General features: G+C 37.3%; 47 protein-coding genes, 1 pseudogene and 2 riboswitches (1 of these 50 running past the window's edge). Of the genes and pseudogenes, 33 read left to right on the top strand and 15 right to left on the bottom strand.

The genetic code is table 11. The features are described from left to right. Together AC4PG8_RS04320 and ytvA are read right to left on the bottom strand one after the other, a co-directional pair. On the bottom strand, nucleotides 1–344 hold the 5' portion of the coding sequence (locus tag AC4PG8_RS04320) for an amino acid permease (protein ID WP_003761134.1). Its footprint begins 1,117 nt before the window's first position; only the first 344 of its 1,461 coding nucleotides appear in the window; it begins with the start codon at nucleotides 342–344; its stop codon lies beyond the left edge, outside the window. 90 nt (nucleotides 345–434) lie between these two features. Next, nucleotides 435–632, bottom strand: a riboswitch (Lysine riboswitch). Between the two features lie 68 nt (nucleotides 633–700). Further along, nucleotides 701–1,462: a YtvA family blue-light photoreceptor gene (gene ytvA / locus AC4PG8_RS04315; protein WP_033838010.1), complete on the bottom strand. Its 762-nt coding sequence runs from the start codon at nucleotides 1,460–1,462 to the stop codon at nucleotides 701–703. 152 nt (nucleotides 1,463–1,614) lie between these two features. Here ytvA and AC4PG8_RS04310 point away from each other — a divergent pair, with 152 nt between their 5' ends. From AC4PG8_RS04310 to AC4PG8_RS04300, 3 genes are all read left to right on the top strand, one after another. Continuing rightward, nucleotides 1,615–1,965, top strand: a complete 351-nt coding sequence (locus AC4PG8_RS04310) for an iron-sulfur cluster biosynthesis family protein (RefSeq protein ID WP_003761136.1) — start codon at nucleotides 1,615–1,617, stop codon at nucleotides 1,963–1,965. A gap of 150 nt (nucleotides 1,966–2,115) precedes the next feature. Beyond that, nucleotides 2,116–2,754, top strand: coding sequence for a GTP pyrophosphokinase (locus tag AC4PG8_RS04305; protein ID WP_003761137.1), 639 nt, complete (start codon nucleotides 2,116–2,118; stop codon nucleotides 2,752–2,754). A gap of 129 nt (nucleotides 2,755–2,883) precedes the next feature. Continuing rightward, nucleotides 2,884–4,932, top strand: a complete 2,049-nt coding sequence (locus tag AC4PG8_RS04300) for a Na+/H+ antiporter (RefSeq protein ID WP_160464080.1) — start codon at nucleotides 2,884–2,886, stop codon at nucleotides 4,930–4,932. Nucleotides 4,933–4,975: 43 nt separating this feature from the next. Here the strand turns inward: AC4PG8_RS04300 and AC4PG8_RS04295 are convergent, their stop codons facing one another. Both AC4PG8_RS04295 and AC4PG8_RS04290 read right to left on the bottom strand, forming a co-directional pair. Beyond that, nucleotides 4,976–5,446 (bottom strand): isoleucine--tRNA ligase, encoded by a 471-nt coding sequence (locus AC4PG8_RS04295; protein WP_194323302.1) that lies wholly within the window; start codon nucleotides 5,444–5,446, stop codon nucleotides 4,976–4,978. A gap of 27 nt (nucleotides 5,447–5,473) precedes the next feature. Continuing rightward, nucleotides 5,474–5,835 (bottom strand): annotated as a pseudogene (locus tag AC4PG8_RS04290) (hypothetical protein). A gap of 211 nt (nucleotides 5,836–6,046) precedes the next feature. On the opposite strand from AC4PG8_RS04290, the gene AC4PG8_RS04285 reads away from it, so the two are divergent. From AC4PG8_RS04285 to AC4PG8_RS04265, 5 genes are read left to right on the top strand one after another with little or no spacing between them, the layout of a single operon-like run. Next, complete coding sequence (locus tag AC4PG8_RS04285) at nucleotides 6,047–6,589, top strand: helix-turn-helix domain-containing protein (RefSeq protein ID WP_160464077.1); 543 nt, start codon at nucleotides 6,047–6,049, stop codon at nucleotides 6,587–6,589. Between the two features lie 15 nt (nucleotides 6,590–6,604). Beyond that, nucleotides 6,605–7,699, top strand: a complete 1,095-nt coding sequence (locus tag AC4PG8_RS04280) for an ABC transporter ATP-binding protein (protein WP_003765964.1) — start codon at nucleotides 6,605–6,607, stop codon at nucleotides 7,697–7,699. Continuing rightward, complete coding sequence (locus AC4PG8_RS04275; RefSeq protein WP_003765965.1) at nucleotides 7,699–8,508, top strand: ABC transporter permease; 810 nt, start codon at nucleotides 7,699–7,701, stop codon at nucleotides 8,506–8,508. The genes AC4PG8_RS04280 and AC4PG8_RS04275 overlap by 1 nt, the downstream gene beginning before the upstream one ends. Beyond that, the gene (locus tag AC4PG8_RS04270) at nucleotides 8,505–9,311 is read left to right on the top strand and encodes an ABC transporter permease (RefSeq protein ID WP_003721373.1); all 807 of its coding nucleotides are present in this window, start codon (nucleotides 8,505–8,507) and stop codon (nucleotides 9,309–9,311) included. Before AC4PG8_RS04275 ends, AC4PG8_RS04270 begins: the two co-directional genes overlap by 4 nt. After that, nucleotides 9,308–10,381, top strand: coding sequence for an ABC transporter substrate-binding protein (locus AC4PG8_RS04265; RefSeq protein ID WP_492170061.1), 1,074 nt, complete (start codon nucleotides 9,308–9,310; stop codon nucleotides 10,379–10,381). The genes AC4PG8_RS04270 and AC4PG8_RS04265 overlap by 4 nt, the downstream gene beginning before the upstream one ends. Before the next feature lie 60 nt (nucleotides 10,382–10,441). On the opposite strand, the gene AC4PG8_RS04260 is transcribed toward AC4PG8_RS04265, so the two are convergent. Both AC4PG8_RS04260 and AC4PG8_RS04255 read right to left on the bottom strand, forming a co-directional pair. Further along, complete coding sequence (locus tag AC4PG8_RS04260) at nucleotides 10,442–11,215, bottom strand: SDR family NAD(P)-dependent oxidoreductase (RefSeq protein ID WP_492170060.1); 774 nt, start codon at nucleotides 11,213–11,215, stop codon at nucleotides 10,442–10,444. A gap of 83 nt (nucleotides 11,216–11,298) precedes the next feature. Further along, entirely contained in the window at nucleotides 11,299–11,670 is a 372-nt protein-coding gene (locus AC4PG8_RS04255) for a MerR family transcriptional regulator (RefSeq protein ID WP_185512785.1), read from the bottom strand. Between the two features lie 314 nt (nucleotides 11,671–11,984). On the opposite strand from AC4PG8_RS04255, the gene AC4PG8_RS04250 reads away from it, so the two are divergent. From AC4PG8_RS04250 to AC4PG8_RS04225, 6 genes are all read left to right on the top strand, one after another. Next, nucleotides 11,985–12,686 (top strand): carbonic anhydrase, encoded by a 702-nt coding sequence (locus AC4PG8_RS04250; protein WP_011701643.1) that lies wholly within the window; start codon nucleotides 11,985–11,987, stop codon nucleotides 12,684–12,686. A 67-nt stretch (nucleotides 12,687–12,753) separates the two neighbouring features. Next, nucleotides 12,754–13,296, top strand: coding sequence for an HD domain-containing protein (locus AC4PG8_RS04245; protein ID WP_010990620.1), 543 nt, complete (start codon nucleotides 12,754–12,756; stop codon nucleotides 13,294–13,296). 137 nt (nucleotides 13,297–13,433) lie between these two features. Further along, nucleotides 13,434–14,306 (top strand): ROK family protein, encoded by an 873-nt coding sequence (locus AC4PG8_RS04240; protein ID WP_003761157.1) that lies wholly within the window; start codon nucleotides 13,434–13,436, stop codon nucleotides 14,304–14,306. 84 nt (nucleotides 14,307–14,390) lie between these two features. Further along, nucleotides 14,391–15,320, top strand: a complete 930-nt coding sequence (locus AC4PG8_RS04235) for a nitronate monooxygenase (protein ID WP_003765990.1) — start codon at nucleotides 14,391–14,393, stop codon at nucleotides 15,318–15,320. A 221-nt stretch (nucleotides 15,321–15,541) separates the two neighbouring features. After that, nucleotides 15,542–15,994, top strand: a complete 453-nt coding sequence (locus tag AC4PG8_RS04230; RefSeq protein ID WP_033533251.1) for a MarR family winged helix-turn-helix transcriptional regulator — start codon at nucleotides 15,542–15,544, stop codon at nucleotides 15,992–15,994. Nucleotides 15,995–16,009: 15 nt separating this feature from the next. Beyond that, nucleotides 16,010–16,516 carry a GNAT family N-acetyltransferase gene (locus tag AC4PG8_RS04225; protein ID WP_003761162.1) on the top strand — a complete coding sequence of 169 codons (507 nt, stop codon included), beginning with the start codon at nucleotides 16,010–16,012 and terminating at the stop codon, nucleotides 16,514–16,516. A 23-nt stretch (nucleotides 16,517–16,539) separates the two neighbouring features. Here the strand turns inward: AC4PG8_RS04225 and AC4PG8_RS04220 are convergent, their stop codons facing one another. Further along, nucleotides 16,540–16,953, bottom strand: a complete 414-nt coding sequence (locus tag AC4PG8_RS04220; RefSeq protein WP_003771016.1) for a VOC family protein — start codon at nucleotides 16,951–16,953, stop codon at nucleotides 16,540–16,542. 225 nt (nucleotides 16,954–17,178) lie between these two features. Here AC4PG8_RS04220 and AC4PG8_RS04215 point away from each other — a divergent pair, with 225 nt between their 5' ends. The 4 genes from AC4PG8_RS04215 to AC4PG8_RS04200 all read left to right on the top strand — a co-directional run bounded on the left by AC4PG8_RS04215 (nucleotide 17,179) and on the right by AC4PG8_RS04200 (nucleotide 22,020). Continuing rightward, a complete protein-coding gene (locus AC4PG8_RS04215) occupies nucleotides 17,179–19,809 on the top strand; it encodes a cation-translocating P-type ATPase (protein ID WP_185543260.1) in 2,631 nt (876 codons plus the stop codon). A 14-nt stretch (nucleotides 19,810–19,823) separates the two neighbouring features. Then, nucleotides 19,824–20,672 (top strand): hypothetical protein, encoded by an 849-nt coding sequence (locus tag AC4PG8_RS04210; RefSeq protein WP_003761169.1) that lies wholly within the window; start codon nucleotides 19,824–19,826, stop codon nucleotides 20,670–20,672. Nucleotides 20,673–20,783: 111 nt separating this feature from the next. Continuing rightward, nucleotides 20,784–21,341 carry a GNAT family N-acetyltransferase gene (locus AC4PG8_RS04205; protein WP_003766021.1) on the top strand — a complete coding sequence of 186 codons (558 nt, stop codon included), beginning with the start codon at nucleotides 20,784–20,786 and terminating at the stop codon, nucleotides 21,339–21,341. A 16-nt stretch (nucleotides 21,342–21,357) separates the two neighbouring features. Further along, nucleotides 21,358–22,020, top strand: coding sequence for an EGFR-like transmembrane domain-containing protein (locus AC4PG8_RS04200; protein ID WP_185561153.1), 663 nt, complete (start codon nucleotides 21,358–21,360; stop codon nucleotides 22,018–22,020). A gap of 16 nt (nucleotides 22,021–22,036) precedes the next feature. On the opposite strand, the gene AC4PG8_RS04195 is transcribed toward AC4PG8_RS04200, so the two are convergent. Then, entirely contained in the window at nucleotides 22,037–22,426 is a 390-nt protein-coding gene (locus tag AC4PG8_RS04195) for a MerR family transcriptional regulator (protein WP_160464071.1), read from the bottom strand. 120 nt (nucleotides 22,427–22,546) lie between these two features. Between AC4PG8_RS04195 and AC4PG8_RS04190 the strand changes: the two genes are divergently transcribed. From AC4PG8_RS04190 to nifJ, 5 genes are all read left to right on the top strand, one after another. Beyond that, nucleotides 22,547–23,371 carry an aldo/keto reductase gene (locus tag AC4PG8_RS04190; RefSeq protein WP_185510417.1) on the top strand — a complete coding sequence of 275 codons (825 nt, stop codon included), beginning with the start codon at nucleotides 22,547–22,549 and terminating at the stop codon, nucleotides 23,369–23,371. A gap of 110 nt (nucleotides 23,372–23,481) precedes the next feature. Next, nucleotides 23,482–24,450 (top strand): winged helix DNA-binding domain-containing protein, encoded by a 969-nt coding sequence (locus AC4PG8_RS04185; RefSeq protein WP_185512782.1) that lies wholly within the window; start codon nucleotides 23,482–23,484, stop codon nucleotides 24,448–24,450. A 41-nt stretch (nucleotides 24,451–24,491) separates the two neighbouring features. Next, nucleotides 24,492–25,772, top strand: coding sequence for a hydroxymethylglutaryl-CoA reductase, degradative (locus AC4PG8_RS04180; RefSeq protein WP_185512781.1), 1,281 nt, complete (start codon nucleotides 24,492–24,494; stop codon nucleotides 25,770–25,772). Between the two features lie 196 nt (nucleotides 25,773–25,968). Next, entirely contained in the window at nucleotides 25,969–27,603 is a 1,635-nt protein-coding gene (locus AC4PG8_RS04175; RefSeq protein WP_003761183.1) for a Na/Pi cotransporter family protein, read from the top strand. 154 nt (nucleotides 27,604–27,757) lie between these two features. Beyond that, nucleotides 27,758–31,408: a pyruvate:ferredoxin (flavodoxin) oxidoreductase gene (gene nifJ / locus AC4PG8_RS04170; protein WP_492170059.1), complete on the top strand. Its 3,651-nt coding sequence runs from the start codon at nucleotides 27,758–27,760 to the stop codon at nucleotides 31,406–31,408. A gap of 248 nt (nucleotides 31,409–31,656) precedes the next feature. Here the strand turns inward: nifJ and AC4PG8_RS04165 are convergent, their stop codons facing one another. Then, nucleotides 31,657–33,618 (bottom strand): fructose-1,6-bisphosphatase, encoded by a 1,962-nt coding sequence (locus AC4PG8_RS04165; RefSeq protein ID WP_185540185.1) that lies wholly within the window; start codon nucleotides 33,616–33,618, stop codon nucleotides 31,657–31,659. A 112-nt stretch (nucleotides 33,619–33,730) separates the two neighbouring features. Then, nucleotides 33,731–34,642 carry an AEC family transporter gene (locus tag AC4PG8_RS04160; protein ID WP_492170058.1) on the bottom strand — a complete coding sequence of 304 codons (912 nt, stop codon included), beginning with the start codon at nucleotides 34,640–34,642 and terminating at the stop codon, nucleotides 33,731–33,733. A 712-nt stretch (nucleotides 34,643–35,354) separates the two neighbouring features. Between AC4PG8_RS04160 and AC4PG8_RS04155 the strand changes: the two genes are divergently transcribed. Then, nucleotides 35,355–35,633 (top strand): transposase, encoded by a 279-nt coding sequence (locus AC4PG8_RS04155; RefSeq protein WP_003761194.1) that lies wholly within the window; start codon nucleotides 35,355–35,357, stop codon nucleotides 35,631–35,633. A 39-nt stretch (nucleotides 35,634–35,672) separates the two neighbouring features. On the opposite strand, the gene psiE is transcribed toward AC4PG8_RS04155, so the two are convergent. Next, the gene (gene psiE / locus AC4PG8_RS04150; protein WP_003729465.1) at nucleotides 35,673–36,086 is read right to left on the bottom strand and encodes a phosphate-starvation-inducible protein PsiE; all 414 of its coding nucleotides are present in this window, start codon (nucleotides 36,084–36,086) and stop codon (nucleotides 35,673–35,675) included. A 90-nt stretch (nucleotides 36,087–36,176) separates the two neighbouring features. On the opposite strand from psiE, the gene AC4PG8_RS04145 reads away from it, so the two are divergent. Continuing rightward, nucleotides 36,177–37,898: an ABC transporter ATP-binding protein gene (locus AC4PG8_RS04145; protein ID WP_492170206.1), complete on the top strand. Its 1,722-nt coding sequence runs from the start codon at nucleotides 36,177–36,179 to the stop codon at nucleotides 37,896–37,898. 31 nt (nucleotides 37,899–37,929) lie between these two features. On the opposite strand, the gene AC4PG8_RS04140 is transcribed toward AC4PG8_RS04145, so the two are convergent. Both AC4PG8_RS04140 and AC4PG8_RS04135 read right to left on the bottom strand, forming a co-directional pair. After that, on the bottom strand, nucleotides 37,930–39,141 hold the full coding sequence (locus AC4PG8_RS04140; protein ID WP_492170057.1) for an MFS transporter: 1,212 nt from the start codon (nucleotides 39,139–39,141) through the stop codon (nucleotides 37,930–37,932). Nucleotides 39,142–39,272: 131 nt separating this feature from the next. Then, a complete protein-coding gene (locus AC4PG8_RS04135) occupies nucleotides 39,273–39,743 on the bottom strand; it encodes a MarR family transcriptional regulator (RefSeq protein WP_185562515.1) in 471 nt (156 codons plus the stop codon). Between the two features lie 205 nt (nucleotides 39,744–39,948). Between AC4PG8_RS04135 and AC4PG8_RS04130 the strand changes: the two genes are divergently transcribed. Next, nucleotides 39,949–42,591 (top strand): calcium-transporting ATPase, encoded by a 2,643-nt coding sequence (locus AC4PG8_RS04130; RefSeq protein ID WP_160464063.1) that lies wholly within the window; start codon nucleotides 39,949–39,951, stop codon nucleotides 42,589–42,591. 450 nt (nucleotides 42,592–43,041) lie between these two features. Further along, entirely contained in the window at nucleotides 43,042–49,119 is a 6,078-nt protein-coding gene (lcp, locus tag AC4PG8_RS04125; RefSeq protein WP_492170056.1) for a putative cellulose-binding protein LCP, read from the top strand. A 267-nt stretch (nucleotides 49,120–49,386) separates the two neighbouring features. Here the strand turns inward: lcp and AC4PG8_RS04120 are convergent, their stop codons facing one another. Beyond that, nucleotides 49,387–49,644: a DUF1294 domain-containing protein gene (locus AC4PG8_RS04120; RefSeq protein WP_003761210.1), complete on the bottom strand. Its 258-nt coding sequence runs from the start codon at nucleotides 49,642–49,644 to the stop codon at nucleotides 49,387–49,389. Between the two features lie 78 nt (nucleotides 49,645–49,722). Between AC4PG8_RS04120 and AC4PG8_RS04115 the strand changes: the two genes are divergently transcribed. From AC4PG8_RS04115 to AC4PG8_RS04095, 5 genes are all read left to right on the top strand, one after another. Beyond that, entirely contained in the window at nucleotides 49,723–50,100 is a 378-nt protein-coding gene (locus AC4PG8_RS04115) for a RidA family protein (RefSeq protein WP_010990638.1), read from the top strand. A gap of 64 nt (nucleotides 50,101–50,164) precedes the next feature. Beyond that, nucleotides 50,165–50,261: riboswitch (SAM riboswitch) on the top strand. 94 nt (nucleotides 50,262–50,355) lie between these two features. Further along, on the top strand, nucleotides 50,356–51,459 hold the full coding sequence (locus AC4PG8_RS04110; RefSeq protein WP_492170205.1) for a 5-methyltetrahydropteroyltriglutamate--homocysteine S-methyltransferase: 1,104 nt from the start codon (nucleotides 50,356–50,358) through the stop codon (nucleotides 51,457–51,459). A 96-nt stretch (nucleotides 51,460–51,555) separates the two neighbouring features. Next, nucleotides 51,556–52,656: an excinuclease ABC subunit UvrC gene (gene uvrC, locus AC4PG8_RS04105; protein ID WP_185484333.1), complete on the top strand. Its 1,101-nt coding sequence runs from the start codon at nucleotides 51,556–51,558 to the stop codon at nucleotides 52,654–52,656. A 170-nt stretch (nucleotides 52,657–52,826) separates the two neighbouring features. After that, entirely contained in the window at nucleotides 52,827–54,269 is a 1,443-nt protein-coding gene (locus AC4PG8_RS04100) for an amino acid ABC transporter substrate-binding protein/permease (protein WP_003761214.1), read from the top strand. Further along, nucleotides 54,262–54,990 carry an amino acid ABC transporter ATP-binding protein gene (locus AC4PG8_RS04095; RefSeq protein ID WP_070753423.1) on the top strand — a complete coding sequence of 243 codons (729 nt, stop codon included), beginning with the start codon at nucleotides 54,262–54,264 and terminating at the stop codon, nucleotides 54,988–54,990. Before AC4PG8_RS04100 ends, AC4PG8_RS04095 begins: the two co-directional genes overlap by 8 nt. A 43-nt stretch (nucleotides 54,991–55,033) precedes the next feature. Here the strand turns inward: AC4PG8_RS04095 and AC4PG8_RS04090 are convergent, their stop codons facing one another. Continuing rightward, nucleotides 55,034–56,968 carry an amidase family protein gene (locus AC4PG8_RS04090; protein WP_492170055.1) on the bottom strand — a complete coding sequence of 645 codons (1,935 nt, stop codon included), beginning with the start codon at nucleotides 56,966–56,968 and terminating at the stop codon, nucleotides 55,034–55,036. Nucleotides 56,969–57,443: 475 nt separating this feature from the next. Between AC4PG8_RS04090 and AC4PG8_RS04085 the strand changes: the two genes are divergently transcribed. Further along, entirely contained in the window at nucleotides 57,444–57,590 is a 147-nt protein-coding gene (locus AC4PG8_RS04085; RefSeq protein ID WP_010990641.1) for an Lmo0850 family protein, read from the top strand. Nucleotides 57,591–57,671: the final 81 nt, after the last annotated feature.

Raw genomic sequence — 57,671 nt, 5'->3', positions numbered from 1 at the left:
ATCGCCGCTGTTGAAATATCGACTGCGAGCGTGATCGCCCAGTTAAACCAATAGTTCCAACCGAGTGCAAAACCAAAAGCTGGATCAACAAATCGACTAGCATACGTACTAAATGAGCCGGAAACAGGCATGTATGTAGCCATCTCACCTAAGCTTGTCATTAAAAAGTACACCATAATGCCAATCGCAATATAAGCAACTAGCGCTCCACCAGGCCCAGCAGTATGAATCGCATTTCCACTTGCTAAAAATAATCCGGTTCCGATTGAACCACCAATTGCTATCATGGATAGATGCCTTGTCTTTAAGTCACGACGAATCTCGCCATGTGTTTCTTTTTTCACTATAAATCTCCCTTTCTATTATCAGAGGAAGTGCGCAAAAAACAGCCAATCTGCAAGAAATTGGCTGTTACGTATTTTACCAACATCATTTTGTCAGATAGCACACCTATAAGAAATTTCGACAAATTCTTATAGCAGTCCAGCTCCTTTAGGAAACTGTCCCAACAACTATTTCGATACAAAGAAAAAATAGTCACTTCGGCGATCAACCTGTTCGTTTTTTGTCATTGGCGTCTTTGTTTCGCCTCGAAAAAATTACTAGTGCATCTCGCAACCTCTACCTCACCATTTGGATGAGGGTTTATATTTGATTATTTACCCATAATAACGGAAAATGGGTTGTTTTGCAATATGTTTTAGTAAAATTGTAGTGCTTCTTTGATTGTGCTATAAGTAGTTAAACTAGATAGATTTTCTTGGTAGCGCATTAAAGTCATCGCAAATTTAGGTGAAATCCCTGTAATAATTAGTTCCACACCTGTTAGCTTCATAAAGCCATGGAACTTCACAAGATTCATTACAGCATCTTCATTAAAATCAGCAAGACCAGAAAGATCCATAATTAAGTAATCTTCTTTTCCATTATCCATATATTCGCTGACGTATTCGGACATGTGCTGAAACCGGTCGTGGGTCAAGGAACCAATTAGCGGCAGCACACAAATATTTTCCTTAATGGGAACAATTGGCGTTGATAGTTTTTCAATTTCCCATAAGGATTTTTCAAGTTCCAGTTGATAATTATGCTCGGTCGTCACATCTTTTTGAATGCCGACAAAATATAAATGGTCATTATCATCATAAATCGGTTCAATTGTCAGCTCATTCATAAATGAAGTGCCATTTTTTCGGTAATTTTTTAGTAAAACATTCGCAGTTGATTTTTCGTTAATGGCATGACGGATTTTCGCAACTTCCTCTTTGTCAGTATCATCTCCTTGCAAAAAGTGACAATTAGAGCCAATAGCTTCTTCTTTAGTATAGCCAGTAATATTTTCAAAGCCTGTGTTCACAAAAATAATCGGATTGTTTTTTTGCTCAGGATCTGTAATAATTACTCCTACACTAGACAAATTTAATGCTTTTAAAATAACATCGAATTTTGGATAAGCGCTCATCTGCGTGTTTCTCCCCCTTTGTAAATACATACCTATCATACCACGCAAAGGAATGAAAACCCAATGTCTAATTTGTGAAATAAATAGAAAGTAAGCAACTCACGCGAAATCTTAGTAACTCAGGTGTATAATAGAGTTAGAGGTGATTGGTTATGTATATAACATTTACAGATAGCGCCATAAATCGGCTAAATGCGCTTCGTTCAAATCTTTCCGGTCAGTTGCATTTATACTACGATACAGAAGGGTGTTCCTGTGAAAACAGTGGTATATTTACCCTTCGATTAGTAGCAGAGAAAACTCCTGAAGATGATATAATAGATTCAAATATCGGTCCTGTATTAATTAAGCGCTGGACGGAAATATTTCTAGAAGATGCGTTAACGATCGATTATAATGACACAGAAAAAACGCTGGTATTAAAAAGTGATGGACAGTATTATAACCGTAATTTGTTGCTTGTGACAGATAACGATAAAGTAATTAGTTGTCCAATTAGTTAAATAGCGAATTAGCCTAGAATAATTTTTATTCTAGGCTTTTTTATGAAAATTTCATGAGAATGTGGTGAAACTTTCGACATATAGTTACGCTGGCTTCTGATTTGTAGTAACATGGAATAGGAAGTTTATACATATGGAAGGAGTGTCATCATGGAACAACCATCAGTAGACGAACTAAAGCATTGGCGAAATGTTATGCTTCTTCACCGTTTTGCTCTAGAAGAAGTGAACACGAAACTTAAAATATTGAATGAAGAATTTCAATTTATTCACGACTATAATCCAATGGAACACTTGAAATCACGGGTCAAATCACTCGAAAGTATAGGGGCAAAACTGGAAAAGAAAAATGTGGATATTACACCAGAAAATGCACTTAAGTATGTACACGATATTGCGGGAATTCGTATTACCTGTTCTTTTGTATCCGATATTTTTCGTATTCATGAAATGCTTGCCGGCCAAAGTGATATAACGATTAAACGAGTAAAAGACTATGTGACAAACCCAAAACCGAATGGCTACCGGAGTTTACATTTATTATGTGAAGTGCCAGTTTTCTTAACAAATCGTTCGGAAAAAATGACGGTAGAAATTCAAATTCGAACGGTTGCAATGGATTTTTGGGCAAGTTTAGAACATAAAATTTATTATAAATATCAACAAGAAGCGCCAGAAGAATTAGTAAAAGAATTACAAGACGCCGCAAGAATCATTACCCATTTAGATGAAAAAATGAAAAATTTAAATGATCAAATTGATAAATATAAGAATGAAAAAGAAAAGTAACTTAATCTAACAGCTTTGTTTCTTTGTAAAGTGAGCAAATACAAAGGAGCAGGGCTGTTTTATATTTGCGAGATCGTTTATTTTGCTTCATAATAATATAGGAGAATAAACGAAAGGGGACGGTACATATTGGAGATATTTTTATATGTTTTAGCATTACTTGTAGCTATTTTTATTTCTAATTTGCTTAATCGGTTTGTTCCCTTTGTTTCGGTGCCGTTAATTCAAATCGGACTTGGTGTAATTATCGCTATTATGCCAATTACGTTTGATTTACAACTCAATCCAGAACTTTTTCTAGTAATGTTTATTGCACCCTTGCTATTTAATGATGGCAGACAGACGGATAAAGCGGCACTTTGGGGAATGCGGATGCCGATTTTAGTATTAGCGCTCGGGCTTGTGTTTGCGACGGTTGTTGTGATTGGTTATTTTGTCCACTGGATGATTCCAACCGTTCCACTTGCAGCAGCTTTTGCTCTTGCAGCGGCTCTTGCGCCAACTGATGCTGTAGCCGTTAGTTCACTTTCTGGGCGGATTAATTTGCCAAAACGGATAATGAATTTACTAGAAGGAGAAGCGCTTATTAATGATGCTTCAGGACTAGTTGCTTTCCAATTTGCGATTGCTGCGATGGTGACAGGCGTATTTAGTTTAATGGATGCGAGTATTAGCTTTTTTATTATCGCGATTGGTGGTATTTTAGTAGGGCTCGTTTTAAGTTGGTTAAAATTCCGATTGTTAAAATGGGTTCGTGGTCTTGGGATGGAAGATGTTACTTTTCACATGCTTATCCAAATTTTAACGCCATTTATTATTTATTTAGCGGCAGAGGAATTACACGTTTCAGGAATTTTAGCGGTGGTTGCAGCCGGGATTATGCATTCAATGGAACAAAAGAAAATGGATCCACAATTAGTTAAATTAAATGTTGTTTCGCAAAGTACTTGGTCGGTTATTATTTTTGTTTTAAATGGCTTAGTGTTTTTACTGCTTGGTACGCAACTTCCTGCGATTACCGAGGTAGTATGGAATGATTCCGGTAGTAGCAATTTACAAGTAATTGCTTATATACTTTCTATCACAGCAGCCTTGATTTTACTGCGCTTCTTATGGGTTTACATATCATGGAGCATTGGCGCAAAACAAAGGCAAAAACAGAATAAAAAGACACAGCTACCTAAGTTTAGACCAGTTGTGCTCACATCGCTTTCTGGTGTTCGCGGGGCAGTTACGCTTGCCAGTGCGCTCGCAATTCCATTTTTCTTAGACGATGGATCACTATTTCCGCAGCGCTCACTGATTATCTTTATAGCGTCAGGTGTTATTCTGTGTACGCTAGTTATTGCGACGTTTATCTTACCGTTACTAGCAAAAAGTGAAGAAGTGACAACGGAGGATGAACGAGCTGAAATTGCGACACGGATTCGGATACTTCGAAATGTCATCAGAGAATTGAAAGAACAGACTTTACCAGAAACGAAAGCCGCAACAGATGAAGTAATTGAAGACTACCGCAGACGGATTTATGATTTACAGCAAAATAATATTTCGAATCGAGGCATGGATGAAAGAGAACGGGCGAAACGATTAGAAATTATCCAGTGGGAACGTGAAAACACCCAAAAAATGACCGATGAAGGACGCATTGTTGCTACAGATAGCTATCGTTATCAACACTATCTTAATATGATGGAACAAGCGATTAAACAGCGCTTCCGAACAAAAATAAAAACAGCATGGATGTTCCTTTATCGTCTAATAATGCTTATCATTCACCCGAAAAAATGGGGTAGAATCACCCATAAAGTGAAAAAAGGTATTTCTAAAGATAGCGAACGATTCCAAGCAATTCGCCAACTACGAGAAGAAAATGAAATACTCATTATTTCTAAACTCAAAGAACAATTAACGAAAGAAAATGCTGATATTATTGGACCGTTAATTACGGAACACACTATTTTCTTAGAACGCGTGAGAAAAGAGCACAGTCCAAGAGGTAAACGCGCAAAATTCGAACAGAAAAAACGCGAAGTCCAAGTAGTTGCTTTCCAATTAGAACGTGATATTATTCAGAATATGTTTGAAAAAGGCGGGATCTCAAGGGAATTAGCCCGGGACTTACGCCAAAATCTCAACATGATTGAAACATACTTATATGATGACTTTTTAGAATAAGAAAAAGCCCTAAGAACAACACAATGTTCTTGGGGCTTTCTATTTAAGCTTGCATATTTCTTAAATGTTCAGCGAGATTTTCTATTTCTAAGTGGAAGTTCTTTCTGCCATTTCTATGAGTGATGGCGGCATTTCGGAGCTTAATTTTTTCTTCTTTCCCTGTCTCTAAATTAAGAATATTGATAGTGTAATAGGGAAGAAAAGAAATAGTCCGCCCGTGCAACCTAGTGTCACATTCCAGCATATATTGACTAAAAGGATATTTTTTATCCGAAAATCCTCTTTTATAAAAAAGCGCGCGATTATTAATCGAGACAGTACCATTAACATAAGTGGAGAAGATATTAATAGTTGAAATAATAAAAACGGCATATAAAAGCCAAAATTGCCAAACTCGCAGGACCTCATAAGTAATAAACAAGTAGAGACCAAGGCCCAAGATAGCTAAGGCAACGATGAAAGTAAAAAAAGTTTTGATATTCATATTATATTTGAAGAAAGGATAGTTTTTCATATTTGTGTACCACCTAGGATGTTTTAGTTAAGATTGATATTGCTTGAGTTGATCACGTAATTCTTCCATTTTCAGTTGCATTTGCTTATCTGCGCCTTTGTATCTACGCGCTACATTGTACACTTTAATTAGTTTCTCCGCGCGGGTATCTTTATTGATAATAACAATTCGGTAGTAAGGCATTGCTCTCGAACTAGGGCCCATAAAGCGAATTAATTTTGCATCACATTCGATAATGTACTTGCTATAAGGATATGCTTTTGATCTATAGCATAAATTTCCCATGCCATGGAAAGGATTAATGACAAAATAGAAAAACAACTAATCATAACCAAAAGTGTTACACTACCTGCATTGATATTAAATGTTGAAAAGTGATATTTTTTCATGAATGCTTGTCCGCCTATGTTGATTTTATAACCAAATCTTAGCATTAAAAACAAACGTTGTCTAACTTAGGAAAAATCAAAAAAAACTATTGTTCATGTGGAAGCTTTGTTGTATAATGTAGCTTGCTGTAAGTAAACTTTGTGTTTAATATTAGTAAACTTCTATGACTTGAGGTTTACTATAACTAAACTTGAAAGAAAGGACATTGACATGGATATTGGCAAACGCATAAAAAATCTTAGGCTCAGCAAGAATTTGACACAAGAAGAATTAGGCGAACGAACGGATTTGACGAAGGGATATATTTCTCAGCTAGAACGAGATTTGAGTTCTCCTTCTATCGAAACGTTATTTGCTATTTTGGAAGTGTTAGGTTCTACTCCGAAAGATTTCTTTGATGAAGAAGAACATAATCAAAAAGTAATTTACGGAGAACTAGAGCATACTTTCTTTGAAGATGAAGAAAAAGGTTACAGAATTAAGTGGCTTGTTCCAGAATCAAATGAAAAAGAAATGGAACCCGTTCTACTTGAAATAGAAGCAAACAGTTGTTTTAAAAGCTTTGAACCATCACTTTCAGAAACTTTTGCTTACGTGCTAAAAGGGGAAGTGACCGTGCTGCTTGGTCGAAATGAGTATGTGGCTAAAAAAGGAGAAGCAATTTATTTCCACGCCGCAGATGAACATCAAATTGTTAATCGATCAAATGAACAAGCGACACTCATCTTAGTTGCGACAGACTCATATTTATAAGGGAGGTAAATGATTGTGACAGAAACAATTATTCGTTTTGAAAATGTAACAAAACAATTTGATAATGATCCACCAGTGCTTGACAATGTCAGCTTTGAAATAGAAAAAGGGAAGTTTTATACTTTGCTTGGCCCATCTGGTTGCGGGAAAACAACCATTTTGCGCTTAATTGCCGGTTTTTTAGAAGCTTCAGAAGGACAAATCTACTTAGGGGATAAGGTAATTAACCAAATTCCAGCCAATAAACGTCCTGTAAATACCGTTTTCCAAGATTATGCGTTATTTCCACATTTAAACGTGTACGAAAATGTGGCTTTTGGACTGCGGATTAAAAAACTAAAAAAAGATGCAATCGATAAAAAAGTACAAGAAGCACTGCGCTTTGTTAACTTAAAAGGCTATGAAAAAAGAGAAATTAGCGAAATGTCTGGCGGACAAAGGCAACGTGTCGCAATCGCGCGGGCAATCGTCAATGAACCAGAAGTTATTTTGCTTGATGAACCACTGTCAGCGCTTGATTTAAAGCTACGTACCGAAATGCAATATGAGTTGCGCGATTTGCAAAAACGGCTTGGGATTACGTTTATTTTTGTGACACATGACCAAGAAGAAGCACTTGCAATGAGCGATGAAATTTTTGTATTAAATAAAGGCGAAATTCAACAAAGCGGTACGCCGATTGATATTTACGACGAGCCGATTAATAAGTTCGTTGCTGATTTTATTGGCGAATCCAACATTGTTAATGGCAAAATGATTCAAGATTTCGAAGTGGAATTTGTGGAAAGACGTTTTGAATGTGTCGACCAAGGTTTCCGTCCAAATGAAGTCGTTGAAGTAGTTATTCGTCCGGAAGATCTAGAGATTACTTCGGCTGAAAAAGGAAAACTTCAAGTAACCGTTGATTGGATGCTATTCCGCGGTGTTCATTATGAAGTTGGTTGTATTGATATTGATGGAAATGAATGGCTTGTTCACACAACGAGAAAAGTTCGTGTGGGTGATAAGATTGGCTTAGCGTTTGAACCAGAGGCAATTCATGTTATGCGTCTTGGGGAAACGGAGGAAGAATTCGATAAGCGGCTTGATAGCTACGATGAGGTGCAGTAATGAATAGACGCACCCGTACAGTTTATCTCGTTCCTTATGTTCTTTGGATTTTACTTTTTGTTGTCGCACCGATTTTATTAATTGTGTATTATTCTTTTTTTGATGTAGATGGCAATTTTACGGTAGATAATTATATTCACTTTTTCACTCCTGTATATTTAAAAATGACAGCTAGTTCGTTCTGGTACGCGTTTTTAATTACCGTTTTTACGTTGTTGATTTCTTATCCAACGGCGTATCTGCTAACGAAGCTAAAACATAAACAATTGTGGTTATTACTCATTATTTTACCGACTTGGATCAATTTACTGCTTAAAGCGTATGCCTTTATTGGGATTTTTGGGACATACGGGGCGGCGAATCAATTTTTAGAAATACTTGGAATTGGCTCGAAACAGATTTTATTTACGGATTTTAGTTTCTTATTTGTATCAACCTATATTTTTATTCCGTTTATGATTTTACCGATTTTTAATGCAATTGAGGAAATTAACCCAACGTTGATTCAAGCGTCACGGGATTTAGGCGCATCGAGTATGACGACATTTAGACGAGTGATTTTCCCACTTACTGCTGACGGTGTGAAATCAGGATGTCAGGCTGTTTTTATTCCAGCGCTATCACTCTTTATGATTACGCGATTAATTGCAGGAAACCGTGTGATTACGCTCGGAACAGCGATTGAAGAACATTTCCTTGTCACGCAAGACTGGGGAATGGGTTCGACGATTGGCGTATTTTTAATTATTGCGATGATTTTAATTATGTTCCTAACGGGTTCGAAAAAGAAAAGAGGTGCGCGTAAATGAAGAAAAGTAAATGGGGTACGATTTATTTAGTGCTTGTTTTTGTGATTTTATATGCGCCGATTTTCTATTTGATTTTTTATTCGTTTAATAAAGGCGGCACAATGCATAACTTTAGCGGATTTACGCTCGGTTATTACAAGGAAGTTTTCCAAGATACGCGCTTACTGATTATTGTTTTAAATACGTTTGTGATTGCGCTACTTTCTTCGGTGATTGCGACTATTATAGGGGTTTGCGGGGCGCTGGCGATTAAATTTATGCCAAAACCTTTTGCGAAAAACTCACTTTTAAGTTTGAATAATGTGTTGATTGTTAGCCCAGACGTTATTATTGGTGCTAGTTTCTTGATTTTCTTTACGATTTTAGGCGTAAAATTAGGTTTTATTTCTGTGCTAGTATCGCATATTGCCTTTAGTATTCCGATTGTCGTATTGATGATTTTGCCGAAGTTGCAAGAAATGAGTCCGACGTTAATGGATGCCGCGAGAGACTTAGGTGCAAGCCAGTGGCAAGTGCTTTCAAAAGTTATTTTGCCGTATATTATGCCGGGCGTTTTGGCTGGATTTTTCATGGCATTAACTTACTCGCTAGATGATTTTGCGGTAACATTCTTTGTAACTGGAAATGGCTTCTCGACATTGGCGGTAGAAATTTATTCTCGAGCAAGACAAGGAATTTCGCTTTCTATCAATGCTTTATCGACACTGATTTTCCTATTTACAATTATTCTCGTGATCGGTTATTACTTTATCAACCAACGTAATACAAGTAAAAATATTCGGACGGGGGCGACGAAAGAATGAAGCAACTGCTGAAAATTTTTGTACCAGTAATTGTTGTCGCGCTCCTAATGATGCTAATTGCAACAACGATGAACCGCTCTGAGGGCTACGCTGGGAGTAATACGCTGACAATTTATAACTGGGGCGATTACATTGATCCATCGCTCATTACTAAATTTGAAAAAGAAACTGGCATCAAAGTTATTTACCAAACATTTGATTCTAATGAAGCGATGATGACGAAAATCGAGCAAGGTGGAACGACCTTTGATATTGCGGTGCCAAGTGATTACGCGATTAGCAAAATGAAAGAAGAAAATTTGCTGATCCCACTTGATCATTCCAAACTACCAAATGAAAAATACCTTGATCCGCGTTTTATGGACTTGTCGTTTGATGACGATAATAAATATTCGATGCCGTATTTCTGGGGAACGCTTGGCATTATTTATAATAAAGAAATGTTCCCAGATAAAAATTTCGATACATGGAATGCATTATTTGATCCCGAATTGAAAAACCAAATATTGCTAATTGATGGGGCGCGTGAAGTGATGGGACTTGGGCTGAATAGTCTCGGTTACTCACTGAACGATACGAATAAAGCCCACCTACAAGCTGCCAGAGACAAGCTAGAAACGATGACGCCGAATGTCAAAGCGATTGTTGGCGATGAGATTAAACTTCTCATGGCGGACAATGAAGCTGGTGTCGCGGTTACTTTCTCCGGAGAAGCAGCAGAAATGCTCAGTGAAAATGAAGATTTAGAATACGTAATTCCAAAAGACGGCTCCAATTTATGGTTCGATAACATGGTCATTCCAAAAACGGCGAAAAATGTCGATGGCGCGCACAACTTTATTAACTTCATGTTAAAACCAGAAAATGCCGCAATTAACGCTGAATATGTTGGCTATGCAACGCCAAATGAAAAAGCTGTTAAATTGTTACCCAAAGAAATTTCGGGTGACGAACGTTTTTATCCGGATATGGACGAACTAAATAATTTAGAAGTATATGATAACCTCGGTAAACGAATGCTGTCGTATTATAATGAATTATTTTTGGAGTTTAAGATGTATCGGAAATAAAGCTTCATCTCAAACAAAAAGACTCTTGTATTCTAATACAAGAGTCTTTTTTACGGTTCCTTATTTTTGATTAAATGAGGCTTGGTTTCCGTAAGAAAACAAATTTCCAGTTAAAGTTAGGGAGAATGTTGTCCTATCAATCATGCCCACTATTTTATCGCTGTCATACAAATCTAGTAAGAATTGGGCCATTTCATCACTTGTATGATAGTTATTAAATTTTTTGTCATAGTCATATTCGCTTACATCATTTGCTTTTTGCCCAAATTCGGTTTTGGTGGCAGCTGGTGCTAATACTTTTGCTTGAAGTGGAGAACCGCTTTCTCGTAATTCCAAACTTAGTGCTTCAGTAAAGGAACTGACATAGAATTTACTAGCACAATAAGTTGTTGCAGTAGGAACCATCGTATAGCCACCTGCTGAAGAAACATTAATTAGTTGTGTACCTGATTGGTCATGATACTTTCTAACATACAAGACCGATAAAACTGTTAAAGCTTCAATGTTCAAATGAAGAAGCTGTAAAGTCTTAGTTAGGTTCTGGTTTTTAACTTCACTATAATATCCTAGACCAGCATTATTTACCCACGTTTCAATGAAATAAAGGTCCAATTCAGAAAATAATTTCTCTAACCGATTTATTTTTGTTAAATCAATCGCTTTGATTAGGACTTCAACTTCGGGTACTTCCTTCTCAATCTCGTTTTTCAACTTCACCAAATTAGCTTCTCTTCTGGCAATTAAGATGAGATTTTTTTTGCGTTTTGCAAACCCTTTAGCGGTAGCATAACCGATGCCGGAACTCGCACCTGTGATGACAACATATTTTTTCATGGCAATTCCTCCTAGCATTTAGTATGGATTAACTATAAATGCTGGAGTTAACACCATGTCAACTCTTCTTATACGAGCAAAAATTATTTAATATCTCGTTCACTCAACATTTCCTTATAAATATCTATTTTATTTAGTAGAAACTGAGTGTATAGCTCAATTTCTTTCCTTTTTTCAACTAAAACATCGTATTGCTTATATAACAAGGTCATTCGTTGCTCGATGGTTTGATCTCCCAGATACCGAAGTTTTGCATATTCCTTAATATCTTTAATTGGCATGCCTGTCTGCTTTAATTTTTTTATGAAATTAATCCAAGTAATATCCGAACTATCATAAATTCTACGGTTGATCTCATTTCTTTTTGGTAAAATTAGTTTTTCTTTTTCATAATATCGTAATGTATCAATTGATAAGCCGACTTCTTTTGAAAATGCACCAATTGTGTAATTCACGAGTAATCATCTCCTCTTTTAAATGAATATGGTGTTAACTCCAGCTTACTACATAAAAAGGAGCGGGGAAAGGATGAGTGAAACGAATACGATTTTTACTGAATAACGTTCTAGAGGAAAATTATCAACATATATTATATAATGTTCTAAACTGAATATTTCCTGTTTATGATGGACGGGAATAAAGCTACCAGTATCTTTCAGCAGGTTCACGCGAGAGTCACAACACGAACATTAAGCATATAACTTGTGAAATAGATCAGCTATCCGCTAAAATAATGTTACGCAATTTTTTTCGAAAAGGAGAAATGGTTATGACTAAGGAGAAAGTGTTATGGGGTTACGATGAAAAGACTGGGCCAGAAATGTGGGGGCATATCTGCTCTGACTTTGAAATCGCACATACTGGGAAAGCACAATCGCCAGTAAATATTGAACAAGCTGACGTTGTGAAATTAAAACCATCAACAATGAAATTTTACTATAAAGAAACAGACTATACGATTAGAAGAATTGAACAATCGGTGCATGTTTTTCCGCATGATAAAGAACAAGGGTTACGCTTTAACGGCGAATATTATCCACTTGTATCGTTCCATGCACATATTCCGGCAGAGCATTTGCTTGACGGTTATATATATCCGATTGAATGGCATTTTGTTCATGAAAAACCAGACGGCACAACGCTTGTAATGAGTGCTTGGATGGAAATTGATAATACAAATAATGTCGAATTCAAAGATTTACCAACCTATTTCCCAGAAGTGTTCGCTGATTTTGAAACAGAACGGGAAATTACTTTGGATGTAAATGAATTTATGCCAGAAGAACGTGTTTTCTATACATACCAAGGTTCACGGACGACACCACCAACCGTGGAAGGCGTGACTTGGATCGTGTTGAAAAATGCGAAGACGCTTGGCCAAGAAGATTTTACTGAATTTGAAAAAGCAATTGGTAATACAAGCCGACCAGTACAAGATTTAAATGGTCGTGAAATTACTTTTTACAATTAAAAAACTAGAAAGCCTCGCTCGAATCTTGTATAGTATAGACATAGATTCTGAGTGGAGGCTTCTTTTTATGTATGAAAAAGCGAGACAGATGATGATCGAAGCGCATAGTGGCCAAGTTCGCAAAATTACTGGCGAGCCTTATTTTTCGCATCCTTTAAATGTAGCGAGAATTTTACGCCGTGCTGGTTTTCGCGAAGAAGTTGTTGTCGCGGGGTTGTTACATGATGCTGTTGAAGATACGGAGATGACTGATGCCGATATTCGCGCAACATTTGGTGACGAAGTAGCAGATTTAGTAGCTTCTCATACAGAAAATAAAACATTATCTTGGGAAGAACGAAAAGCCCATACGATTGAACAAGTCCGCACTGGTAGCCTAGAAGAAAAAGCGTTAATCGTTGCAGATAAGCTAGATAATTTAACCTCTGTCAAATATGCCTTAAGCTCAGAAGGCAAGTCTGTCTGGGGCTATTTTAAACGTGGCTATGAACTGCAAAAATGGTATAACGAAGGGATTAAAAATAATATGGAATACGGGTTAAATCCATCCGACGTTCCTAGTTTCTTTGATGAATACGCGCGACTTGTGAAGTGGATTTTTAAGAAGTAAAATTTTGTATCAAAATATCTGTTAAATTAGGTATTTAGAATTAAAATGATAAGTTTTTAGAAAATAAGTTTCTTTTTCCAGAAAACTATTGTAAAATGAAAGCGTTATAAAACTTACGAGAAGGGAAGTTTTTTTGAATGGTTTATGGAGCAATTGAAGCAGGCGGAACTAAATTTGTTGTAGCAATTGGTGAAAAGTCAGGGAAAATTATTAAACGCGAGAGCTATCCGACAACGGAACCTGCAGAAACAATGAAAGCAGTCATTCAATTTTTTAAACAATATCAAGATGAATTAAAAGCAATTGGAATCGGCTCTTTTGGACCGATTGATATTCAAAAAAGTAGTGCTACATATGGTTACATTACCCAAACGCCAAAACTAGCGTGGCGTAATTATGATATTGTGGGCGCAATGAAAAAAGAATTTAATGTGCCAATTGGCTTTACTACCGACGTTAATGCAGCAGCTTTAGGAGAAGTAAGCCTAGGAGCAGCGGCAGGTTTAGACAGTTGTATTTATTTGACTATCGGCACTGGAATCGGTGGTGGTGCAGTTGTTTCTGGCAAAATTCTAGAAGGTTTCTCTCATCCAGAAATGGGACATATTATGGTGCGTCGTCATAAGCGCGACCGTTTCACGGGAAGTTGCCCAAGCCATAGCGATTGTTTAGAAGGTCTCGCAGCTGGTGGGGCAATCGAAAAACGCTGGGGTCAAAAAGCAGCAGAACTCGCAGATAATGAAGAAGTGTGGAATTTAGAGGCGCATTATATCGCTCAAGCTTTAATGAATTACACGCTTATCTTATCTCCAGAAAGAATTGTTTTAGGTGGAGGGGTCATGAAACAACGCCAACTTTTCCCACTTGTCCGTCAAAAATTAAAAGCACTCGTTAATAACTATGTTCAGCTACCAGATTTAGATGAATATATCGTTCCTCCAAAGTTAGAAGATGACGCTGGAATTACTGGCTGTGTCTTGCTCGCTGTGGATGCTGAAGAGTCCAATTAATGGCGAAAAACAGCTCTAGTTTATAGGGCTGTTTTTTGATATACTAAATTGTGATAAAACAAACAAGAACGCAGGAGGAAAAAGATGTCGATTACGAACTTATTAAATATTAAATATCCAATTATCCAAGGTGCGATGGCTCAAATTGCCAAAGCTCCACTTGTAGCCGCTGTGTCTAATGCAGGCGGTTTAGGAATTATCGCTTCTGGCGGGATGACTGCCGAGATGCTACGCGAAGAAATCCAAAAAACAAAAGCACTGACAGATAAACCATTTGGTGTTAATTTAATGCTAATGATGACCAATATTGCCGAATTAACCGAAGTAATTATAGAAGAAAAAGTGGGAATTGTTACAACTGGAGCGGGAACGCCGAAAACATTTATGCCAATTTGGAAAGAAGCTGGAATTATCGTGATTCCTGTTGTTCCATCTGTCATGATTGCTAAACGTATGGAAAAAATGGGCGCAGATGCAGTTATCGCAGAAGGAACAGAAGCGGGTGGACACGTTGGCGAAACAACAACAATGGCGCTCTTACCTCAAATCGTGGATGCTGTAACTATTCCAGTCATTGGCGCAGGTGGAATTGCCGACGGTCGCGGAATCGCCGCAGCCTTAGCCCTAGGTGCAAAAGGTGTCCAAATCGGCACACGCTTCCTAGCAACCGATGAATGCCCAGTACACCCCGATTTCAAAGCAGCCGTTATTAAAGCTTCCGACCGCGACACAATGGTTACTGGTCGAAAAGCAGGCGCGCCCGTTCGCTCAATTAAAAACAAAATGATCAAAGAATACATTCGTTTAGAAGAAGAAAACGCCGATCGCGACACGTTAGAAGAGTTAACTTTAGGCTCTTTACGAAAAGCAGTACAAGAAGGCGACACAGACAACGGCTCCGTCATGGCCGGTCAAATCGCTGGTTTAATTACAGAAATTAAACCTTGTAAAGATGTTATTGAAGAGATGATGACAGATGCTAAGAATGTGATTGCTGGATTAGAATTAAATTAATGCTTTAAACTGCTTTCTTTTGAAGCGTTTGAGTAAAATAGCTTCGATAGATTCCTTAATATTGGATTTTTAGTAAGTCACAAAAAGCCGTGCCAGTTCACTCAGTGCTGATACGGCTTTTTTAGTTAGTAGAAAAATTCATTTCTGTTTCATCAATACATTCTCTATGTTATACTAATGTAAAGTTATATTGTTGCAAATGCAATAAAAGGAGGTTGGCGATGAAAGATATATTAAGAGATATAGGTGTTATTGCACGTGCACTTGATTCAATAAGTAATATCGAATTTAAAGAATTAAATCTAGCAAAAGGACAATTTATTTATCTAGTTAGAATTTGCGAGAACCAAGGGATTATTCAAGAAAAACTAGTAGATATTTTAAAAATCGATCGAACCACTGCTTCGAGAGCTATTAAGAATTTGGAGAAAAACGGTTTGATTATAAAGAAACAGGATAAGAATAATAAAAAAAATAAACTATTATTCCCAACAGAGAAAGGACAGCAACTATATCCCTTAATTATCCGCGAGAATGAATACTCTAATGCAGTAGCTTTAAAAGGATTTACTGAGGCTGAAATTAATATGCTCATCGATGCGCTCAAGAAGGTCAAAGAAAATATTGCAGATGACTGGTTATATGTCAAAAAAGGCAATAAAAGAAGTTATTAATTTGGAGGAAATGTAATGATAAAATTATGTACAATAAGTGATTCCCAAGCACTCTTAGAAGTAAGTTATAAGACATTTGATGAAACATTTAGAGCGCAAAATAAACCGGAAAACATGGATGCATATTTAAAAACAAATTTTACGGCTAAAAAATTAAGCGATGAACTAAAAAACCCACATTCCTATTTTTATTTTGTTTTTCACCAAGAAGCTATTGCTGGTTATTTAAAACTAAATATAGGAGATGCTCAAACAGAAGAAATAGCTGGGAATACAATCGAAATAGAGCGTATTTATGTATTGAAGTCATTCCAAAAAAAGGGATTAGGTAAAGAGTTATTTAATCAAGCAATAGAGATAGCGAAAGAAGTTGATGCAGAAAAAATATGGTTAGGTGTTTGGGAAAAGAATAAGAACGCTATTCAATTTTATGCAAAGCTGGGTTTTATTAAAAATGGACAACATGATTTTTTCATGGGCGATGATTGTCAAACTGATATTATTATGATAAAAGATTTATAAAAAAAGTTGAGCGCATACTAAGCTCAACTTTTTTTATCAAAATTAAGCTGCCAAAACACCCCAAACCGGTCCGTCACCTGCGCATAAGTCGAACCCCAGAATGCCACTTGCAACTCCATCTCCACTTTACCCGTAGCGCTTAAAACTTCATAGGCGTACTTAATATCATCCTCTGTTTCAAAATTAATCAGGATTGTCACCCGATTACCAATTGTAAAACCATCATAAGGCGCATCGGTAATATAAATAAATTCTTCCCCGTTTTTTGCTAAACGACTATGCATCAATCGCTCACCAAAAACGGCATCACCATCAAAATTGTTCATTTCTTTAAAGCGCTGTACACTTGTAATTTCAGCTTGAAAAACATCTGCATAAAATGTTAATGCATCCTGACCTTCGCCGTTGAAAACTAGGTATGGAACTGCAAAAGACATCTCATCATCTCCTATACAATTAATTAGCTTAAGTATAAGCCTAAACCACTTTGAAGTCATGTTTGAGAGAAAAGGATATTTGTAAAGAAAAACGAAATACTTGCAATAAAACGTGATATATTATACAATTACAATAAGAAAGCAGATATATTTAAATAAATATTTTTTTGCAACAAAATAAAGTAAGTACTTGCTTTTAGTAGTAGGTGCGTAGGAGGTAGATGTATGCTTTGGGTAAAAGAGTCAGTCGAGCAACTTCTTAGCAAACTACACACAAATTTAGACACAGGGTTAACGAAAGAACAAGTGAAACAAAAACATGCAGAGTTTGGGACGAATGAATTTGAAGAAGGGAAGAAAGAATCACTGCTTCAAAAAATCGGTCATCATTTGATTGAGATTACGACGATTGTCTTGCTTTTTGCAGCAGCAATTTCTGCATATTTAGCAATTACAACCGGATATGGTTGGGCGAAGGTTGTTGTTATTTTAGGAATTGTCGTGTTGAATATGGTGCTTGGGATTTACCAGGAAAACAGCGCTGAGAAAGCACTTGCTGCGTTACAAAGTATGAATGCGCATTTAACGACGGTCGTTCGTGATGGTGTGCGGATGCAAGTGGACGCAACGGAATTAGTGCCAGGGGATATTATTGAAATCGTTGCAGGAGATATGATTCCAGCAGATGCGCGAATTATTTCTAGCAGCAGTTTACAAGTCGAGGAATCTGCGTTAACTGGCGAAAGTGTTCCGGTTGAAAAAGACGCAAATGCGGTTGTTTCAGAAAAAGCACCAATTGGCGATCGTCTGAATATGCTTTACTCAGGCTGTCTTGTAACAAATGGTCGTGCAACAGCGGTTGTCGTAGAAATTGGTATGGAAACAGAGATGGGGAAAATTGCTGGACTTTTAAACAGCACCTCAAAACTGATGACGCCTTTACAACTTCGCTTAAAAGAATTAGCTAAACGACTTAGTATTGTAGCACTTTTAGCAGGTATTTTAATTTTTATAATTGATGTATATGTGTACGGTGAAACGATTATTGAAACGTTGATGATCGCGATTTCTCTAGCTGTAGCAGCAGTTCCTGAGACGTTGCCAGTTATTGTGACATTAACACTTGCTTATGGGGTTCAAAATATGGTGCGGAAAAATACGATTATCCGCCGAATTCCAGCAGTAGAAACAATCGGAAATACGTCTGTTATTTGTTCTGATAAAACAGGAACATTAACGCAAAATAAAATGATCATCCAACAAATTTGGGCAGCAGACCATACACCGATAAAAGCAACAGCTGAATTTGATAATGCAGAACAAAAAGTATTAGAAATGTTGAGTCTTTCCAGTAACGCGACGATTGATGTAACGGACGGCGAAGAAACCATCATTGGTGACCCAACCGAAAGTGCGATTATCCGTTTACTGGAAGAAAAAGGTACGACCAAAAAAGCATTGGAAGCCAAATATCCACGTGTGTTTGAACTTCCTTTTGACTCAGATAGAAAGTTAATGACGACGATTCACCAAGTAGAAGACGGATTCCTTTCTATTACAAAAGGTGCTTTTGACCGCATCCCGGTAAATTTTTCAGCAGAGTTTTTAAAAGAAGCAGAGCAAGTGCATGACAGTTTTGCAGAAGAGGCATTACGGGTGTTAGTTGTGGCCTATAAAAAATATCCGGAAATGCCGACAGACTTGTCTAGTGAGGCGCTTGAGACCGACTTAACTTTTGCGGGAATGGTTGGGATGATTGACCCACCAAGACCAGAAAGTAAAGCGGCTGTGTTAGCGGCGAAAAAAGCGGGTATTAAGACTGTAATGATTACTGGTGACCATATTGTAACGGCATCAGCAATTGCAAAAGAAATTGGTATTTTAACGGATGGGGACAAAGCGATTACTGGAGCGGAACTGGCAGAAATGTCAGAAGCAGATCTGGAGAAAAATATTCGAGATTATGCAGTATACGCTCGGGTTAGCCCAGAAGACAAGATTCGGATTGTCAAAGCTTGGCAGAAAAATGGTGAGATTGTAACAATGACAGGTGATGGTGTAAATGATGCGCCAGCCCTCAAAGCAGCGGATGTTGGAGCAGCAATGGGAATCACCGGAACAGATGTATCTAAAAACGCTGCAGATATGGTTATAACAGACGATAATTTTGCAACGATTGTAGATGCAGTCAAAGAGGGGCGTACTGCCTATGAAAATATCCGCAAAACGATTTACTTTTTACTAAGTACAAACTTTTCTCAAATTTTCATTATGTTAATTGCGATTATTCTTGGCTGGGGCGCGCCGGTTGTAGCTGTTCAGTTGCTACTAATCAACGTTGTGTCTGACGGGATTCCAGGATTCTTCCTTAGTCGTGAAAAAGCAGATGATTCGATTATGGAGCGTAAGCCAATACCGAAAAACGCTGGAATTTTTGCGAATGGACTTGGGAAAAAAATGGCGACACAAGCGGTTGTTTTCACTATTGTAACGCTAGCTGGGTTTTATATCGGACAGTTTGTAACGATTAATAATTCGATTGGTGCAAGTTATGAAGTTGGAATGACAATGGCGTTCGTTATTCTAGCATGGTCATCTGTCGCGCACATTTTCAACGTAAGAAGCGATAAATCGATTTTCACCATCGGATTTTTATCAAACCGTGGCTTGTTCTTTAGTGCGATTTGTTCGATGCTGATTATTCTAGGGCTTGCGATTATTCCACCACTTGCTAACATGTTCTTCTTAGTTGAGATGAGCTTAACGCACTGGATTCTTGCATTTATCCTGTCGATGTTCCCACTTCTATTCGTTGAAATCCAAAAGCTAATTCAGCGTAAAAGAGCAAAAGCTTAAAGGAGGACAACTAAATGAATGAAACTCAAAAATTAGTAGCAGCATCTCTTGAACGTAACTTTGGAAAAGACATCGGGGCACGTTATGAAGGAAACGAAGAAGCGCAGTTACGTGCCGAAGAAGTTATTGAGGAAATTGCTATCGTTATTGCACCACTTGTAGAAAAATTAGGAATCGAAAGTAAAACAGTGAAAAAAACGATTCCATTTTTATACGAACTTCAAAAAAATCAATTTTGTGATATGAGTGCCTATCCGTATCCGCTTCTTTTGGTCAATGGAACGAGCGCGGATACAGAAAAATATTGGCGGGATTTACCGACATATTGGACAGATGAAGCTAATAAAATCGTGCTCCCATATGTATTAGAACATATTAAAAATAATAAAGTACGCCAAAAACTATTATCTTTCCATGCATGGTTGTTAGGTGAGGTAGCCGAAATGAACACAGAACTCGGAGCTCAGTTTCGGGTGAAATTAGTTTTTGAGTCAGATATGCGCATTCGTCTTAGAATTTATGAAGTCGAGCAAATTGCCATCGAAGTTCATTTTTTAGATAATCATGATACGGAACAACAACATTTGGGCTATGATGTGAGTTTGGACGCGGAGCTTGAGGTCAAAGCTAGACTATTGCTACGCCAAGGGATTTTAACAGAAAACCTAGGATTGGTAGCATTAAAAGCTTATATTCGCTCCGTTTTACCAATTGCACATAGTTTGAAAAAGCTAGAAAAATTAACGGATGAAGAGGCGAAAAAATTAACTAAGTGGTTAACGCACGAAGAACCAAAAATCATGGAAGATACAGATTTAACTAGTAAAGCACTCGATTTCTTACAAAAAGTAGCACAGCAATAAGAATAAAATGCTATTTGGAGGAAATTGATCCTAAATAGCATTTTATTTTTGCAAGTGAGATTGGTAGAATAGTAAAATGATACAATGATATTAGAAAAGAGGATGTAAAAATTGATTCGACAAGCCAAAAAATCAGACGCGCCAAAAATTGCGCCACTTTTACTCGTAATATGGAAAGATATGGAGTTACCAATTTTAGAAGTAGAAACGGAAGAAGCAATTACAAATGCATTAATTGAAGCGATTCAAACCGAGGATTACCGTTATAGCTACAGACATCTTCATGTATTTGAAAAAGATGGAGATATTGCCGGAGTTTTAGCTGGCTATCCTGGGAAAATTGAACCGGAAATCGACCATGCGTGGAACGAGATTGCGAAAAAACACGGAATTACTTACGATGCGCCGATTTTTGTGGATAAAGAAACATTTCCAGGTGAATGGTATTTAGATTCAATCGTAACAAATGAAAAATACCGCGGTCACGGCGTTGGAACAGCTTTACTTGCTAAATTAACAGAAATTGCTGCAAACGATGGCGAAAAAGTAGTCGGTTTAAATTGCGATAAAGGAAATCCACATGCGAAACGGTTGTATGAACGCTTAGGTTTTCATGTAACTGGGGAAATTAAACTGAGCGGCCACGACTATGAACATATGCAAAAATAAGAAATGAGGCAAACCAATGAAAAAAATTATTTTCACGCTGCTACTTAGTTTAGTTTTAGTTCTCGCAGGATGCGCCAATGTAACGAATACGGTGAAAGTCGACAAAAAAGGTGAGGCAATGATTTCCTTTGACATCGATATTTCATCTGTAGCAGGAATTTTCGCATCAAGTTATTCAAATCAAGTGGAAGCTAAACTAAAAGAAGCTGGCTTTACTGTAAATAAGAAATCAAATACAAGTTATCATATCGAAAAGAAATTAGCGAAGAACGAAACGACGAAAAGCGATATGAAGCCAGAAGATTTTGGCGTGAAAATTACTAATACGAAAAGTTTCTTCACACAAAAAATCAAAGTGGATGCAAATATTGACATCGAGAAAATCTGGAAAAAAGAAGTAGCAGATGTCCCGTTTCCTAAAGAAATATTAAGTCAAATCGACTATACTTTTATTTTAGATTTACCAGTGTCCTCAATTGGTGATAATAATGCTAAGAGCGTCGATGGTGGAAAGCTCACTTGGGACGTTCCACTTGATCAAAAATCCGAAATGTACTTTGAAGTCACTGTGCCAAACGTGAAAAATATTGCGATTGTTGGTGGAATTCTACTCGTAGCGATTATTGGTTTATTGATTTACCTTATTAGAAAACATCGTAAAAAGAAAAGATTACAATAAAAAAAGTGTGAATCAGTTAGCTAAGCTGATTCACACTTTTCTTTACGTCTTTTTCTAATTCTTCATAGCATGCTAGTTTTTTCTCAATTTTTTTAAATGCGCGGTCCAGTTCGGCTTGCCGGCGATACATATCTTGTTGATGTTTTTTAAGTACAGCAATTCGTTCTGATACTGTTTCGTCGCCACATTTAGTTAATTCAACAATTTCTTTCTGTTTCGCAAGTGGCATACCAGTGACACGTAAACAAGTAAGTAATTCAAGCCAGTGCAGGGCATCATTATCGAAAATCCGGTTATTATTTTTATCACGTGCTAGAAATGGAATTAACCCTTCCCGTTCATAGTAGCGAATCGTATGGGCGCTTAAACCCGTATGCTCAGAAGCTTCTTTAATTGTTTGTTGCACTAAAATCACCTCTTTTTTTCTTAATAATAGCACCTTAAAAATCGAAAAGCCAAATGTTTGCCTTTGAGTATACTCTAAGGTGTATAGTAAACGTGTTAATACTTTTAGGAGGCGGATAAATTGAACTTAAAAGATACAGTAAAACTTGCAAATGGTGTAGAAATGCCACGTTTAGGATTTGGCGTATGGAAAGTGCAAGACGGCGACGAAGCAGTAAATTCTGTTAAATGGGCAATCGAAGCTGGTTACATTAGCATTGATACAGCTGCTGCTTACAAAAATGAAGAAGGCGTTGGTCAAGCGATTAAAGAGTCTGGCGTTAAAAGAGAAGACTTATTCGTAACAACCAAACTTTGGAATGCAGAGCAAGGCTATGAATCTACTCTAGCTGCGTTTGATGAAAGCTTACGTAAACTAGAACTTGATTATATAGACCTTTATTTAATTCACTGGCCAGTCGAAGGAAAATTCAAAGATACTTGGCGCGCTTTTGAAAAATTATATAAAGATAAACGCGTTCGCGCAATTGGCGTATGTAACTTCCACGAACATCACCTAAAAGAATTAATGGAAGATGCGGAAATCGCTCCAATGGTTAACCAAATTGAATTACATCCGCAATTAACACAAGAACCATTACGTAAATTCTGTGCTGAAAACAACATTGTAGTAGAAGCTTGGTCTCCACTTGGTAACGGTAAACTCCTTGCTAACCCAGAAATTAAAGCAATTGCTGATGCACATGGTAAATCAGTTGCACAAGTTATTCTTCGCTGGGACTTACAAATTGGCGTAGTTACTATTCCAAAATCAGTTCACCAAGAACGTATTATCCAAAATGCCGATATTTTCGACTTCGAATTAAGTGATGAAGAAGTTGCAAAAATCAGCGGATTGAATAAAGATGAAAGAACTGGCCCAGACCCAGATAATTTCGATTTCTAAAAGAAAAACGAAGAAACTGCTAATTAAAATAAAATCCCTTCCGACTTTTCATAGCGGGAGGGATTTTTGTTATGTTTTTATGCTACAATAAACTAAAAAAAGAGGTTACTATGGAGCGAAAAACGATTATTCAAAAGCGGTTCATAAACCAAAGATTAGCTGAGACTACATGGCTTCTGTCCCCGGAAGAAGTAGTGTTTCATTTTGGCGCGATGCAGTCTCAAAATTATGGTCAATCACTTTGGGCAGTTGGAAGTAGATTAATTACTCCAAATGAGCAAACTGTAAAACAAGCAATTGATGAAGGTGAAATTATCCGAACGTGGCTTTTGCGAGGAACAATTCATCTTTTTTCGGCGCGAGATTATCACTGGTTGATGGATTTAATTGCCCCGAGGATAGATAAAATTTGTAAGCCATATCGAACTAAATTAGGTTTAACAGAAGATATTCTAAGTAAATCTACGGAGGTTGTAAAAACACTTGTAGAAGAGCATGCGATAACGCGAAAAGACTTAGCTCTAAACTTAGCGAAACATGATTTACCTAGCAGCGGCATCCCGTTTGCGCAGTTATTGGTCTACTTAAGCTCGCGGAAAATTATTTGCTCTGGCGCGGATGAAACTTTTCGAAATACAAGTCATATCCTTACGCCTGAGTACATTTATACCCGAGAAGAAGCGTTGAAAGAATTGGCAAAGCGCTACATACAAAGCCACGCGCCAGCTACTTTAAAAGACTTTTGCTTTTGGTCTGGATTAACCGTTACCGATGCAAAAATAGCTTTAGAGGATTTCACTAAAGAAGGCGACTTTTATTTATCCAGTACAATTGAAAAAAGCAGTCTAGTACACACGGTTCCGCTTGCAGGTTTTGATGAGTGGATTATCGGATACATTGACCGCTCCATCGTTTTACCTGAAGAGTGGCATGAAGCAATTATAACGAAGAATGGGATTTTTAGACCAGCGATTATTTCAGCCGGCCAAGTCGTGGATAAATGGGAAAAGCCTAAGAAAAAAGCAGAACTAACCGGGGATTACTGGAACCGTTACATCCAGTTTCGGAATATGCTATAGTCAAGTAAGTGCAGAAAATTTAATTTGAGGTGATTAAGGCAATGAAAGCTTTTGATAAATTTTATAAAAAAACTTTAGAAGAACGTCGTGCGGTTTTAGCCGAATATGCTGATTTAAATGAAGAAGAACAAGCCTTTTTAGCTTCCACAGGGGCTCTTTCTCTGGATAAAGCGAACCACATGATTGAAAATACGGTTGGCATATACTCGCTTCCACTCGGGCTAGGAATGAATATGCTATTAAATGAAAAAAATTATATTGTCCCAATGGCAATGGAGGAGCCTTCTGTCGTTGCTGCTCAAAGCTCAGGAGCAAAATTAATCGCGCAAAACGGTGGTATGAAAGGCACTGCGACTGACCGGAAAATGATCGGTCAAATTGAATTAATTAACGTGCCAGATGTCCAATCTGCGGAAGAAAAAGTTGTGGCTAATCGAGAAAAACTCATTGCAGTTGCTAATGACGCCCATCCATCTTTACAAAAAAGAGGCGGCGGGGCTGTGGATTTACAGGTACGTACCGCCAAAACTGCGAGCGAAGAAACTTTATTTATTGTTCATTTACTTGTTGATACCCAAGAAGCAATGGGAGCCAATATGGTAAATACAATGGTAGAAACGTTAGCGCCCGAATTAGAACTTTTAACGGGTGGAACGGCAAATATGCGAATTTTATCCAATTTAGTAGATGAAGCAACCGCAACCGTGACTTGTCGACTTTCCCCTCTAAGTTTAGCGACGAAAACGCAAAGTGGCGAGTGGGTACGTGACCGAATTATTGCCGCTTATGAATTTGCAGATGCTGATATTTACCGAGCAGCCACGCACAATAAAGGAATTATGAATGGTATCGATGCGGTTATTATGGCTTTTGGAAATGATTGGCGTGCAGTAGAAGCCGCAAGTCATGCCTATGCTGCCCATACAGGAAGTTATAAGCCCATGTCTAAGTGGTCCAAAGATCAAGACGGATATTTGGTTGGGGAATTAACTTTACCAATGCCAGTCGCCTTTGTAGGAGGTTCTATCGGGATTCATCCGATCGCCAGCCTTTCGAAAAAAATTGCACGAGTAGAATCGGCGAAAGAACTAGCTATGTTAGTATGCGCAGTTGGTTTAACGCAAAATTTAGCTGCTTTAAAGGCACTCGTTACGGAAGGCATCCAGCGTGGACATATGTCATTACAAGCAAAATCGCTGGCAATGACAGCGGGAGCAGAAGCAAATGAAATCGAAAAAGTCGCCAAGTTTTTACAAGAAAGCAAACAAATGAATGTCATGGCTGCAAAAGCGTATATCACTACTTTACGATCTGAAAAATAAAAGTCTATGTAAACGACCTTTACAAAAACTTAACAATACATTCGGAACGCGTTAAAGCCTTTATTTTCAACGTTTCACATTCTTTTTAATAGAACTTCCTTTACAAAATGAAAAAAATCTATTTACCTCGCTTTTACTTTCTTTTATGATGAAAAAAGAGTGAAATTACAAGATTACAAACAAAAAGGAGATTTTCATGGGAGACATAAATATTCAGCAGATGATTTTTCAATTTATTGGAGGACTTGGAATTTTTCTTTTCGGTATAAAATATATGGGAGACGGACTGCAAATGGCAGCCGGCGACAGACTCCGTGATATTTTAGATAAGTATACAACGAATCCTTTTATGGGTGTACTTGCCGGAATTTTAGTTACTGTATTAATTCAAAGTAGCTCAGGTACAACTGTTTTGACGGTCGGGTTAGTAAGTGCCGGGTTTATGACCTTAAAACAAGCAATTGGTGTTATCATGGGGGCGAACATTGGAACAACCGTGACCGCCTTTATTATTGGTATTAAGTTATCCGAGTATTCTTTGCCAATAATTGCTGTAGGAGCAGTACTTTTATTCTTCTTTAAAAATCATAAAGTAAAAAATATTGGACAAGTATTCTTTGGATTTGGTGCATTATTTTATGGACTGGATTTGATGGGACAAGGGATGAAGCCTCTTGCTAGCATGGAAGCTTTTCATGAGTTAACTGCGCAAATGAGTACGAATCCATTCTTAGGTTTGTTAATCGGAACGATCTTTACCGCGGTAGTGCAGTCTTCAAGTGCGACTATCGGGATATTACAAGAGCTATATGGGCAAGGTGCAATTGACCTTCAAGCCGCATTACCAGTTTTATTTGGAGATAATATTGGTACAACGATCACAGCGGTTCTTGCTGCCATTGGAGCTAGTGTTGCAGCTAAACGTGCAGCAGCGACTCATGTTATTTTCAACTTATTAGGCGCAATTATATTCATGTTGATTTTACCACTTTTCACATCGCTCGTAGCTTATATGCAAGGTTTATTTGGACTAAATCCAGAAATGACCATTGCGGTTGCTCACGGAACGTTTAATGTGACAAATACATTTATTCAATTCTGGTTTATTGGGGCCTTTGCTTGGCTAGTAACAAAACTCATACCAGGAGACGATTCGCGCATTGATTATAAAGTGAAACATCTAGATACAAACTTAATCGATCAGTCACCAGGGATTGCACTTGAAATGGCACGCGAGGAAACACTGCGCATGGCAGATTATGCCAAATTAGGCTTACAAGAAGCAAAAGAATATCTCGTTAACCAGGAGCCAAAACATGCCGAGTCAACTGTTCAGGTTGAAGAAGCAGTGAATAATTTAGACCGAAAAATTACCGAATACTTAACTAAAATTTCTTCGGTTGCTTTAACAAACAATGAAACAGAAGAACATGCGCTGATGCTTGATACCGTTCGTGATATTGAACGGGTGGGCGATCACATGGAGAACATCGTAGAAAATATCGACCAACTGATTAAAAACAAAGCAAAAATGTCCGAAGAAGCTTCCACACAGCTAATCGAAATGTTTGAACTGACAACATCCAATTTCGAACGAGCAGTGAAAGCAATGCATAAAAAAGACCGAGCACTTGCTGAAGAAACTATTTTGGTTGAAAAAGATATTGATAAAGCTGAACGTAGATTACGTAAAAGCCACATCCGTCGCTTAAATGAAGGCAAATGCCAAGTCGTTAGCGGAATTTTATATATCGATATTGTAAGTGATTTAGAACGAATTGGTGACCATGCAAATAACATTGCAGAGTCTGTTTTAGAATTAAACGAATAATAATCAAAAAGAAATTAGCTATCGTTTTAGCTAGTTTCTTTTTTTGTTAAAAATCTACACTTTTTCTAGTCCTTGTGAAGCATTGAGTATAAGCGAATAGTGGTGTAGAATAAGAATGATTATAAAACTAGAATGACTGGAAGTGTTGAGTCTTATGCGAAATAGAAAAACGATGGATGGAAATACCGCCGCAGCTTATATTTCTTACGCATTTACAGAAGTTGCAGCAATCTATCCGATTACCCCTTCCTCCACCATGGCTGAACTTGTGGATGAATGGTCTTCAAAAAACAAGAAAAATTTATTCAATGAACCCGTAAAAGTAGTAGAAATGCAATCAGAAGCAGGCGCAGCAGGGACAGTTCACGGCTCACTTCAAGCAGGAGCCTTAACGAGCACATATACAGCGAGTCAAGGTTTACTTTTAATGATTCCGAATATGTACAAAATTGCCGGCGAACTATTACCAACTGTTTTCCATGTTTCTGCAAGAACAATTTCTGCAGCCTCACTTAATATTTTTGGCGATCATAGTGATGTGATGGCAGCGCGCCAAACTGGATTTGCGATGCTAGCAGAAGGTTCCGTGCAAGAAGTAATGGACTTATCTGCCGTTGCCCATCTAGCCTCGTTAAAAGGGAGTTTACCATTTTTAAATTTCTTTGACGGCTTCCGGACGAGCCATGAATTACAAAAAGTCGAAGTGCTCGAATATGACGAATTAGAAAATTTACTTGATAAAGAGGCTTTACAACAATTCAGAAATCGCGCAATGACGCCAAATAATCCTAAAACACTAGGTTCCAACCAAAATCCAGACATCTTTTTCCAACAAAGAGAAACGGTGAATCGTTATTACGAGGAAATTCCTAGTATCGTTCAAAACTTCATGCAAGAAATTAATCAGCTTCGTGGCACAGACTATGACTTAGTAAATTACTACGGAGCGGAAGATGCAACAGACGTTATTGTGGCGATGGGCTCTGTAACACCTGTCATCGAACAAGTGATTGATTATTTAACTACCCAAGGCAAAAAAGTAGGGCTATTAAATATTCGTTTATACCGTCCTTTCCCAGCAGAAACTTTCTTAGCAAAACTACCGAAAACAGTGGAACGTGTGGCTGTTTTAGACCGGACAAAAGAACCAGGATCAGGCGGAGAGCCACTTTTACTTGATGTACAAAGTGTGCTTTATGATAGTGAAACGCGTCCGCTCGTTATTGGCGGTAGATATGGCTTAGGTTCAAAAGATGTTACACCAGACCAGATTCTTGGTGTTTATTCGCACCTAACGACCGAAAAACCAAAACCACGCTTTACGATTGGAATTACAGACGATATTACGAATCTCTCCATTGAAAACACTGGACCAAGTGATCTGACTTCAGCAAAAACATTCCAATGTAAATTCTGGGGTTTCGGCTCGGACGGCACAGTTGGCGCGAATAAAGCCGCGATTAAAATCATTGGAGATAATACCGATTTATATGCGCAAGGCTATTTCTCTTATGATTCGAAAAAATCGGGCGGGCTAACCGTTTCGCATTTGCGTTTTGGTGAAAACCGCATTCGTTCTGCCTATTTAATTCAACAAGCTGATTTTGTTTCATGCTCCACCTCGGCCTATTTACGCTCCTATGATTTATTAAAAGGCTTAAAACCAGGCGGAACATTCTTACTCAATACGATTTGGGAAGGCGAGCAGTTAGAACGACATTTACCAGCTGCGATGCGCGAATATATTGCGAAAAATAATATTCAATTTTATACATTAAATGCGATGAGAATTGCGGGTGAAGCTGGACTTGGTAGAAGAATTAATACCGTTATGCAAACGGCCTTTTTCCGAGTGACCGATATTTTGTCGTTTGAAAAAGCACTGGCTGACTTAAAAGAATCGGCTATCGCTACTTATGGGAAAAAAGATATGGCAGTTGCGGAGAAAAATATTCTCGCGATGGACCAAACAGTTGCTAACTTGCATAAAGTAGAAGTGCCGGAAAGCTGGGCAAATCCAGTTTTAACAGCAGAAACAAGTACCGCCACTGAAAAACCAGCGTACGTTAAAAATATTCTGGAACCTGTGAACCGTTTAGAAGGGGACAACTTGACTGTTGGCGATTTAATTTCTAACGGCATGGTGAGCGGCGCGTATCCTCCAGGGACAGCGGCTTACGAAAAACGTGGTATTGCACTTGAAGTTCCCGAATGGATTTCTGAAAACTGTACGATGTGTAATGAATGTGCCTTTGTTTGTCCGCATGCAGCAATCCGTCCAATTTTAACAAACGAAGAGGAAATGGAATCTGCACCAGAAGGCTTTATGACACGAGAAATGCGCGGAAAAGATGGACTTCGTTACCGTATTCAAGTTTCACCAATGGATTGTACTGGCTGTAACTTATGTGCGGAAACATGTCCGGCGAAAGATAAAGCGCTCGTAATGAAACCTTTTGAAGAAGTTGCCGCAAAAGAAAATCCGAATTGGTCCTTTGCGATTAATGTGAAGCCAAAGAAAAATCCTGGTAAGAAAAATACTGTTCCCGGCAGTCAATTTGAACAACCGTTACTTGAGTTCTCAGGAGCTTGCGCAGGTTGTGGTGAAACCCCTTATGTTAAGTTGTTAACGCAAATGTTTGGCGACCGAATGATGATTGCCAATGCGACTGGCTGTTCCTCAATTTGGGGCGCATCTGCACCAGCGACCCCGTATACTGTGAATGATCAAGGACACGGCCCGGCTTGGGGAAATTCATTATTAGAAGATAATGCAGAATACGGTTACGGCATGTATTTAGCGAACCAAACGATGCGAAAAGCTTTAAATAATAAAGTCACTCAAGCACTGGCGGATGAAACATTATCAGAAGGCTTACGTGAGGCTCTTTCAGATTGGCAAAATCAAATGGACGTTTCAGAAGACACACGTGACCGAGCAGAAGCTTTGCAACTTGCCCTTTTAAATGAAATGAAAGGAAATGCCTTGCTTGAATCCATTTACCGTGATAGAGAATTATTTATTAAACGGTCGCAGTGGATGATAGGCGGCGATGGTTGGGCTTATGACATCGGATTTGGCGGAATTGACCATGTTTTAGCATCAGGAGAAGATGTGAATATTTTTGTAATGGATAATGAAGTATATTCCAATACAGGAGGTCAATCATCCAAAGCAACCCCAACTGCTGCAATAGCCAAATTTGCTTCTGGTGGGAAATCGGTCGGTAAAAAAGATCTTGGAATCATGGCCATGAGTTACGGTAATATTTATGTTGCTCAAATTGCGATGGGTGCAAGTAAACGCCAAACCTTGAAAGCTATCGAGGAAGCGGAGGCTTATCCTGGACCGTCGTTAATTATCGCTTATACTCCATGTATTAACCACGGGATTTCTCGCGGAATGAAGACGATGCTTAGCGAAACCCAAAAAGCAGTTGAATGCGGATACTGGAGCCTATATCGTTATAATCCTTTACTAGAAGAAAAAGGTAAAAATCCGATGGTTATGGATTATAAAAAAGTAGATTTTGATCAATTTGAAGACTTCTTAAAACGCGAAACACGTTATTCTGCATTATATAAAGCAAATCCAGAAGTAGCTGCTAAACTGTCCGAAAAAACGCGCTTAGATGCTGAGAAACGCTTCAAACGCTATGCGACAATGGCAGGTCTTGATTTAGAAAAAATATTGAAGAAAAAAGAAGCATCTGAAGAAGTAACCAAAAAACCAGTAGATGATGACCGAGCAGCAAGAAAAGCAGCTAGAGAGGCTAGAAGGTTAGCCCGCGAACAAGAAAAATAAAAAGAAGACCCAGTGATTACTGGGTCTTCTTTCTTTGCTTTTGATCTGTGGGAATCAGAAGCTAAGTGGGAATGAATAGATATTCTTTTATGAATGTTATAAAGAAATAACTACTATTTTAATATAACTTTTTTTACTAAAACGTGCACTAGTAAAAATAGAACAGAAATAGTTAATAACGCTCTATTTGTTGCAGCCCAGTCAGTCTGGCACTTGTGAAAGTTTTATGACAATTCTAAATCCATCGTTCAACTGTTTTCGTGAAGCGAACCATTGCGGTAAGCCTCAAGAAGCATTTTTAAATCGGTGGCTTGTTCATTAAGTTTTTTACCAATATCAGTGTCTCGTACACGTTTTCGATTAATTTCCATCTCAATAACTTGTCGTGTTGAAAGAATATCGGTCTCATTTTTTATCGCATCTTCTTTCGTCGTAAACGGTTGATGACTGACTAACTGCAAACCGTAACTATTATAGAGTAATGTGTAACCAGCAAGCGTCGTTTCTTTATGATAAGCCTTGGCAAAACCGCCATCAATCACAAGCATTTTGGTGTTTGCTTTAATTGGACTTTCTCCTTTACCTTCTTTAACGGGTGTATGACCGTTTATAATATGTCCACATTCCCCATCGAGACCAAATTCCTCCAAGATTTGTTTGCAAATTGTTTCTTCGTTGCGGAGTTTATAATAAGGATTTTTTTCTTCTTTGTGTGTTTCTTTTTCCGCAATGAAGTAGCGCTCAAACGTAGTCATCTCACTTTTTCCAAATAATGAAGATACCGCTCCCGTCCATAAATACCAAACAATATCACAAGCATATTTCTTCTCTTTTGTTCCGGGTTTACGCACGTAGGCTTCACGAGTAAGAATTTCAAATTGTTCTAAAAGCTCTCGTCCAGAAAAGTTTTCTCCGCGTAGCTTCATTTCCATAAAAGTCCCATCTTCATAAAGAGGAATACAACCATGATAAAGTAAATTACCATTATACGTTAAAAACATACTACCTTTTGAATAAAGAAATTGAACATGTTTTTGTAATCGCCGACAATTTTTAAACGATGCCGTAATTTTTTCAATAAGCTCTTTTTCTTCTTTTGTTAGCTTATAAGGGTCATTAGGATCTATCGTTGGAAAATGAGTATCAAGTAACTGGTAATCTTTCCCTTTTAAATGGATGGTTCCTTTTTTATAATCAATCATTTGCAGTAACAGACGATGATTCATATCAAATTCTTTACGTCGATGGATTATCTCACCCTCTAGTTTAAATTGAATGATCGAAATCGCTTTATGCATCCGCGCAATTTGGGTGATTTCAGCTTTACTATAGTTTAAATTATCTTCATTTTTAGGTTGGAAATAGGTGCAAGGATCATTTTTATAAATTTCATCAGCAAAAAGTGCAAGTGGGCGAAGAGAAATACCATAACTATCTTCTAAAATATCTAAGTTTAAATAACGCGCAGAAATTCGAATAACGTTAGCAGCACAAACTCTTGAGCCACTAGCTGCTCCCATCCATAAAATATCATGATTACCCCACTGGAAATCAAGTGAGTGGTAATTCATCAGTGTATCCATAATTTTATCTGGATAAGGGCCTCTGTCATAAACGTCGCCAACGATGTGTAAATGATCGACCACGAGTTGTTGAATTAAGCGAGATAATGCACTGATAAATTCAGCTGCACGATCCAGTGAAATGATATGTTGCAAAATTTCTTCATAGTACATTTTTTTATCTTCTTCGTTATAGTTTTCATGTAACAACTCTTCTAATATGTAAGCAAAATCTTCCGGCATGGCTTTCCTTACTTTCGATCTAGTATATTTTGAGGCAACATACTGGCACAGTTCAATTAAGCGGAAAAGGGTAGTGCGATACCAATCATGCATATCGTCCATTTCTTCAGCAATTAAATCCATTTTCTCTTCTGGATAATAAATCAAAGTACTAAGAGAATTGATTTCAGCATCATCCAACTCATCACCAAAAATATCGCGAATTTTACGTTTTACAACTCCAGATCCATTCCGTAAAACTTGTTCAAATGCGCTATATTCTCCGTGCACATCACTTAAAAAATGTTCCGTTCCTTTTGGTAGATTCATAATGGCTTCAAGGTTAATAATTTCTGTGGCCGTTTTAGCTATAGTAGGATATTGTTTGGCTAATAAATGTAAATATTTCATATCGATATTTTCCACTGATAACCGTCTCCTTTTTTAATTGGTATAGCTATTATATTTATAAAATATAAGTAAATCAAACGTTTTGTTTTATTATTGGTCTATACAAAAAGACGAGCCGGAGCCCGCCTTAGAAAACTGGATGAAGAAAATAAAGTACGATAGGTAGCGTAAATATACTTAAAACAGTACTAATAAACGTCGTACTGGAAACCAAATCTGGCTTAGTATCAAATTGAACAGCCATAAGAGTTGTATTTGCTGCTGTAGGCATTGCTGCTAACAAAATCATGATTTGCTTTGTCATTTCATCGACAGGAAGAATAAGAGTCAAACCAAATGCGATAAACGGTGCTATGAGTAATTTCAGAACTAGCGCGATGCCAACTTTATCCAGTTCAATCCGCCGAAAAGAAATAACCGCTAACTGCATTCCAAGAACAATCATAATTGTTGGAATCGCAGCATCACCAACAAGTTTCACACAAGTCATTAATGCAGAGGGAAGCGGAATATGTAGTAGCTGAAGAATAAGCCCAAGTAGCGCCCCGTAAGCAATCGGCATTCGTACCACACGTGTCATGACAGTTTTCATACCATTCGCATCCTTGCTCCCTTTTGCAGCAAAATAGATACCAATCGCACTCATTGCAAGTTGTTGTAACACCATTAAAACAACCGCAATATCGAGTCCAGCCGCCCCAAAAACAAGCAAAACAACAGGAGTGCCGTAATTCCCATTATTCATAAAAGCACTAGCTAAAATAAGCGCACAACGATCTTGCACATTGTAACCAAGCAGAAAACTAATAACACTAACAAGTAAAATTAAGCTTAAGCATAAAACAAAAATATAAATCGCCAAATAAAAATAATCCATCGTTAGCGGATTAGTATAAAAAGTATTAAATGCAAGAAACGGCGACATAAGATAAAGCGTCAGTTTCGATAAATTAGGAATATCGAATTTTAATGTTTTCTGCCCAATAAAACCAATTGCAAAAATTCCGAAAACTGGAAGTAAAATGAATAGAAACTCCATAGCAACACCCTTTTCTATATAGATTGTAAATTATTGTACCACAAAAAGACGTTTTATATTTAAAATAGACCAATAGTAGCCCTTATAAGTTATCTTTAAACGATTATTTTTGCTAAATTATGCTAGAATTCCTCTCTGACATCTTTTCTTAAAAAGAATCGAAAGCAGCTAAATGTACTGTTTTAGGAATAAAAAAGCTCTTTTTCATCATAAAAGTCCCGAAAAAGTACTAAAAAATAGAGGGAGTTTGACCTATGTCATTAAATAGACACTAAAAAGACACTTTTTAGCCACAAAAACAACTAAATTGGTCTTTTTTTAGTATAAAAATTTTCATCGTATAATCTATAATAAATGTGTTGATTAAGAAATTTTGCAAATTCCGAAAAGTTTCATTGTTGATAAGAAAGTTTTTACTGAAAAATAAAAGGAGATAATAGGAATGAAACGAGGCTAGACTGCATTAATTAACGAAGAATTGGTTTTATCTATTAATTTTCAAAATAAGGGAAACAAGAAAAATAGTTCTTTTAAATACTAAAAAAACAATCGGCAAAACTGCTCATTCAAAATAGTTTGAAAAAGGAAATATTGCTAATTTGTTATTACTAGAAATGAGTATTAAAAGAGACGTACAATGGGGTATTAAAACAACACAACAGTTGACTGGGAAACTACTTTATGAGAAAAACGCACAAGAAAGGAACTGTTTATGCCTACTAAAAAATATACCGAAAAATTCAAAATAAGCCTTGTTTATTTATATCGCAAAGGAACTTCTAAACAAACTCTATGCGAGGATTTTGGAGTTTCAAGCGCTTCACTTTCTAGATGGATTAAATGGTACGATGTGACAGACGTTGATTTGAATGAAGCTGCAAACATCTTACAAATGTACGAACTAAAAAAACAAAAAGATAAATTAGAAGCCGAAGTTTTAGAACTTACTAAAGCGATTCAACTTTTCAATTCAGATTTAAATACAGTATAAAAAAAGCAAGCAATCCCGAAAGTGGGGTTGCTTGCTTTTTTAGCCCTCTCTTTTAAGGAGCTTTGTATTAGCTAAAAATAGTGCAGCGACAAGAAGTAAAATCGCGCCTGAAAGTATTAGCGTAGATGTCGCACTAGAATGATCAACAATAATAAATCGAATAATCGCTGTGATACCGATATAAATAAAGTAGCGCAGCGGGAAATGAAAATGGGATTCGAAATATTTTACAATGAGCGCAATAAATTCAAAATAAAGGAAAAACGTCAAAATATCCTGTGTCATATAGTAGTAAGAAACGTCCGTATCTAAAAAGAAAATATTATTGAAAATCGTAAATGCCTCTCTAATTAAAAAAGCAACAAGAGTAAATCCGACCATAATAAGCGCCAAATTTAGAGTAATCCGTAGCAGGATGGGAACAATAGAAGAAATTTTTTCTAATCGTTTCATCAGTTGCCTCCTTTCCAAAAACGATATCGCTTTTTTAGTCATTTTACACTATAATGGGAACCATGACTATTTTTAAGGGGGGAGTTTGTTATTCTAAAAAGGTTTTTTAGTTATTATAAACCGTATCGGACACTTTTTATCATTGATTTTGGTTGTGCTGTTTTAGCTGCGATTTTGGAGCTCGCATTTCCGGTCGCTGTAAATCACGTGATTGATACATTACTTCCAGGAAAAGATTTTGGGCTTATTATTACTGCTGCGCTTGCCTTGTTATTCTTTTACATACTCAATACTTTTATGCAGTACATTGTCACTTATTTTGGCCATATGCTAGGTCTTAACATAGAAACAGATATGCGCAGAGATTTATTCAGTCATTTGCAAAAACAACCATTTGGCTTTTACGATAATCAAAAGACGGGGAAATTGATGTCGCGAATGACGACCGATTTATTTGAAATTGGCGAAGTGGCGCATCATGGTCCGGAAGATATTTTCATTTCAATTATGTCGCTGTTTGGCGCATTTTTCTTAATGCTAAATATTAATGTCAAGCTGGCGATTTCTACATTTATTTTAGTCCCCATATTGACGGTACTAATCGTATACTTTAACAAACGAATGACCAAAGTAACGACCGGGATTTTTAAAGATTTAGGGAATTTTAACGCTGGAGTGGAAAATGCAATCAGTGGCGTTCGGGTTGTTCAGGCATTTGCCAACGAACCGCATGAAAAAGGTCGTTTTGCCGTTTTAAATCAAGCGTACCGCAAATCTAAACTCATGTTTTACAAAGTGATGGGACTTAGTTTTTCATTTAACTATTTTCTTATGCGATTAATTAGTTTATTTGCTTTGTTATTTGGGGCATACTTTACGATTAATGGCGAGATTTCATACGGTGAATTTGTTGGCTTTATTTTACTAACGAACGTTTTCATCCGACCAATTGAGAAAATCAATAATGTTATCGAAAGTTATCCGAAAGGGTTCGCGGGCTTTAAACGTTTCCTTGAAGTGATGGATACGGAGCCCGCAATTCAAGATGAAAAAGATGCTAAACCGGCTTCAGCTTTCCGCGGTGATATTGAATATAAAGATGTTTCTTTTGAATACAGCGACGGGAAAAATGTCTTAAGTCATATTAACCTTTCGATTAAAGCTGGCGAAACAGTCGCATTTGTTGGACCAAGTGGTGCTGGGAAAACGACGATTTGTAATTTACTGCCACGTTTTTATGATGTTTCAGATGGTGAAATTACTATTGATGCCGAAAATATTAAACATTTCACTTTGCCATCCTTACGAGCGCAAATCGGCGTAGTGCAACAAGATGTCTTTTTATTTTCCGGTACTGTTCGTGAAAATATCACTTACGGAAAATTAGATGCTAGTAATGAAGAAATTGAGCATGTCGTAAAACTAGCACATCTTTCTAAAGTGGTGGAAGAGATGCCAGACGGTCTAGATACTATTATTGGTGAACGCGGGGTAAAACTTTCTGGCGGGCAAAAACAACGGTTAGCAATCGCCCGAATGTTTCTAAAAAACCCACCAATTTTAATTTTGGATGAGGCAACTTCAGCCCTGGATACAGAAACAGAACAAGTAATTCAAGCTTCATTAGAAGAATTAGCAGAAGGTCGAACCACTTTAATAATCGCGCATAGGCTTGCTACGATTAAGCATGCTGACCGAATTATCGTTGTAAATGAAACCGGCATTGCAGAAACTGGAACACATGATGAACTGTTAGCAAAAGAAAACGGTGCATATAAACGATTATATGATGCACAATTTAATACGATTTAAGAAAAAGGGATTCCAACTTGGAATCCTTTTTTTATAATTGCGGACGAGTCCTTTTATAGAGAATAAAAATGGCAACAGTTATCAAAATGACGCCCATCACGGCTGGAGCAGCGTGACCAAGAGTGATATAAATTTGACCACCGATAATAGGTCCAATGATGCGCGCGAGTGATTGAATCGCTTGGCTACCACCTTGAATTCGCCCTTGTTCACTGGCGCTTGCCGATTTCGAAACCATGCCATTAAAAGCGGGGCCGAAAATCGAATCACCAAACCCAAAAACAAACATTCCAATGACTAGCAGCTGAGGAAGGATAAAAATTGAGGAGGCCGCAATAAGCGCATAACCAATAATTTCAGCAATCATCCCGAGAATAGCAATTTGTTTATCACTAAGCCTGAGCAGTAGTTTAGGCATAACAAAGGCTTGTGAAAGAATATCTTGAACCCCCATAATCGAAAACATCAAACCAATTAAAGCTGGTTTCCAACTAAAATTATCAATGGCAAATTGAGACATAACTGCTTGAAGTGAGCCATTTGGAATCCAAATCAAGAATGCCGCAATAAGTAAGCGACCTAAATGTTTAATTGTCAAGATATTAAGGAGTTGCGAGAAAGGATTAAGTCGTATAAGCGGAATCCGTTTTAAGCGATTTTCCTCTTTTAAAGTTTCAGGCATGTAAAAATAGCCAAACACCAAGTTAATAAAAGTAATAGCCGCCCCAAAGAAAAACGGCATCGCATATCCAAAATGGGCTATTACGCCACCAAAAGCAGGACCAAGCGCCGCACCTGCACCCGCCGCGGCACTGACCCAGCCAAAGTATTTCGTACGCTGTTCTTCGGGTGTAATGTCAGCAAAGAAAGCGAATAGCGTGCTAATACTACCGCCAGTGATTCCTTCAATAATCCGCCCAAGAAAGAGCACCCAAAGCGCCCCGCCAAGCCCGAAAACAAAGTACCCAATTGCCGAACCGATAAAACAAATTAGTAACACCGGACGTCTGCCGAACCGATCACTTAAAGCTCCAAGTCCAGGTGCTGCGAAGAACACGCAAAGGGCATAAACAGATGTTAATAGCGTGACCATAAGCGCTTGTTCACTAGAATTACTTACATACGGTGCAACTAGAAAAGGAACTACAGGCATAATGATACTGAAGCCCATTCCACAAAGAAAAACAGATATAAGACCAAAAAGTAAGGTTTTTGTATTAATGAAAGATTTAGTTGAAGACATGTGATTCTCCTATCGAAATATAATTAGTGTCCTAGGAAACATAAATAGCTTAACTCCTTTTTGTTTCCTTGTCAACAAAAATAAAACGATAAAAAACAGCCTAACTAATAAAAGCGAGACTGTTACTAAGTTTATTCTGATTTCCTATCTAAAATTTTCTTCATTTCAACATCTAAATGACGGCTATATTTATCCACAAATTGTAAAACTTCCTCATATTGTTTATCAGAAACATCTTCAAAAACAACTTTATCCCGGTCAAGAAACTCTTGGTGCAAATTATCATGCACTTGGTTGATTTTTGCTCCTTTAGTTGTTAATCGAAAATAGATTTCTTTTTTATTTTCAGGTTTTTGATAGCTTTCAATATATCCTTTATCCATTAATTTTTTAGTGATTTTACTAATCGCGCTTTTTGTCATATAGAAAGCTTCCGCGAGTTTAGTTACGTTTGGGTCCTCATTTTTAGCAATAAATTCAATGCAGTGAACTTCGGAAGGTTTGTATCCCTCAAGCGCTTTTTCCATTTTCACTTTGTTAATCCATGCGAGTTTGTTAAATAAATCTCTAACGTTTGCCATGACTTGTTCGTTTTTATCCATGCCATGCCCTCCTAAGTTATCTCTCTGGTTGTAGTATAGTTGTTTTTTGTGTCCGTTTCAACTATTTTTTGCCTTTATTCGCTAAAATAGTAAGTTGGAAGCGCTATTTGTTAAGAGTGTGTAAATTCTCCATGTTATCAATATTATTTCACTGTTAAGATTTGTTATACTTAACACATAGATTGATTGGAAGGGGCTGAAATGATTGGAGATTTACCGCAAAAGCGCGGCAGATACATTTAAACAACTAGAAGCAACAGAACAAGGCTTAACAACTAGTGAGGTTACAAAACGACAAGAAAAATACGGTTTTAACGAACTGAAGAATAAAAAGAAAGATCCACTTTGGAAGCTTTTTCTCGAAACGTTTAAAGATCCAATGGTTATCGTTTTAGTCATTGCTGCCTTGGTGCAGTTGGTTTTAGGTGAAGTAGTTGAATCACTTATTATCTTTTTAGTACTTATTGTCAACTCAATTATTAGCGTAGTTCAGACGAGGAAAGCAGAAAGTTCACTCGATGCTTTACGGGAAATGTCTGCGCCAGTCGCCAAAGTTATTCGCGATGGCTCTAAACAAAGCATTCATGCGCGCGAACTCGTCCCAGGCGATGTAGTTATTTTAGATGCAGGTGATTTTGTCCCAGCAGACGGCCGCTTATTCGAAAGTGGTTCTTTAAAAATCGATGAAGGCATGCTCACTGGGGAATCCGAAGCAGTAGAAAAATATATTGATACTATTTCTGATGAAGTAGGCCTTGGTGACCGTGTGAATATGGTGTTCAGTGGCTCCCTCGTTGTTTATGGTCGCGGCATGTTTGTCGTAACAGGTACAGCAAGTGAAACGGAAATCGGCAAAATTGCAGGACTACTTGAAACAGCCGAAGCAAAACAAACACCACTACAACGAAAACTAGAATCATTTAGTAAAAAATTAGGAATTGGTATTTTAGCACTCTGTGTACTTATTTTTGCAGTTGAGGCTGGTCGCGTATTACTCGGCGACAATTCAGCGGATATGGCAACAGCGATTTTAAATGCCTTTATGTTTGCCGTGGCCGTAGCTGTAGCAGCGATTCCAGAAGCACTTTCTTCTATTGTAACGATTGTACTTGCCGTCGGAACAAACAAAATGGCGAAACAACATGCGATTATTAGAAAGCTCCCAGCTGTTGAAACACTAGGCTCCACAAGTGTTATTTGTACCGATAAAACAGGTACATTAACCCAAAACAAAATGACAGTTGTCGATTACTTTTTACCAGATGGAACAAAGGAAAATTTCCCGGATAGTCCAGAAAACTGGTCAGAAGGGGAGCGTCGTTTAATTCATATTGCGGTACTTTGTAATGACTCAAATATTAACAGTGAAGGTAAAGAACTAGGCGACCCTACCGAAGTAGCGCTAATTGCCTTTAGTAATAAAAATAATCAAGACTACAATGAAATTCGCGAAAAATTCATCCGTGAAGGCGAAATTCCATTTGATTCAGATCGTAAGTTAATGTCTACGCTTCACACTTTTAATGAAAACAAAGCAATGCTAACAAAAGGCGGACCAGATGTGATGTTCGCGCGTTGTAGCTATGTTTTCCTTGACGGCGAAGAAAAGCCAATGACAGAAGAGATTTTAACGAAACTAAAAGAAACAAATGAAGAATTTTCGAATCAAGCACTCCGGGTCCTTGCTTACGGCTACAAACGAATGCCTGCTGATACAACTGAATTAAAATTAGAAGACGAACAAGACATCGTACTAGTTGGCTTAACAGCAATGATTGATCCGCCTCGTGAAGCTGTTTATGCATCGATTGAAGAGTCGAAAAAAGCAGGTATCCGCACCGTAATGATTACTGGTGACCATAAAACAACCGCACAAGCAATCGGACGTGATATTGGTTTAATGGATGCAGATGACATCGCTTTAACTGGTCAAGAACTCGACGCCATGCCAGAAGAAGAACTTGATAAAAAACTAGAACATATCGCTGTTTACGCCCGTGTTTCTCCAGAAAACAAAATCCGTATCGTCAAAGCTTGGCAGAAAAAAGGTAAAATAACGGCAATGACCGGAGACGGTGTCAATGATGCGCCCGCTTTAAAACAAGCCGATATTGGTGTCGCAATGGGTAGCGGAACTGACGTTGCCAAAGACTCTGCCGCGATGATTTTAACCGATGATAATTTCGTTTCAATTGTGGATGCAGTTGGTGTAGGTAGAACGGTTTTTGATAATATTAAGAAATCCATCTCCTACTTATTTGCAGGAAATTTAGGCGCAATTATTGCGATTTTATTTGCACTAGTGCTCGACTGGATTAACCCGTTCACAGCACTACAATTACTATTTATTAACTTAGTCAATGACTCCTTACCAGCAATCGCATTAGGTATGGAAAAAGCAGAACCTGACGTGATGAAACGCAAACCGAGAGATATTAACGAAGGTATTTTTGCCGGCGGAACGATGCGTGCCGTTATTAGCCGCGGTGTATTAATCGGTATCGCTGTTATCATCTCACAATATATCGGTATGCAAATTTCACCAGAGATGAGTGTCGCGATGGCATTTACTACCCTTATCTTAGCGCGTACATTACAAACATTCGCAGCTCGTTCGAACGTCCAAACCGCATTTGGCGCAGGATTTTTCAGCAACAAATACGTCATCGGCGCAGTATTACTTTGTTTCGTCCTATACGGAATTACAGTATTACCAGGAGCTCGCGAAATCTTCTCAATCCCAGCAACATTTGGTTTACACGAATGGTCGATTGCAGCAGGATTAGCACTCGCAGCAGTTGTGATGATGGAGATTATAAAAGTAGTTCAGAACAAGTTTTTTAAATAATTCATATAAACACAGAAATTCCTTGAATAACTAAGGGTTTCTGTGTTTTTTCTTCGTAATTAGAAAGAAATCGGTGAATAACAAGTATATAAAATAGATAAAATTTCTTTTAGAAAACCATCTAATAGAACTACTAACAGACCAATATAACACTAATATGCCTGTTTTAGGATTATATTAAAAACTATAAAAAATGGCTCTATCATGGGATTTTAATAGTTATTTTACTTCTCTAAGAGTGTCTCATTTGCTAAATATGTCTAAAGTGTGTCTAAAATCGTGTTTTTATATGGCGAACTTTTGTATGAAATGGCAATATTTACTATTTATTTTAAAAACTCATCCTAGTCATGTGTACATATGGCGTTCCTTGTATGTATTATATTAAATGAAATGCGAGGACACACTATTTCACAGCTATAAAATATACTTGGAGGAGCGAACTCTTATATGATGAAAGTAACTAAAGCAAGACATTATTTAGTGCTGTTAATGGCATTTTTCCTAGTATTAGGACAATTAAATTTAACAGCCCTTAATGTGTTTGCAAAAGAAAATGGAAATGACGAGCTAACTTATGAAGTTCAGTCTAAATTGGCAGAAGACAAAAAATCAGCTGATTTAACCATTAAAGTAACACCAAAAAGCGATCAGGTGAAAATCTTGACTATTGAAACACCTGATGGAGAGAAGAAAGAAGGCCAAGAAGTAAGCTATAAAGCCGAAAAAAATGGTACAACTAATTTCTTAATTAACTATCAAAATACAAGCGAAGAAAAAGCAGAAACTAAAACATATACTGCTTCTTATGAAGTATCTGACATTGTTTCTGACGATGAAGCAAATAAAGCTACGGAAACAGAGAAGGTAACTGAAAAAGAAGATGCTAACATTCAATCTCCTTCTAATAATAAAAATATAAAATCACTTAAATCTGGACAAACAACAGTCGAACTAAAAATACCAGATTATAACAAAACAGCATGGGCAAACGGTGATATTAAAGAAGTAACTGCGACAGTTAACTTTGGCGACAGTACTTCTACTGGCAAAAAAGTAAATTTCACTTTACCAGATGGAATGCGTTTTGTTTCTTTGCCAGTGCCGAGTAACTACCAGGCTAGTGCGAATGTGGATAAAGGAATTTTAAGTTTTTTAGGGGCAAGTGATCCACTAGGAATTGCCATTACTTCGGTAAAAGTACCTGATAAAGAAAAAGCATATAATCAAGCTACTTTTGGAACAGTTAGTTATGAGCTAAGTCCAGGAACTGAAAAAGCGAGCTTTACTTTTTCTGTACGAGTAGATGCAGCAAAATATTACGGACCAGTTGACTTAGATGATCTAATAAAAACAGAAGTATTTAAAGGGGAGGCAAGTACACCTGTTGCTTCTGCAGAACAAGCAATTCGTGCAGAAGGAAAAAAAGTTGTAGGATATGCTGACCAAGATCATGTAAAAACAATGTTCCGTAATTGGTATAATGATCAAAGACTATCAGAAGTCCTTGCAAGTACAGATGATACCGACTCTTATAACTATACAAAATCTTACTCTGTCGTGAATGGATTGAATAGTTTAGATAGTCGCGGAGCAGCAGTTTACATTGCTAAAAATCTCGAAATAACGCTTTATTACCCAGAAGGTATGGAGTTTGTAAATGTTGTAAATAATAATGGAACAGTGCTGACGGAAAATTCTAACGTAACTATTACTAATTATCCGAATGAAAATAAGGTTGTGATTAATAACAAGCACTTAAACAACAGCTCTGCTAGTAATTCTATTTATGGAGTCAAATATAAAGTACCTAAAGGAACTCCTGCAGGAACATATAGCACATCAAAAGTTCCCCATGCAGTTATCACAACATATGATGGAGAAGTATTTGAATCAGATGCACTAACAACTAATACTAACGACTTAACTACTCTAGCACCTCTAGACAATTGTATAGTTGTTGAGACTACCGAAAATAAATTGAGTTTAAAGACAGGAAATGGTCAACTCAATCCAGATAACGAAACTTGGGCTGGTAGCATCCAAATCAATAATAAAAATAGTGCTGGTGTGAAAAAAAATCAAATGTATCAAATTAAATTTGATCCTAACTGGGAAGCTTATATGGTTAATATTCCTTTTGATAGCACCATTTCAGGAAACAAAATCAGTGAAGTACAGTATAAAACAAATTTAAACGACGCTTTTCGAACATTTGAAGGGGCGCTTACTAAAAATAATAACCAAATGTATCGACTAGATGCAAAAGCAGTTGGACTTGAAGATGGGGAATATTTCACAGAAGTAAAAGCAAATGTGGGAGATTTTGCGCCTGGATATCAGAATACAGCAGCTTCGGCCACTTATCGTTGGGACTCCACTACTTCTTACGGTAAAATCAAGCCGGGCATTACATCTGTCCAATTTGAAGGCGCAATTTGGGACGCAGATGATGAAGCTAACACGAAAACATCTGGCATATCAACTTATAAAGTTTCAAGTGCAGAAAGTACAGCAGCAAATGGTACTGCAGCTTTCTATAATAAAGCTGGTACAAAGGTGAAAACAGCAAGTGCAGGAGAAACTATCAACACAAAAGCTATATTAGCGTTATTTGATTATCCTTATGGAACAAGAACGGTCCTCAATGATCCGGAAGTTTATTTACGTGCTATAGAAGGTACAACAATTCAACCTTCTTCTATTAAACTGACTGATCAGGATGGGAAAGATGTTAATTTCACAGTTGAACAAGAAACGGCAAATAATGGAGACAAAGTATACCTCTTAAAAACAACGGATGTATCAGTGGGAGTATATGTCGGCTATCCTACTAAACATAAATTTCTAAATGTCAGTTACGATACAACGTTTGATGTAACTTTAGATAAAAGCATTAATATGGATGCACAGGAGGTCATTGCATGGGGTGGCCCAAATGTTACTCCGGCAATTTCTACTAATTCTTTTTCAGATGTAGGGCTAGATGTAAATAAAAATGGCAGGGACAATGAAAGATTACTTTCTGTCAATAGTAGTACTTTAAGTATTCCAAAACAAGATACAGTTGCTGTAGAAACCTTCTTAAGCGTGGCTGGAGAAGGAGCTAAAGCTGCCTATGTAGAAGGAGAAGACAGTACGGTTTCCTATTTCACACCAGGAACGGATGCGGACTACACAGTTAAAATTACGAATGCTTCTAACGGAGAAGCAAGTGAATTTGAGCTTTATATCCCAATTCCAAAAACTGGTCAAGACTTCGGATCTAAATTCCAAAGTGAACCTTTCAAGTGGGATATGAAACTAAGTGGAGCACTACCTGTTAGTTCAGATCAACAAGACCAATTCGACATTAGTTATGCAACAAATGCAACAGAAAACAATTACGATTCTACCAGCATATACTCAAATACAGTTTCTGACTATGAAAAAGTAAATATGGTTCGAATCAAAGTTAAAACGAAAATTAATGCAGGTGAAACACAAACCTTCAAAGTACCACTTAAAGTAGATGAAACATTTGATTCAGCAACAGAAGGCAACAAAATTGGTGAACGTGATATCTACAACCCGTATTACCGTGTAATTACTAATACGTTCGCTGGTTCATTATCTGGAACAAAAGTAGGTGCTGAATTAGTAATTGGCGAAGTAGCCGGTATGTTATTTAATGATAAAGATGTTAATGGTTTGTATGAAAAAGATAAAGGCGATGAACCTTTAGCGAATGAAACAGTTGAGTTGTACAAATGGAATGAATCCACATCTGTTTATCAACCTGCCAAAGTAGGAGACAAAAATGTAACTGCCACAACAGATAGCAACGGTAAATACAGTTTTGATTACAATGATGGCGTTGGTTATGGTAATTATGCAGTGAAATTCCCAGACAAAGCTGGCTATCAGTATACGTTGAAAAATATTGGTAAAGATATTTCACTAGATAGTGATGTTCCATACAGCGGAGCAGACAAAGGTTGGGTGAAACAAATCGATCCAACGCAACCAAGCTCACAATACGCAAATGCAGGTTATTACGCTTATAATCCTACACAAGATTTAAAAGTTAACCTAAATGAAAAACGAGTGCAAATGGGTCGCAATTTAGAAATCACATTACCAAAAGTAGCTTCAACAACTGGACAAGCTGCCGAAGATACTATTGAACCAAGCTTCTTTAAAAATATTAAAGCAACAACAAATGGTTACAAATGGACTGTTGCAGATACAAAAGTGGCAACAGTACAAACATTAGCAGATGGTTCAGCAGCTGTAGTTGGCGTTTCCACAAATGATAAAACGATTGATGTAACGGATTTAACGATTACAATTCAAGATATTTTTGGAACAGAACAAAGCTCCAAAGCTCCACTATATGTTACTGGAACTGAGGGAACAGTTGCGCAACAAGACGGTTATACCATGGGTGCGACTGACTTTTCGATGGAGTACAAAGAAGCCACTGATTTAACGAAAGCACAGGCACTAACTCTCGCAAAAACAGCAGCCTTTGAAGAGGTAAAAGACGGTGTTAATTCAAGTGCCGAAGATCGTTTAGACTTAGTACAAGTGAACCAAACACAACTTAATGCAATAAAAAATGGCTCTAATCAAGGTGGCGTGTATCCATTAACTTACACGATAACTAAAGATAGCAAAACAGTCTCAGTCACTATTCAAGTAACTGTAGCGGAAGATTTAACAGCAGTGAACGCACATGATTCTACTATTTATGTAGGAGACACATGGGAAGCGAAAGACAACTTTGATAGTGCAGCAAATAAAGAAGGCGAAACTAATGTAGCGTTTAGCGATGTGACAGTTACAGGAACTGTAAACACTGCAGTAGCTGGTTCGTATCCAGTAACCTACACATATAATGGTGTCTCTAAAAAAATTAATGTTACTGTCAAAGCTAAATTAACCGCAGTGAACGCACATGATTCCACGATTTATACAGGTGACACATGGAATGCGGGAGACAACTTTGATAGTGCGCTTAATAAAGATGGTAATTCCGTCGCTTTTGCTGATATAACAGTGGCAGGAAATGTTAATACAAATCAAGCTGGTACTAATACCATCACTTATAGCTACGATGGCGTTTCGAAAACTATTACGATTACTGTTTTAGAAAATAAAGAAGGTATCAGTGCTCATGACTCTACTATTTATGTAGGAGATGCATGGGATGCTAAAGATAACTTCGATAGTGCTTTTGACAAAGATGGTAACGCGGTTGACCTAGAAGATGTTACAGTCACAGAAAAACCAACCGTTGATACAGCTAAAGCAGGTGCTTACGAAGTCACTTACAAGTATGGCAAAGTATCGAAAAAAATCACTTTAACTGTGAAAGCTAAATTAACAGCAGTGAACGCGCATGATTCCGCGATTTATGTAGGAGATGCGTGGAATGCAGAAGATAACTTTGACAGTGCGCTTGATAAAGATGGCAATTCCGTCGCTTTTGCTGATATCGAAGTTAAAGGAACTGTTGATACAGACAAAGCTGGAACATATCCAGTAACGTACACATATGACGGTGTCTCAAAAACAATTAATATCCAAGTAAAAGACATCTTAACAGCAGTGAACGCGCATGATTCTGAAATCTATGTGGGAGATAGCTGGGATGCCAAAGATAATTTTGACAGTGCACAAGATAAAGATGGAAATACAGTAGATTGGCAAAATATCAATGTTTCAGAAAATCCGACTGTTGATTTAGAAACAGTTGGTGTTTACCAAGTGACTTATAGTTATGGTGGTGTTTCGAAAACAATTAATCTCACTGTAAGTCCAAGAAAAACAAGCTTAGAAGTGCATGACTCTATCATTTATACAGGAGATAAATGGAAAGCAGAAGACAACTTCGATAACGCTACAAATAAAAAAGGCGACCAAATTTCTTTCGAAGATGTAACTGTAACCGGGCAAGTTGATTCTGAAACAGCAGGCGCATATGAAGTAAGCTATATCTATGATGGAGTGAAAAAAGTAGCTCATATCACTGTGATCCAAAACCAAGCTCAAATCACTGTAAAAGATAGCGTTATCCCACATGGAGAAAAATGGGAAGCAGAAGCTAATTTTATAGGTGCGACAAACCGAGATGGTGTAGCAATTCCTTTCTCCAAAATCCAAGTAGATGGTAAAGTAGATGTAAATAAAGCTGGTATCTACAAAGTGATTTACACGTATGATCCAAATGAAGGAACTGCAGATGCAGGGAAGAAACAACTTTCTGTTACAGCTAACATTCAAGTAAAAGCAGAAAATGTAAAACCTGTTGACCCATCAGACCCAACAGGACCTACAAATCCAGTAAAACCATCAGTAGAAAAAACACCATTAAAAGTAGTTGATAACAAGCAACATACAGCAACATATGAAGCAGCAAAACCATTACCAAAAACAGGTGACCAAACAAACACTTGGGTAATCTGGACAGGCATGAGCTTACTTCTTCTAAGCATGCTCTTGTTGGTGATGAGAGGTAGAAAGAAATTAAGAAGGAAAAATTAATAAAAGATAGTAAGAATAAAAATACCGACCAGTTTTCTCTGGTCGGTATTTTTTGCTATTAGACATAATAGATTTGTTATAGTGTTTTACTAATTTTAAGAACTGTACAAAAAGACTGTTAAAATATAGCTATGAATTACTTTTATCAAAGATAGAAATCATGTTCAAAAGACAATTGGGATGACTCATGTCAAGCACTGCAAAACTATTTCTACTGGGAATTTGAAAATTATAAAAGCTGAAAATGGACAAATTTAGCTTGTTAATTCAGTACAACCACCAAACCAAAACCCCTACAGTCCAAACCATCGCAAGCGGAACTAAAATCCGAAACTTCGGCTTTTGCGTTTTATGGTGAAACAACTGCATCGACATCCAACTACCAAAGGCACCACCAAGAAATGCAGAGAGCAGTAGTACCGACTCAGGTATCCGGTATGCGTGTTTAATTGCTTTCCGTTTATCAACAGCGAATAATAGAAAAGAAATAAGCGTTATCGCGATTAAATATATCGTTAAAATCATTCAGAAAGCCCCCTTTATTGCTAAAACTAACTTTATTTATTAGAATAAAAGCATACCACAAAAGAAAGCAGGGATAAAATGGCAAAAGAAATTATTCAAACCTCGTCAGCCCCAAAAGCACTCGGACCATATTCACAAGCTGTAAAAGTGAATGGACTTATTTTCACATCAGGTCAACTTGGTATTAACCCAGCAACTGGAGAATTAGCAGAAGGCGCAACAAAACAAGCTGAGCAAGCTTTTAAAAATTTAGCAGCCGTACTAGAAGAAGCTGGTTCTGGACTAGACAAAATCATTAAAGCGACCGTTTTCTTCAAAGATTTAAATGATTTTACAGCTGTGAATGAAGTATATGCTACTTTCTTTTCCAGCGATTTCCCCGCAAGAAGTGCTTTCCAAGTAGCCAAGTTACCGCTTGATGCTGACATTGAAATCGAAGTTATCGCAGAAGCATAAATATTCAGAAATAAATTTGACAATTACAAGAAGTAAACGATATAATAAGAACCAATTACATAGTAACTTATCAAGAAAGGTGGAGGGTTCTGGCCCAGTGAAGCCTTGGCAACCGGACTTTTCACGGTGCCAAATCCAGCAGTATCACTGACAGATAAGGCACGCGAAACAGGTAAATCACTCTTTCCCTTAAAAGCTGTCTTTTGGGGGAAAGTTTTTTTGTACATAAAAATAACTAGAATTGAGGCGAAGAAAATGAATCAAGTGGCACCATTTTATGCAGATCATGTTGGAAGTATTTTACGGACAAAGGCAATTAAAGAGGCACGCGAGAAATTCCAAAGTGGCGAAATTACAACTCAAGAATTACGTGAAATTGAAAATGAAGAAATCAAGTACATTGTTGAAAAACAAAAAGAAGTGGGTTTAAAAGCAATTACTGATGGCGAATTCCGCCGCGCTTGGTGGCATTTTGATTTCTTAGAGAATTTGGATGGGGTAGAAGGGTACGATGCAGCGGGAGGCATTCAATTTAGCAAAGTCCAAACAAAATCACATTCAGTGAAAATCACTGGTCCAATTGATTTCACGACGCATCCATTTATAGAAGATTTCATTTTCCTAAAAGAAGCCGTTGGTGAAAATCATGTAGCAAAACAAACGATTCCAAGTCCGGCGATGCTTCATTATCGTGGTGACATGGAGTATCAGCCATATATAGACGATGCTGATAAATTTGTGGCTGATTTAGCGGCTGCGTATCAAAAAGCGATTCAAGCCTTTTATGATGCCGGTTGTCGTTATTTACAATTAGATGATACATCGTGGAGCTATTTATGCTCTGATGAACAGCGTGAAGTCGTGCGTGAGCGAGGTTTTGACCCCGATACGCTGCAAGAAACATATAAAACGCTTATTAATGAATCTATCAAGTATAAACCAGCAGATATGGTTATTACGATGCACATTTGTCGTGGGAATTTCCGCTCTACGTGGATAGCAGAAGGCGGTTATGGACCAGTTGCAGAAACATTATTTGGCAAACTTAATATCGATGGTTTCTTTTTAGAATATGATAATGAACGTTCTGGAGATTTTTCACCACTAAAATATGTAGCGCGCCCAGATTTGAAAATCGTTCTCGGCTTAATCACCTCTAAAACAGGGGATTTAGAAGATGAAACGGCAATCAAAGCACGAATTAAAGAAGCGAGTGAGATTGTGTCGCTAAACCAATTATGCCTTAGCCCACAGTGCGGATTCGCCTCTACAGAAGAAGGCAATATTTTAAGTGAAGAAGAGCAATGGAACAAATTACGTTACGTCGTCAAAATCGCAGAAGACGTTTGGGGGAAATAACAAATAAGAAGAACTGGCCTAGGCTAGTTCTTTTTTCGTCTTTACAAAAACAGCAAGTAGGAATAGAATAGATGTTCTAGAAGGAGGGGAAGCCCTTTGGATGACAAATTACAAACCAAATTAACCTTATTACCTGAATCACCAGGTTGCTATATTTATAGAGATGAAAATAACGAAATACTTTATATTGGCAAATCTAAATGTTTAAAAAACCGTGTAAAGTCTTATTTTCATAGTAAACAAATCGGTAAAACAGCAAGACTTGTAAGACAAATTCGTGATTTAGAACTAATTATCACTACTTCCGAAAAAGAGGCACTACTTCTCGAGATGATTTTAATTCAAAAATATCAACCTCCTTTCAATATCCAGTTAAAAGAAGGAACGAGTTATCCCTATATTAAAATCACGAATGAGAAAAATCCGCATATCGAAGTTGTATTTGAAGTGAAACAAGATGGCGCGCACTACTTCGGTCCATATCCTGGTCGGTTTTCAGCAAGGCAAACGGTAGAACTTATTGAAAAATTATATCCGCTTTGTAGATGTGACGGAAAGCCGGGACGTCCGTGTTTGTACTATCATTTAGGACTTTGTCTAGGACCTTGCCAAGCGGAAATTGAACCGGCTGTATATAAAAAACAAATTCAAAAAATTAGTCGTTTTCTTGAAGGCGATGTTAAAGGCGTGAAGGGGAAGCTCATTAAAGACATGGAAGCAGCCACCGAAAAACTGGAATTCGAAAGAGCTGCTGAACTACGCGATAAAATTCATGCTATAAATGAAACCATCGAAAAACAACATATTATTTTCCCCGGACTAAAAAATCGAGATATTATCGGCTGTTATGAACAAGATAATCATTTAAGTGTTTTCGTTTTCTTCGTCCGAAATGGTGCAATCAACGGTAGTAAATGGCATGTTTTTCCAATCGAAAATTCGCTCCAAGAAGACTTAGCCAATTTTATCAACCAATTTTACGAAGACCCAAATAACATCCAACCAAAAGAGTTGCTAATCGCAGAAAAAATCGATAAAATTACTTTGAAAGAGCCGCTCCGTAAGGCTTCTTCCTTCCCGCAAAAAGGTGGAAAGAAGAAACAGCTTAATTTAGCTATCGAAAACGCTAAGAGTACTTATGCCGCATATGCTAAGATGAAAGAATACGATTTTGAAAACCAATTGAAAAACAGTTAGAAGCTAGCTTTCACTGATTAGCTTCTTTGTTTTGATGTATTGAAAATCTTATCATAAATAACTATGGTCAATAATCTAGCCTTATGGTAAAATCTTACGAGTACGGAAAAAAATTAATGCTACATAAAATAATTAATTATAGCTAAACACATATAGAGGGAGGACACAATATGAAGAAATTTTCACGCTTCATACTAACAATGGCAGTTGCATGTGTTGCCATGTTCATTTTCACAGGAAACGGGTTAAATGCAAAAGCCGCAGAAGAAACATACTTGATTGGTACAGATACTACTTTTGCACCTTTCGAATTTGAAAAAGATGGGAAACATGTCGGGATTGACATGGACATTCTTAAAGCCATTGCCAAAGATCAAAATTTTAAATATGAAATTAAAGCAATGGGATTCAATGCAGCCGTTCAAGCACTTGAAGCTAATCAAGTAGACGGCGTAATCGCTGGAATGAGTATTACAGACGAACGGAAACAAAAATTCGATTTCTCTGATCCGTACTTTGACTCTGGCGTTGTTATGGGAATCCTGAAAGATAACGACGAAATCAAGAATTATGATGATTTAAAAGGCAAAAAAGTAGCCGTTAAAACAGGTACAGAAGGTTACGCTTTTGCTGAAAAAATAAAAGATAAATACGGTTTTGATATTGTTGTATTTGATGATTCAGCACAAATGTATGATGATGTTAAAACAAGAAATTCAGTTGCATGTTTTGATGATTATCCAGTACTCGCTTATGGCGTGCAAACTGGAAACGGCTTAAAAATCGTTACTGAAAAAGAAAAAGGAAATTCATATGGTTTTGCCGTTAATAAAGGCCAAAATCAAGAACTCTTAAAGAAATTCAATGCCGGTCTTGTTAATATTAAAGCTAGCGGCGAATACGATAAAATCCTTGAAACTTATTTAGGAAAAGACGCTGTTAAAGAAAATACTACTGAAAAAGGCTTCATGGGTATTATTAAATCTTCATGGCCAGCACTTTTAGCTGGAATGTGGTTGACTATTCGTCTAGCCGTTGTTTCATTAATTATTGCCTTCATTATCGGTATTACATTTGGCTTTATGAAAGTGAGCAATAGTAAAATTCTACGTGGGATTGCAACGGTTTATGTGGATATTTTCCGTGGAACACCGTTAATTGTTCAAGCATTCTTCTTCTACTTTGGTATTCCAGCCGCACTCGACTTTAGGATGCCAGTATTCCTGGCAGGGGTCATTGCGCTAAGCTTAAATGCCGGTGCTTATATGGTCGAAATTGTGCGCGGCGGGATTCAATCTGTCGACAAAGGACAAATGGAAGCAGCAAGAAGTCTTGGCTTACCACATAAAAAAGCAATGATGAAAGTCGTTCTACCACAAGCAATTCGGATGATGATTCCATCCTTTATCAACCAGTTCGTTATCACTTTGAAAGATACGTCGATTATGTCGGCAATTGGACTCGTCGAATTAACACAATCTGGTAAAATTATTATGGCGCGTACGTTTGAAAGTACATGGACTTGGCTTATCATTGGAATTATGTACTTAATCGTCATTACCATTTTAACGAAAGTGTCCGATCGTTTGGAAAGGAGATTACGAAATGACTAAACTTAAAGTAACAGGTCTTAAAAAAAGTTTTGGCGCGAATGAAGTGCTAAAAGGCATTGATATAGAAGTAAAAGAAGGCGAAGTAGTTTGCGTAATTGGGCCATCTGGTTCTGGTAAAAGTACCTTTCTTCGTTGCATGAATAACTTAGAGGAAATCACAGCTGGTGAAGTTATTGTAGACGATTATAATATTACAGATAAGAAAGTCGATATTAATAAAGTTCGCGAAAACATCGGTATGGTTTTTCAACATTTTAATTTATTCCCGCATCTTTCTGTTTTAGAAAATATTACTTTAGCTCCTGTAGAACTGAAAAAAATGGATAAAGAAGCAGCGAAAAGTAACGCGCTTCGTTTACTTGAGCAAGTTGGGCTAAAAGAAAAAGCAGATGAGTTTCCAAATCAACTATCTGGTGGACAAAAACAACGGGTTGCGATTGCCAGAGCTCTTGCAATGGACCCAGATATTATGTTGTTTGACGAACCAACCTCCGCACTTGACCCTGAAATGGTCGGGGAAGTTCTTGGAGTAATGAAAGAGCTAGCTAAAGATGGAATGACAATGATGATTGTTACCCACGAAATGGGCTTTGCTCGCGAAGTTGGTGACCGTGTTATCTTTATGGATGGCGGTTATATCGTTGAAGAAGGAAAGCCAGCTGATATTTTTGACAACCCTACAAACGAAAGAACAATTAGTTTCTTAGACAAAGTTTTATAATAAAAAAGCAATATGCCTGTATTATTCAGGCATATTGCTTTTTTTATTGGTTTGTTAAAACGGGATTTTTTCGATTCTTTGAAATCTGTTCGTAAGCATATCCCATATTTAGTAAAGCTATGTCCGTATTACGTTTAGAGACAAAAGTTAAGCTCTTAGGTTGATTTGATTCAGTGTCATAGCCAGCTGGGATAGTGAGTTCCGGATTTCCAGCGATTGGAGCTAGGAACTTCACAGACCCGCCGACACCTGCTGATACGATAGCGTCTAATCTTTCATTTTGTAACACAGAATCCAGTTCATTTTGTGTAATATGAATAAGTTCATTAGCTACGTTATCCGCTTCTTGTTTCGTCATTGTACTATTCTGCGACGCTACAAGTTCACTTTGGCCGAACTTCATGTTTCTAGTAGGATTAGTTTTATTAAAAGCGATAATCGATTCTAATGTCGACATAGGGGAACGATTAATTTGTAAAAATTGATTAAGATCTCGTTTGAAATCGGCATTTAATAAAGTGATATAATCAGCATCCACTTGTTCTAATTCTTCCAGTGTGATGCCCTCTATAACAGTTGCGCCAGCAGTTGTTAAATCTTTTTTAATTTTCTTTAGGATGGCTGTTTCTTCATTGCTTTCATCATCAGACATTAGTCCAATCCGCTTATTTTTTAGCGCATCTTTGGAAAGTGGTGTTTGACTTGCTTCATCCATTAAAACATTGGTTGTTAAATAAGCATCTGTAACTGTTCTTGTAAGTGGACCAGGCGTATCAAATCTACTTGAGAGTGGGATAATTCCCTCGTTGCTTACAAGGCCTTGACTGGGTTTAAAGCCAACAACAGATTGAGCTCCTGCTGGTAAAATGATAGAACCATTTGTTTCTGTTCCAATCGCAATTGCAGCAAAATCACAAGTAGCAGCAGTTGCAGATCCAGAGCTTGAACCAAGTGGATCTAGTTCGGAAGAGTAAGGATTTTTGCTACGCCCTTTTTTTCCTGAGTAGCCATTTGGTACTCCATCGTCCATTGCAGCTGCCCATTCTGACATATTAGTTTTTCCTAGAATTAAAGCACCGTTTGTTTTAAGTTTGTCTACGATAGCCGCGTCTTTCTCCATTACCCAATCTTTAAGGGCTACAGTACCGGCACTTGTTGGCAGGGTAATAGTACCAATATTATCTTTTAAAACGACAGGCATGCCGTATAAAGCTGGTTTATTTGGTTCATTTTGAATATCAAGTTGCTCTGCTTCAGCAATAATAGTAGGATTAATTTCTGTTATTGCATTTAACATAATCCCATTTTGATCGTGCTTTTTAATTCGGTTGAGGTAAATTCCGGCTAATTCTTTATAACTCAATTGATTAGTTGTAATTAAATTTTGAAGTTTGGCAATGTCAGCTCCAATTACGAGCTGCTCTTTTTCTTCAAGAGCCGCTATATCCAATGATTCTAGTTGTGCGTCAATTGGATCCATTACTCGTTCTTTGTCATAAAAGTTTATATCTTGGATTGGCGCCTCTTCGGTCGGTTCTTGTTTACCTGGATTTACTTTATCTGGATTTACTTTCCCAGGTTTTGCTTTACTCGGCAAAGTGTTATTCGGTGTAGTGTTATTCAGCTTAGAATTTCCCTTTTTTTTCGCTGCTGCTGATTTGTCGTTTGTTAATTTAATTTCGAAATTTTTGTTTTGATTAACAGATTCCTGTGAAACTTTTCCAGTTAATCTACCAACTTCTAATGTTTTATTGCCAAAACCAGTTTCTAGTTTGAAGTTTTCTTTATTTGAACCGATTTTTTTGTCTTTATCATGTTGATTGGAATCTTTAGGTTTGGACGTTGGAAGATCTTTTTTGGAAATACTAGAGGTTCTTTCTGGAGCGGAAGTTTGTTGGCTTGTTAGGTAGAGATAGGTACCGGTTACACTAAACGTTGTAATAACTGTGGCACATATGATGATAATTCGTCTTTTCATGTAATTCCTCCGATGTCTGATGTATGTATCTTATTATATAGGAAGTATAAGAGAAAATCAGTGACAATAATGTGAAGATAAGAATTATATTTTTAGACTTGATTTCATACATAATGGCTATAAATTCACAATCTAGTTACTTAAAAAGGTTTTATGTCATTTTCTTTTCACAATTTTGTCACAAAATAGCGACTTTTTTCCTTTTAGTTAACAATTATTGATTATTATATTTTATAATTATAAGAAAGGATTACAAATCCACTTAGGAAACTTTATGTGAAAAAGGCAATTATTCTTTATATTAATACGATATTATCCAAAAAAATTCGGTTTTCAAACGCTTTCTTGAAAAAAGTCACGAATTTAGGTTAGTTTTTAGATTAATAGGGTATTTTTACTAAAGAGAATATGGTAAAGTAAGGAAAGAGAGATAATGAAAAGAATGAAAACTAATTTGGAAGATGGAGTGATGAGTTTGGATAATAATCAAAAAGATTTGAATCAAGTAATCCGTCAGCTCAAAGAAAAAGGTATTGTGGTTGAAAAAACCAAATCCCGAAAAGATATATGGAAATCGGTAAGCGGGAAAGCGATGCCGAATATGACACTTCGATTGCAATAAAATCGAGAAGTGGAGACTTTTTATATGTTATTTATCTGCGTTTTTTGTAAGTGAAGTTACGAAAAACGATAGAATTCGCAT

The sequence above is a fragment of the Listeria sp. MAN/IMW/UF555 genome, assembly GCF_058684075.1.
The sequence above is the reverse complement of the archived record's forward strand: the minus strand, read 5'-3'. Positions and strand labels throughout refer to the sequence as shown.

Bases quoted from the DNA above. Each gene is read 5' to 3' on its own strand.
- ytvA (WP_033838010.1), bottom strand. From the start codon at position 1,462: ATGAGCGCTTATCCAAAATTCGATGTTATTTTAAAAGCATTAAATTTG.
- AC4PG8_RS04310 (WP_003761136.1), top strand. From the start codon at position 1,615: ATGTATATAACATTTACAGATAGCGCCATAAATCGGCTAAATGCGCTT.
- AC4PG8_RS04305 (WP_003761137.1), top strand. From the start codon at position 2,116: ATGGAACAACCATCAGTAGACGAACTAAAGCATTGGCGAAATGTTATG.
- AC4PG8_RS04295 (WP_194323302.1), bottom strand. From the start codon at position 5,446: ATGAAAAACTATCCTTTCTTCAAATATAATATGAATATCAAAACTTTT.
- AC4PG8_RS04285 (WP_160464077.1), top strand. From the start codon at position 6,047: ATGGATATTGGCAAACGCATAAAAAATCTTAGGCTCAGCAAGAATTTG.
- AC4PG8_RS04275 (WP_003765965.1), top strand. From the start codon at position 7,699: ATGAATAGACGCACCCGTACAGTTTATCTCGTTCCTTATGTTCTTTGG.
- AC4PG8_RS04270 (WP_003721373.1), top strand. From the start codon at position 8,505: ATGAAGAAAAGTAAATGGGGTACGATTTATTTAGTGCTTGTTTTTGTG.
- AC4PG8_RS04265 (WP_492170061.1), top strand. From the start codon at position 9,308: ATGAAGCAACTGCTGAAAATTTTTGTACCAGTAATTGTTGTCGCGCTC.
- AC4PG8_RS04260 (WP_492170060.1), bottom strand. From the start codon at position 11,215: ATGAAAAAATATGTTGTCATCACAGGTGCGAGTTCCGGCATCGGTTAT.
- AC4PG8_RS04250 (WP_011701643.1), top strand. From the start codon at position 11,985: ATGACTAAGGAGAAAGTGTTATGGGGTTACGATGAAAAGACTGGGCCA.
- AC4PG8_RS04245 (WP_010990620.1), top strand. From the start codon at position 12,754: ATGTATGAAAAAGCGAGACAGATGATGATCGAAGCGCATAGTGGCCAA.
- AC4PG8_RS04240 (WP_003761157.1), top strand. From the start codon at position 13,434: ATGGTTTATGGAGCAATTGAAGCAGGCGGAACTAAATTTGTTGTAGCA.
- AC4PG8_RS04235 (WP_003765990.1), top strand. From the start codon at position 14,391: ATGTCGATTACGAACTTATTAAATATTAAATATCCAATTATCCAAGGT.
- AC4PG8_RS04230 (WP_033533251.1), top strand. From the start codon at position 15,542: ATGAAAGATATATTAAGAGATATAGGTGTTATTGCACGTGCACTTGAT.
- AC4PG8_RS04225 (WP_003761162.1), top strand. From the start codon at position 16,010: ATGATAAAATTATGTACAATAAGTGATTCCCAAGCACTCTTAGAAGTA.
- AC4PG8_RS04220 (WP_003771016.1), bottom strand. From the start codon at position 16,953: ATGTCTTTTGCAGTTCCATACCTAGTTTTCAACGGCGAAGGTCAGGAT.
- AC4PG8_RS04215 (WP_185543260.1), top strand. From the start codon at position 17,179: ATGCTTTGGGTAAAAGAGTCAGTCGAGCAACTTCTTAGCAAACTACAC.
- AC4PG8_RS04210 (WP_003761169.1), top strand. From the start codon at position 19,824: ATGAATGAAACTCAAAAATTAGTAGCAGCATCTCTTGAACGTAACTTT.
- AC4PG8_RS04200 (WP_185561153.1), top strand. From the start codon at position 21,358: ATGAAAAAAATTATTTTCACGCTGCTACTTAGTTTAGTTTTAGTTCTC.
- AC4PG8_RS04185 (WP_185512782.1), top strand. From the start codon at position 23,482: ATGGAGCGAAAAACGATTATTCAAAAGCGGTTCATAAACCAAAGATTA.
- AC4PG8_RS04180 (WP_185512781.1), top strand. From the start codon at position 24,492: ATGAAAGCTTTTGATAAATTTTATAAAAAAACTTTAGAAGAACGTCGT.
- AC4PG8_RS04175 (WP_003761183.1), top strand. From the start codon at position 25,969: ATGGGAGACATAAATATTCAGCAGATGATTTTTCAATTTATTGGAGGA.
- nifJ (WP_492170059.1), top strand. From the start codon at position 27,758: ATGCGAAATAGAAAAACGATGGATGGAAATACCGCCGCAGCTTATATT.
- AC4PG8_RS04160 (WP_492170058.1), bottom strand. From the start codon at position 34,642: ATGGAGTTTCTATTCATTTTACTTCCAGTTTTCGGAATTTTTGCAATT.
- AC4PG8_RS04155 (WP_003761194.1), top strand. From the start codon at position 35,355: ATGCCTACTAAAAAATATACCGAAAAATTCAAAATAAGCCTTGTTTAT.
- psiE (WP_003729465.1), bottom strand. From the start codon at position 36,086: ATGAAACGATTAGAAAAAATTTCTTCTATTGTTCCCATCCTGCTACGG.
- AC4PG8_RS04140 (WP_492170057.1), bottom strand. From the start codon at position 39,141: ATGTCTTCAACTAAATCTTTCATTAATACAAAAACCTTACTTTTTGGT.
- AC4PG8_RS04135 (WP_185562515.1), bottom strand. From the start codon at position 39,743: ATGGATAAAAACGAACAAGTCATGGCAAACGTTAGAGATTTATTTAAC.
- lcp (WP_492170056.1), top strand. From the start codon at position 43,042: ATGATGAAAGTAACTAAAGCAAGACATTATTTAGTGCTGTTAATGGCA.
- AC4PG8_RS04120 (WP_003761210.1), bottom strand. From the start codon at position 49,644: ATGATTTTAACGATATATTTAATCGCGATAACGCTTATTTCTTTTCTA.
- AC4PG8_RS04115 (WP_010990638.1), top strand. From the start codon at position 49,723: ATGGCAAAAGAAATTATTCAAACCTCGTCAGCCCCAAAAGCACTCGGA.
- AC4PG8_RS04110 (WP_492170205.1), top strand. From the start codon at position 50,356: ATGAATCAAGTGGCACCATTTTATGCAGATCATGTTGGAAGTATTTTA.
- AC4PG8_RS04100 (WP_003761214.1), top strand. From the start codon at position 52,827: ATGAAGAAATTTTCACGCTTCATACTAACAATGGCAGTTGCATGTGTT.
- AC4PG8_RS04095 (WP_070753423.1), top strand. From the start codon at position 54,262: ATGACTAAACTTAAAGTAACAGGTCTTAAAAAAAGTTTTGGCGCGAAT.
- AC4PG8_RS04090 (WP_492170055.1), bottom strand. From the start codon at position 56,968: ATGAAAAGACGAATTATCATCATATGTGCCACAGTTATTACAACGTTT.